This is a genomic window from Azospirillum sp. TSO22-1, from assembly GCF_003116015.1.
Taxonomy (GTDB): Bacteria; Pseudomonadota; Alphaproteobacteria; order Azospirillales; family Azospirillaceae; genus Azospirillum.
Map to the genome: position 1 here is coordinate 57,672 of NZ_LGQZ01000107.1, position 55,888 is coordinate 113,559.

At 71.0% G+C, this 55,888-nt stretch carries 54 protein-coding genes and 1 pseudogene (2 of these 55 only partly in view); 39 read left to right on the forward strand and 16 right to left on the reverse strand.

Features of this window, described 5'->3' with window-relative positions:
- Nucleotides 1-164, reverse strand: partial view of a transporter substrate-binding domain-containing protein gene (locus TSO221_RS25460; protein ID WP_158284207.1) — the beginning only. Its footprint begins 2,821 nt before the window's first position; the window shows 164 of its 2,985 coding nt (coding positions 1-164); its start codon is at nt 162-164; its stop codon lies beyond the left edge, outside the window.
- A 411-nt stretch (nt 165-575) separates the two neighbouring features.
- Here TSO221_RS25460 and TSO221_RS25465 point away from each other — a divergent pair, with 411 nt between their 5' ends.
- The 9 genes from TSO221_RS25465 (at nt 576) to TSO221_RS36580 (ending at nt 7,693) form a co-directional block, all read left to right on the forward strand.
- The gene (locus TSO221_RS25465) at nt 576-1,223 is read left to right on the forward strand and encodes a class I SAM-dependent methyltransferase (RefSeq protein WP_109121315.1); all 648 of its coding nucleotides are present in this window, start codon (nt 576-578) and stop codon (nt 1,221-1,223) included.
- 356 nt (nt 1,224-1,579) lie between these two features.
- Nucleotides 1,580-1,792, forward strand: coding sequence for a response regulator (locus TSO221_RS35135; RefSeq protein ID WP_146208905.1), 213 nt, complete (start codon nt 1,580-1,582; stop codon nt 1,790-1,792).
- On the forward strand, nt 1,762-2,268 hold the full coding sequence (locus TSO221_RS25470; protein WP_109121389.1) for a response regulator: 507 nt from the start codon (nt 1,762-1,764) through the stop codon (nt 2,266-2,268). The genes TSO221_RS35135 and TSO221_RS25470 overlap by 31 nt, the downstream gene beginning before the upstream one ends.
- Nucleotides 2,269-2,618: 350 nt before the next feature.
- Entirely contained in the window at nt 2,619-3,656 is a 1,038-nt protein-coding gene (locus tag TSO221_RS25475; RefSeq protein WP_109121316.1) for an ABC transporter substrate-binding protein, read from the forward strand.
- A complete protein-coding gene (locus TSO221_RS25480) occupies nt 3,653-4,447 on the forward strand; it encodes an ABC transporter permease subunit (RefSeq protein ID WP_109121317.1) in 795 nt (264 codons plus the stop codon). The genes TSO221_RS25475 and TSO221_RS25480 overlap by 4 nt, the downstream gene beginning before the upstream one ends.
- Nucleotides 4,429-5,241, forward strand: a complete 813-nt coding sequence (locus TSO221_RS25485) for an ABC transporter ATP-binding protein (RefSeq protein WP_109121318.1) — start codon at nt 4,429-4,431, stop codon at nt 5,239-5,241. Before TSO221_RS25480 ends, TSO221_RS25485 begins: the two co-directional genes overlap by 19 nt.
- A 16-nt stretch (nt 5,242-5,257) precedes the next feature.
- Nucleotides 5,258-6,733, forward strand: a complete 1,476-nt coding sequence (locus TSO221_RS25490; protein WP_109121319.1) for a hypothetical protein — start codon at nt 5,258-5,260, stop codon at nt 6,731-6,733.
- A gap of 43 nt (nt 6,734-6,776) precedes the next feature.
- Nucleotides 6,777-6,899, forward strand: coding sequence for a hypothetical protein (locus tag TSO221_RS36885; protein WP_282187824.1), 123 nt, complete (start codon nt 6,777-6,779; stop codon nt 6,897-6,899).
- On the forward strand, nt 6,899-7,693 hold the full coding sequence (locus TSO221_RS36580; RefSeq protein WP_109121320.1) for an HAD family hydrolase: 795 nt from the start codon (nt 6,899-6,901) through the stop codon (nt 7,691-7,693). The genes TSO221_RS36885 and TSO221_RS36580 overlap by 1 nt, the downstream gene beginning before the upstream one ends.
- On the opposite strand, the gene TSO221_RS25500 is transcribed toward TSO221_RS36580, so the two are convergent.
- Nucleotides 7,690-9,744: a molybdopterin oxidoreductase family protein gene (locus TSO221_RS25500; RefSeq protein ID WP_109121321.1), complete on the reverse strand. Its 2,055-nt coding sequence runs from the start codon at nt 9,742-9,744 to the stop codon at nt 7,690-7,692. The genes TSO221_RS36580 and TSO221_RS25500 overlap by 4 nt on opposite strands.
- A gap of 173 nt (nt 9,745-9,917) precedes the next feature.
- On the opposite strand from TSO221_RS25500, the gene TSO221_RS25505 reads away from it, so the two are divergent.
- The 11 genes from TSO221_RS25505 to TSO221_RS25555 all read left to right on the forward strand — a co-directional run bounded on the left by TSO221_RS25505 (nt 9,918) and on the right by TSO221_RS25555 (nt 19,429).
- On the forward strand, nt 9,918-11,645 hold the full coding sequence (locus TSO221_RS25505; protein WP_109121322.1) for a fumarate reductase/succinate dehydrogenase flavoprotein subunit: 1,728 nt from the start codon (nt 9,918-9,920) through the stop codon (nt 11,643-11,645).
- 15 nt (nt 11,646-11,660) lie between these two features.
- Complete coding sequence (locus tag TSO221_RS25510; RefSeq protein ID WP_109121323.1) at nt 11,661-11,897, forward strand: 4Fe-4S dicluster domain-containing protein; 237 nt, start codon at nt 11,661-11,663, stop codon at nt 11,895-11,897.
- Between the two features lie 7 nt (nt 11,898-11,904).
- Nucleotides 11,905-12,858 (forward strand): HEAT repeat domain-containing protein, encoded by a 954-nt coding sequence (locus tag TSO221_RS25515; protein WP_109121324.1) that lies wholly within the window; start codon nt 11,905-11,907, stop codon nt 12,856-12,858.
- Nucleotides 12,855-14,102, forward strand: coding sequence for a 4Fe-4S binding protein (locus TSO221_RS25520; protein ID WP_247878275.1), 1,248 nt, complete (start codon nt 12,855-12,857; stop codon nt 14,100-14,102). The genes TSO221_RS25515 and TSO221_RS25520 overlap by 4 nt, the downstream gene beginning before the upstream one ends.
- 10 nt (nt 14,103-14,112) lie before the next feature.
- Complete coding sequence (locus tag TSO221_RS25525) at nt 14,113-14,358, forward strand: YfhL family 4Fe-4S dicluster ferredoxin (protein ID WP_109121325.1); 246 nt, start codon at nt 14,113-14,115, stop codon at nt 14,356-14,358.
- Between the two features lie 222 nt (nt 14,359-14,580).
- The gene (locus TSO221_RS25530; RefSeq protein WP_199229626.1) at nt 14,581-15,957 is read left to right on the forward strand and encodes an ABC transporter substrate-binding protein; all 1,377 of its coding nucleotides are present in this window, start codon (nt 14,581-14,583) and stop codon (nt 15,955-15,957) included.
- Nucleotides 15,954-16,790, forward strand: a complete 837-nt coding sequence (locus TSO221_RS25535) for an ABC transporter permease (RefSeq protein ID WP_109121326.1) — start codon at nt 15,954-15,956, stop codon at nt 16,788-16,790. Before TSO221_RS25530 ends, TSO221_RS25535 begins: the two co-directional genes overlap by 4 nt.
- Nucleotides 16,787-17,386, forward strand: a complete 600-nt coding sequence (locus tag TSO221_RS25540; protein WP_109121327.1) for a hypothetical protein — start codon at nt 16,787-16,789, stop codon at nt 17,384-17,386. The genes TSO221_RS25535 and TSO221_RS25540 overlap by 4 nt, the downstream gene beginning before the upstream one ends.
- Before the next feature lie 5 nt (nt 17,387-17,391).
- On the forward strand, nt 17,392-17,994 hold the full coding sequence (locus TSO221_RS25545) for an SCO family protein (protein ID WP_158284208.1): 603 nt from the start codon (nt 17,392-17,394) through the stop codon (nt 17,992-17,994).
- On the forward strand, nt 17,991-18,581 hold the full coding sequence (locus TSO221_RS25550) for a cytochrome c4 (protein WP_109121329.1): 591 nt from the start codon (nt 17,991-17,993) through the stop codon (nt 18,579-18,581). Before TSO221_RS25545 ends, TSO221_RS25550 begins: the two co-directional genes overlap by 4 nt.
- Nucleotides 18,578-19,429 carry an ABC transporter ATP-binding protein gene (locus TSO221_RS25555; protein WP_109121330.1) on the forward strand — a complete coding sequence of 284 codons (852 nt, stop codon included), beginning with the start codon at nt 18,578-18,580 and terminating at the stop codon, nt 19,427-19,429. Before TSO221_RS25550 ends, TSO221_RS25555 begins: the two co-directional genes overlap by 4 nt.
- A 1-nt stretch (nt 19,430) precedes the next feature.
- Here TSO221_RS25555 and TSO221_RS25560 read toward each other — a convergent pair whose 3' ends face one another.
- Complete coding sequence (locus tag TSO221_RS25560) at nt 19,431-20,165, reverse strand: Crp/Fnr family transcriptional regulator (RefSeq protein WP_109121331.1); 735 nt, start codon at nt 20,163-20,165, stop codon at nt 19,431-19,433.
- A gap of 187 nt (nt 20,166-20,352) precedes the next feature.
- Here TSO221_RS25560 and TSO221_RS25565 point away from each other — a divergent pair, with 187 nt between their 5' ends.
- Genes TSO221_RS25565 through TSO221_RS25585 form a run of 5 tightly spaced genes read left to right on the forward strand, consistent with a single transcriptional unit; the run spans nt 20,353 to nt 25,858 of the window.
- Nucleotides 20,353-21,732, forward strand: coding sequence for an amidase (locus TSO221_RS25565; protein ID WP_109121332.1), 1,380 nt, complete (start codon nt 20,353-20,355; stop codon nt 21,730-21,732).
- A gap of 35 nt (nt 21,733-21,767) precedes the next feature.
- Complete coding sequence (locus tag TSO221_RS25570; RefSeq protein ID WP_199229627.1) at nt 21,768-22,802, forward strand: NrtA/SsuA/CpmA family ABC transporter substrate-binding protein; 1,035 nt, start codon at nt 21,768-21,770, stop codon at nt 22,800-22,802.
- Complete coding sequence (locus TSO221_RS25575) at nt 22,799-23,608, forward strand: ABC transporter ATP-binding protein (protein ID WP_109121333.1); 810 nt, start codon at nt 22,799-22,801, stop codon at nt 23,606-23,608. The genes TSO221_RS25570 and TSO221_RS25575 overlap by 4 nt, the downstream gene beginning before the upstream one ends.
- Nucleotides 23,609-23,618: 10 nt before the next feature.
- Nucleotides 23,619-24,419: an ABC transporter permease gene (locus tag TSO221_RS25580; protein ID WP_109121334.1), complete on the forward strand. Its 801-nt coding sequence runs from the start codon at nt 23,619-23,621 to the stop codon at nt 24,417-24,419.
- Complete coding sequence (locus tag TSO221_RS25585) at nt 24,416-25,858, forward strand: amidase family protein (RefSeq protein WP_109121335.1); 1,443 nt, start codon at nt 24,416-24,418, stop codon at nt 25,856-25,858. Before TSO221_RS25580 ends, TSO221_RS25585 begins: the two co-directional genes overlap by 4 nt.
- A 6-nt stretch (nt 25,859-25,864) precedes the next feature.
- Here the strand turns inward: TSO221_RS25585 and TSO221_RS25590 are convergent, their stop codons facing one another.
- On the reverse strand, nt 25,865-26,842 hold the full coding sequence (locus tag TSO221_RS25590) for an alpha/beta hydrolase (protein WP_109121336.1): 978 nt from the start codon (nt 26,840-26,842) through the stop codon (nt 25,865-25,867).
- 161 nt (nt 26,843-27,003) lie between these two features.
- Between TSO221_RS25590 and TSO221_RS25595 the strand changes: the two genes are divergently transcribed.
- Nucleotides 27,004-27,588, forward strand: coding sequence for a nitroreductase family protein (locus TSO221_RS25595; protein WP_109121337.1), 585 nt, complete (start codon nt 27,004-27,006; stop codon nt 27,586-27,588).
- A gap of 126 nt (nt 27,589-27,714) precedes the next feature.
- Complete coding sequence (locus tag TSO221_RS25600; protein WP_109121338.1) at nt 27,715-28,629, forward strand: TauD/TfdA family dioxygenase; 915 nt, start codon at nt 27,715-27,717, stop codon at nt 28,627-28,629.
- A gap of 147 nt (nt 28,630-28,776) precedes the next feature.
- Here the strand turns inward: TSO221_RS25600 and TSO221_RS25605 are convergent, their stop codons facing one another.
- The 9 genes from TSO221_RS25605 to TSO221_RS25645 form a co-directional block, all read right to left on the reverse strand.
- Complete coding sequence (locus TSO221_RS25605; RefSeq protein ID WP_109121339.1) at nt 28,777-29,679, reverse strand: ABC transporter permease; 903 nt, start codon at nt 29,677-29,679, stop codon at nt 28,777-28,779.
- Nucleotides 29,672-30,502 carry an ABC transporter ATP-binding protein gene (locus tag TSO221_RS25610; RefSeq protein WP_109121340.1) on the reverse strand — a complete coding sequence of 277 codons (831 nt, stop codon included), beginning with the start codon at nt 30,500-30,502 and terminating at the stop codon, nt 29,672-29,674. The genes TSO221_RS25605 and TSO221_RS25610 overlap by 8 nt, the downstream gene beginning before the upstream one ends.
- A 13-nt stretch (nt 30,503-30,515) precedes the next feature.
- Nucleotides 30,516-31,544, reverse strand: a complete 1,029-nt coding sequence (locus TSO221_RS25615; protein WP_247878276.1) for an ABC transporter substrate-binding protein — start codon at nt 31,542-31,544, stop codon at nt 30,516-30,518.
- Nucleotides 31,545-32,080: 536 nt separating this feature from the next.
- On the reverse strand, nt 32,081-32,962 hold the full coding sequence (gene cysE / locus TSO221_RS25620) for a serine O-acetyltransferase (RefSeq protein WP_109121341.1): 882 nt from the start codon (nt 32,960-32,962) through the stop codon (nt 32,081-32,083).
- Nucleotides 32,963-32,989: 27 nt separating this feature from the next.
- Nucleotides 32,990-34,696: a family 2A encapsulin nanocompartment cargo protein cysteine desulfurase gene (locus TSO221_RS25625; protein WP_199229628.1), complete on the reverse strand. Its 1,707-nt coding sequence runs from the start codon at nt 34,694-34,696 to the stop codon at nt 32,990-32,992.
- Entirely contained in the window at nt 34,683-35,612 is a 930-nt protein-coding gene (locus TSO221_RS25630; RefSeq protein ID WP_109121343.1) for a family 2A encapsulin nanocompartment shell protein, read from the reverse strand. The genes TSO221_RS25625 and TSO221_RS25630 overlap by 14 nt, the downstream gene beginning before the upstream one ends.
- Nucleotides 35,613-36,001: 389 nt before the next feature.
- Nucleotides 36,002-36,865, reverse strand: coding sequence for a LysR substrate-binding domain-containing protein (locus TSO221_RS25635; RefSeq protein WP_109121344.1), 864 nt, complete (start codon nt 36,863-36,865; stop codon nt 36,002-36,004).
- 25 nt (nt 36,866-36,890) lie between these two features.
- Entirely contained in the window at nt 36,891-37,640 is a 750-nt protein-coding gene (locus tag TSO221_RS25640) for an ABC transporter ATP-binding protein (RefSeq protein ID WP_199229637.1), read from the reverse strand.
- 44 nt (nt 37,641-37,684) lie between these two features.
- Nucleotides 37,685-38,683 (reverse strand): ABC transporter permease subunit, encoded by a 999-nt coding sequence (locus tag TSO221_RS25645; RefSeq protein ID WP_109121346.1) that lies wholly within the window; start codon nt 38,681-38,683, stop codon nt 37,685-37,687.
- 538 nt (nt 38,684-39,221) lie between these two features.
- Between TSO221_RS25645 and TSO221_RS25650 the strand changes: the two genes are divergently transcribed.
- The 6 genes from TSO221_RS25650 (at nt 39,222) to TSO221_RS25675 (ending at nt 45,732) form a co-directional block, all read left to right on the forward strand.
- Entirely contained in the window at nt 39,222-40,340 is a 1,119-nt protein-coding gene (locus tag TSO221_RS25650) for an ABC transporter substrate-binding protein (RefSeq protein ID WP_109121347.1), read from the forward strand.
- Nucleotides 40,341-40,387: 47 nt separating this feature from the next.
- Nucleotides 40,388-41,431: an acyl-CoA dehydratase activase gene (locus TSO221_RS25655; protein WP_109121348.1), complete on the forward strand. Its 1,044-nt coding sequence runs from the start codon at nt 40,388-40,390 to the stop codon at nt 41,429-41,431.
- Between the two features lie 20 nt (nt 41,432-41,451).
- A complete protein-coding gene (locus tag TSO221_RS25660; protein WP_109121349.1) occupies nt 41,452-42,690 on the forward strand; it encodes a 2-hydroxyacyl-CoA dehydratase family protein in 1,239 nt (412 codons plus the stop codon).
- 41 nt (nt 42,691-42,731) lie between these two features.
- On the forward strand, nt 42,732-43,955 hold the full coding sequence (locus tag TSO221_RS25665; protein WP_109121350.1) for a 2-hydroxyacyl-CoA dehydratase family protein: 1,224 nt from the start codon (nt 42,732-42,734) through the stop codon (nt 43,953-43,955).
- Between the two features lie 109 nt (nt 43,956-44,064).
- A complete protein-coding gene (gene modD, locus TSO221_RS25670; protein ID WP_109121351.1) occupies nt 44,065-44,916 on the forward strand; it encodes a ModD protein in 852 nt (283 codons plus the stop codon).
- 144 nt (nt 44,917-45,060) lie between these two features.
- The gene (locus TSO221_RS25675; protein ID WP_109121352.1) at nt 45,061-45,732 is read left to right on the forward strand and encodes a DUF1847 domain-containing protein; all 672 of its coding nucleotides are present in this window, start codon (nt 45,061-45,063) and stop codon (nt 45,730-45,732) included.
- On the opposite strand, the gene TSO221_RS25680 is transcribed toward TSO221_RS25675, so the two are convergent.
- Genes TSO221_RS25680 through TSO221_RS25690 form a run of 3 tightly spaced genes read right to left on the reverse strand, consistent with a single transcriptional unit; the run spans nt 45,729 to nt 48,944 of the window.
- Nucleotides 45,729-46,793, reverse strand: coding sequence for an amino acid ABC transporter permease (locus TSO221_RS25680; RefSeq protein ID WP_199229629.1), 1,065 nt, complete (start codon nt 46,791-46,793; stop codon nt 45,729-45,731). The genes TSO221_RS25675 and TSO221_RS25680 overlap by 4 nt on opposite strands.
- Nucleotides 46,790-47,899 (reverse strand): ABC transporter permease subunit, encoded by a 1,110-nt coding sequence (locus TSO221_RS25685; protein ID WP_109121353.1) that lies wholly within the window; start codon nt 47,897-47,899, stop codon nt 46,790-46,792. Before TSO221_RS25685 ends, TSO221_RS25680 begins: the two co-directional genes overlap by 4 nt.
- A gap of 13 nt (nt 47,900-47,912) precedes the next feature.
- Complete coding sequence (locus TSO221_RS25690; RefSeq protein WP_109121354.1) at nt 47,913-48,944, reverse strand: amino acid ABC transporter substrate-binding protein; 1,032 nt, start codon at nt 48,942-48,944, stop codon at nt 47,913-47,915.
- Nucleotides 48,945-49,117: 173 nt separating this feature from the next.
- On the opposite strand from TSO221_RS25690, the gene TSO221_RS25695 reads away from it, so the two are divergent.
- The 6 genes and pseudogenes from TSO221_RS25695 to TSO221_RS25715 form a co-directional block, all read left to right on the forward strand.
- A complete protein-coding gene (locus tag TSO221_RS25695) occupies nt 49,118-49,738 on the forward strand; it encodes a cysteine dioxygenase family protein (RefSeq protein WP_199229630.1) in 621 nt (206 codons plus the stop codon).
- Nucleotides 49,739-49,756: 18 nt separating this feature from the next.
- Nucleotides 49,757-51,331 (forward strand): rhodanese-like domain-containing protein, encoded by a 1,575-nt coding sequence (locus tag TSO221_RS25700; protein WP_109121355.1) that lies wholly within the window; start codon nt 49,757-49,759, stop codon nt 51,329-51,331.
- A gap of 7 nt (nt 51,332-51,338) precedes the next feature.
- Entirely contained in the window at nt 51,339-52,514 is a 1,176-nt protein-coding gene (gene metC / locus TSO221_RS25705) for a cystathionine beta-lyase (RefSeq protein ID WP_109121356.1), read from the forward strand.
- A 269-nt stretch (nt 52,515-52,783) separates the two neighbouring features.
- A pseudogene (locus TSO221_RS36585) lies at nt 52,784-53,269 on the forward strand (ISL3 family transposase); the annotation flags it as partial.
- 594 nt (nt 53,270-53,863) lie between these two features.
- Nucleotides 53,864-54,490, forward strand: a complete 627-nt coding sequence (locus TSO221_RS35140) for a class I SAM-dependent methyltransferase (protein WP_146208907.1) — start codon at nt 53,864-53,866, stop codon at nt 54,488-54,490.
- Between the two features lie 354 nt (nt 54,491-54,844).
- Nucleotides 54,845-55,888 carry the start of a glycosyltransferase gene (locus TSO221_RS25715; protein WP_158284209.1) on the forward strand. The gene runs 1,629 nt beyond the window's last position, so the window shows 1,044 of its 2,673 coding nt (coding positions 1-1,044); its start codon is at nt 54,845-54,847; the stop codon falls past the right edge of the window.

Here is a 55,888-nt window from a genome sequence, read left to right on the forward strand (position 1 = left end):
GGCGGGACGATCGCCGCGGCGATCAGGATGCCTTTGGCAGCCGCTGCGAAGACACGCACCGGCATCCGGGACGGGCCAGCGGTCACGACCAGCCGAACGGCTAGGTTTCGAACGGAGCCGGCGGACAGGAGTTTAAGGCCCCAGGCAATGGAACAGGCCGTCATGAATGATCCATCCCGGGCACTGGTAGACGCAAGGACGGCGCCGGGGCCTAATACCCCTTCACCCCCATGGAGCGCATCATAGGGTTCCGACAGATCTTGCCAAGGGTGTAACAATCCCTTTTGCCGCACGCGCCGGCGTCCTTTGGTCACGTCCCTGGGCGTGGTGCGCAAAGGGCAGGTTGCAGCCATCCCTGTCAACGACATGCCAAGCCAAGCGGCCTTCAGCCTGCTCGGGATTGCCACTTGACAGCGGTGACCTCGAGGCTCTCCGCGCCCGCCGCCAAACTTTGCAACAGAACTACTGCCGGAAGCCGGGTCTCCATCATGTGTCACAATGCTGTGCTAAGGCGGTACCGAGACCCAGCCAAGCCTGTGGATCAATGCCCACACTGCGTTGCGGAGGACAAGCGGATGCCTGCCGGGTACGTGAACACCTATGAACGCATCGCCCCGATCTACGACGTCCTGGACAAGGGGTACGAGGTGCTCTGGAAGCGCCGGTTGCGGGCCTTGACGTTCGCGGGCACGTCCGGGACGATCCTCGATGCCGGCGCCGGCGCCGGGTGCAACATGCCGTTCTATCCCGCCGGCGCGCGGGTCATCGCGGTGGATGCGAGCCCGGGCATGTTGGCTCGCGCCCGCGTCCGCGCGGCCAAGCTGGGACGGGATGTGGAACTGCATGTCCTGGACTTGGCTGACACCGGCTTTCCGGGCGCCAGCATCGACCACATCGTCGCAACTTTCGTCTTCTGCGTCCTGCCCGAGGACGTGATGCTGCCGGCGCTGCGCGAGATGACGCGGATCCTGAAGCCGGACGGCACCATCCGAATCCTCGACTACACGCTGTCCAGCAACGGCGCTACACGGCTGTGGATGCGCGCAATGACGCCTTGGCTGCGCTTCGCCTTTGCGGCCCGCTACACGGCCGACGTCCAGGCGCTGCTGCCCGAGGCCGGGCTCGATGTGGCCGAGAACCGGTTCGTGCTCGGCGATTCCGTCAAGCTGCTGGTTGTTCGGCCGGACACAGCCCTGCGCCGCAGTCTCGAGGCGGCGGACTGAGCAGCCGGCCTTGGCGGTTCGAGTTCGACAGGAACAGGAATCCCTGCCGTGATCGTCCGCAAGGCTCCAAGCCTGGTGGAGAACGCGTTGCGCAGCAGCCCGAAGAAAACTGCAAGTGCGCCGAAGAGCTGTTCGGCAACGACGACCGACGCGCCGTCGAGGCGGTCAACGAGCGGGCCGGCGCGGTCAAGCTGGAGCGCGAACGCCCGGACGCTGCGCTTGGGCGATCACCGCGAGGCAGCGCGAGCCGGCCTGGACGGCGAGCTTGGCCCGCTCGCCCCACGGACTGCAACAATTTCGCTGTAGTATTGGACCACGGCCGAGCGGCTTGGGCCGCGCCTCCACGGGTTCCCAGGATGTCGCACCGATTTTCCGATCTCGACGTGTTCGTGGTGGACGACGAGCAGTTCAGCCGCTCCATCATCACCCGCATGCTGCGCAAGGTCGGCATCGTCAACATCCGGCACGCGCCGGACGGGCAGGAGGCGCTGGCCAGCCTGCGCTGGGTCAGGTGGACTGCATCTTCCCGGACTTCCACATGCCGCGGCTCAACGGTCTGGAACTGCTGAAGCGGATGCGCGAGGGATCGGCTGGCGTCGACCGGCACCTCCCCGTGGCGATGCTGACCGGGCACGGCGACCTGTCACTGGTGCGCACCGCCATGGCGCTGGACGTCAACGCCTTCCTGACCAAGCCGACCTCGGTGGGGGTCCTGACCGACCGCCTGCTGCGGATCCGCAGCCAGGAGATGGAGATCAAGCCATCCGAGGCCTATGCGGCGATCGAACTGCCCAAGATCATCCTGCTGTCGAGCGGCCTTCCCGCACAGGTTCGCTCCAACCCGGTGATGGTGCCCATCAGCCGCGACGGGTGCGAACGGCGCGGAATCCGTCTGGTGCTGGAACGGGTGCCTCCGAACGCCCGACTGGCCCGCGAGGTCGTCGGGCCCGACGGCGCGGTGTTGCGGCCGGTGGCGACGCTGTTGACGGCACGCCTGCTCACCCGCACCAGGGCGGAGCGGAAGTCCTTCTCGTCGACCAGATAGCCCTTTTGGCCGCCACCACGGCGGCACCGCCCCCCCGGCGACCTTGGCGAACAGCTCCTTGCTGGCGCGGCCCCAGTCGCTGTTGATGTACAGCACCGCCACCCGCTTGAAGCTCAGGGGCCCCACCGCGTAGTCGGCCACCAGGGCGACCGCCAGCGCGGCGATCCTCGCCACAGACATCATAAACCACTTTTTTGTTTTGTTTTTTCTATGCCAGCAACGCCCGACATCCACATCGCGAAGCAGAGGGGACGGTCAAAAAGTCTATTTTGGCAATATGGAATTTGTGCCAACATGTGATTTGTTTCGCTTGCACATAAAATTTTCGTGTTTCAGAAGGGGGTGGGGCCATGCGGCCATCGTTCAAGGGATTGGTCATCGCCGGCGTTCTGGGCGCGTTGTCGCTGCTGACGGCCGTGCCGGCCGCAACACCCGCGCGGGCGGAGGAGGTGCCGGAGGTGGTGCGCCTCGGCTATGCCGGCGGGCCGCGGGTCTGGATGCTCGGCAAGGCCGACGGCTCGTTCGAGAAGGCGTTCGGCACGCCGGTGAAGTGGATTCCCTTCGCGTCCGGCGCCGACGTGCTGACCTTGCTGGCCGCCAAGGAACTGGACATCGTCCGCTTCGGCTCCAGCCCGGCGACCGCCGGCATCATCCGCAAGCTGCCGGTCGAGGTGGTCGCCGTCTCCGGCGTGATCGCCACCAGCGAGCGGCTGATCGCCCGTCCGGGCATCGGGTCGGTCAAGCAGTTGGAAGGCAAGACGGTCGCCTACCCGGCCAACTCCACCGCGCACTACGCGCTGCAGGCCGCGTTCAAGGTCCACAAGGTGGATGTCGCCAAGGTGAAGCAGGTGACGCTGAAGCCGGCCGAGCTGGTGGCGGCGTGGTCGCGCGGCGACATCGACGCAGCCTACGTCTGGGGGCCCTTCACCCAGCAGCTGGAGGCGCAGGGCGGCAAGGAGATCCTGGCGTCGCGCGACCTGCAGAAGGACGGCTACTACGTCTGGAACAACTACGTCGTCCGCACCGAGTTCGCGAAGAAGTACCCGCAGGTCGTTGTCAAGCTGCTGCAGGTCCACCAGCAGAAGGTGGACCAGTACAAGGCCGACCCGGAAGGCTCCGCCAAGATCATCGCCGCGCACCTGAACGTCGACCTCGACGCCACGCGCAGCACGCTGGCCGGGCTGGAATACCCGTCGCTGGCCGAGCAGCTGACCCCGCGCTGGGTGGGCGACGGCGCCACCACGCCGGACTCGACCATCGCCCGCGGCATGGCCGACACCGCCGCCTTCCTGGCGGAGATCGGCGAGGTGCGCAAGGCGGACATCCCGCCCTCCTTCGCGCCCTTCATCAACACCAGCTACCTGCGTCAGGCGGTGGGCCAGAAATGACCCGCACCGACGGCACGCGCGGTTCCGCGCTGCGCCGCCCGCTGCTCAGCCTCGCCGCCACGGCGGCGGTGCTGGCGGTGTGGCAGGCGTCCGGCGCGCTGGGCTGGATCGGCCCGAACCTGCTGCCCACCCCCACCGAGGTGCTGACCACCGCGGCGGAGCTGGCGGAGACCGGCTACCGCCAGGTGCCGTTGTGGGAGCACGTGGCCGTCAGCCTGGCCCGCGCGATGGCGGCGTTCCTCGCCGCCATCGCCACCGGCGTGCCGCTGGGGCTGGTGATGGGAGTGTCGCCGACCGCGTCGGCGCTGCTCGATCCCTTCGTGCAGTTCCTGCGGCCGCTGCCGAAGCTGGCGCTGATCCCGCTGGTCATCGTCTGGTTCGGCATCGGCGAGTTCTCGAAGTTCTTCCTGATCTACCTCGCCACCTTCCTCAGCGTGGTGGCGGGAGCCGCCGCCGCAGTGGCCTCGGTTGGCCGCGACCGGCTGCGCGCGGCGGAAGTGCTGGGCGTCAACCGCTGGCAGATGTTCCGCCACGTGCTGCTGCCCAGCACGCTGCCGGACCTCTTCACCAGCGTGCGCCTCGCCATCGGCATCGGCTGGACGACGCTGATCGCCGCCGAGATGGTCGCCGCCACCTCCGGCCTCGGCTGGATGGTGGTCAACGCCGGCGCCTACCTGCGCACCGACGTGGTGCTGCTGGGGATCGTGCTGCTGGGGCTGTTCGGATACCTGCTCGACCTCGCCGTGGTCGGGCTCCGCAAACGGGTGGTGCCATGGATGGGTCGGGAGTGATCGCGCCGCCGCGCGCAAAGATCCGCGTCGAGAGCGTCGTGAAGACCTACGCCGCCGACCGCGCCGCGGCGCGGACCACGGCGCTGCAGGACGTGTCGCTGCACTTGGGCGAGGGGGAGCTGGTCTGCCTGCTCGGCCCCAGCGGCTGCGGCAAGTCCACCGTGCTGAACCTGATCGCCGGCTTCGAGCGGCCGGAGTTCGGCGCGGTGACGGTGGACGGCCGGCCGGTGGAGCGCCCCGGCCCCGACCGCGCCGTGGTGTTCCAGCAGCCGCAGCTGTTCCCCTGGCTGAGCGTGCTCGACAACGTCACCTTCGGCCCGCGCATGGCCGGCGTGCCGCCCGCCCGGTACCGGGAGGACGCCGAACGCTACCTGCGCCTGGTCGGCCTCACCGGGTTCGAGCGGCACGCCCCCTACGAGCTGTCCGGCGGCATGCGCCAGCGCGTGGCGCTGGCCCGCGCCTGGATCGCCAACCCCGCCGTGCTGCTGATGGACGAGCCGTTCGCCGCGCTCGACGCGCAGACGCGGCTGACCATGCAGGAGCTGCTGCTCGACCTGCGGCGCGCCACCGGCACCACCATCCTGTTCGTCACCCACGACATCGACGAAGCGCTGTTCCTCGCCGACCGCGTGCTGGTGATGACCGCCCGCCCCGGCCGCATCAAGGCCGAGGTGGCGGTCCCGCGCGCCGCCGTGCGCGACTTCGACAACCTGTTCGACGCCCCCGCGATGGCGCAGCGCCGCCACGACCTCATCGCCCTGGTGCGCGAGGAAGCGCGCAAGGCCGCCCCCTGACCCTTCCGGAGCCCCGATGACCCAGCCGCGCTTCCGCCTGGACCTGTACCGTTACCTCGCCGCCCACGCCGCCGACATCGTCGAGGACGCCGCCGCGCTCGGCCGTGACCTTGCGATCCCGGAGGAGTGGCGCGGCCGCTTCGGCATCTCGGCCAGCAACTCCTCGGCCCCCGGCACGCTGCGCCACGAGGTGCTGGAGGCCATCGCCGGCGGCGCCCGCGAGTACGGCCCGCTGGCCGCCGTCGGCGACGAGATCCGCCGCACCGTCAAGTCGGTGTACGGCGACGGGTACGACGCCGTGCTGGTCAACAGCGCCGAGGCCGGGCTGTGGGTCGCCTACGAGACGCTGATCGCCCCGTCGCAGGTCGGCCGCGGCGACGCGGCGCGCGCCAAGGCGGTGGTCCCCTACGAGCGGCACGTCGAGCACCACGGCAGCTACGGCCGGCCCATACCCGCCCTCTACAAGGATCTGTTCGCCGACCGCGGCGCCACCGCCGGCGAACTCGGCCTGCTCGGCCGGCGGCTGGAGAACCTGGACATCGTCTTCGTCCGGCTGCCCGGCGCCCGCTACGACCTGCACGGCATCAAGTCCTACCCCGCGCCGCTGCTGACCGGGGTGGACGCCGAGGCGGCCGGCGCCGCGCTGGCCCGCGCCGCCGAGATCCACGCGGCGGAGTTCGGCGGCGTGGTGACGCTGGCCTACGACACGCCGGGCTACGGCTACGGGACCAAGGACGCCGACGGCACGTCCGTGCTGCACCGCCGGGCCGGCGAGCTGGCGGCGCGCTTCGGCGTGCCCTACGTCGCCGACAACGCCTGGGGCACGCCGTTCCTCGGCACCGACATCCGGCGCATCGGCGCCGACGTGATGATGTTCAGCATGGACAAGGTGGCCGGCGGCCCGACCGCCGGGCTGGTGATCGGCCGCGAGGGGCCGATGGTCAACATCCGCCGCGCGCTCGGCGTGCATGGCGAGCGCTTCGGCACCGTCTCGGCGCACGGCAAGGGCTCGCACGTCGCCGTCGATCCGGGCAAGGAGGCCCTCTATGGCTCGCTGGCGGCGCTGCGCCTGCTGCGCGACGCGCCGGAGCGCATCCTCGCCCCCATCGACGCCATCCACGCCATCGTGCTCGACGAGTTCGAGCGGCACCGCGGCGCGCTGTGGGAAGGCATCCGCATCACCCGCTCGGTCAACGCCGGCGGCGTCGAGATCAACTACGAGGGCACCTGGGAGCACCGCCCCTGGGGCATCCCAATCTTCACGCACGAGGACCGCATCGCCGGCAGCAACCTGTTCAACAGGGCGCTGGCGCGGATCGGCGTCGTGCCGAACCTGTCGGACGACGCCAACATCCTGATCACCCCCGGCGCCGGCACACTGACCGAGGACGGCCGGCTGCACGAGGCGCGCATGCGCCTCGCCGTGCGCGCGGTGTTCCGCACCCTCAAGCTCCTGCAGGGTTGGACGGAGCGGGCAGCCGGGCGGGATTGACGGCGGGAGCCGGCCGCGCCAGAGACTTTTTGGGAGGGATTCCATGATCACCGCCATCGTGCGGCAGCGCTGCGGCACCGATCCGGAGATCGGGCACTTCGAGACCTTCGCAGTGACCGACAACCCTGGCGGCGCCGTGACCGTTCCCGCCGCGGGGCCGGCGTGATGCGGCCGCTCGCCGAGGCGCCGGTGGAGCGGCTGCGCCGCGTGAGCCTCGTGCTGACCGACATGGACGACACGCTGACGCACCGCGGCCGGCTGTCGGCGGCCACCTACGCCGCGCTGGAGCGGCTGGAGGCGGCCGGGATCCCGGTGATCCCGGTCACGGCGGCGCCGGCGGGCTGGTGCGACCAGATGGCCCGCATGTGGCCGGTGGCCGGGGTGATCGGCGAGAACGGCGGGCTGCATGTGCAAAGGCAGGGCGTCGGCGGCGCGGCGCACCGCTTCTGGCATGGCAACGGGCGGGCGGCCGTCCTGGCGCGCCTACGGGCGCTCGCCGATGAGGTGATCGCCGGGATCCCGGGCATCGCGCTGGCACCCGACCAGCCGTTCCGACTCACCGGCGTGGCCTTCGAGCGGCCCGCGGACCCGGTGCGGCGGGGATGGCTGCTGGACAGCCTGCGCGCCGCGGGGGCCGACGTGACGGTGAATTCGTTGTGGGTGCTCGCGTGGTCCGGCGGCTACGACAAGCTGTCGGCGTCCCGGCGCTTCTTGGCCGCGGCGCATGGCGTGGACATCGACGCCCGCCGCGAGGAGATCCTCTACGTCGGCGACTCCGCCAACGACGCGCCGATGTTCGCCTTCTTCCCGAACAGCGTCGGCGTCAGCACGGTGACCGAACACCTGGCCGACCTTCCGATGGCGCCGGCCTGGATCACCCGCGGGCCGGGCGGCCAGGGCTTCGTCGAGGCGGCCGACGCGGTGCTGGCCGCGCGCCTGCACACGGCGGAGCGCGTCTAGGAACCCAGCCGGCGGATCCGGACGCGGGTGTCGTGCACCGCGGCGCCGCCGTTCGGTGGTACCGGGTCGGCGCCGGTCAGGCTGTTGATCCCGCGCCCGCCCTCGTGGGCGCCGTTCGGCCAGATGGATTCGGCGATCACCACGCCGCGCCGCACGCCGTCGAACAGGCGGGCGTGCAGGATCACCGCGCCGCGCGGGTTGGCGGCCTCCACCCGGTCGCCCTCCGCCACGCCGAGCCCAGCCGCGTCGTCGGGGTGCAGCAGCAGTGATGGGCGCCCCTCCCGGCTTTGCGAGCCCGGCGTCTCGGTGAAGCTGCTGTTCAGGAAATTGCGTGCCGGCGCCGTGACCAGGCGGAAGGGATGCTCCGCGTCCGCCTCCTCGGTCACCGTCCAATGGTCGGGAAAGGCCGGCATCGCCGCCGACGGCCAGTCCGGCTTCAGGCGGAACCGCCCGTCCGGCCAGGCGAAGCCATCCAGGAAATGCGCCCTGGGGAACTCCGGCTGCACGTCGTGGAAGCGCGCCGCCTCCAACTCCGCCAGCGAGCCCCAGCCGGAGCGGTGCAGTGTCTCGTCGATGATCTCGCGCTCGGTCAGGTGGAAGCCCGGGTGATCGTCGGCGCCCAGCCGGGCGGCCAGCGCGCGCACCACCGCGTGGTTGGGGCGGCAGTCGCCGGGCGGCTCGACGGTCTTCGGGCCGAACAGGATGTGCTGGTTGCCGCCGGCCTGGTAGAGGTCGTCGTGCTCCAGGAACATGGTGGCCGGCAGCACGATGTCGGCCATGCGCGCCGTCTCGGTCAGGAACTGCTCGTGCACGCAGACGAACAGGTCGTCGCGGGCAAAGCCGCGGCGCACGCAGGTCTGGTCGGGGGCGATGGTCACCGGGTTGGTGTTCTGGATCAGCAGCGCCGTGACCGGCGGCCCGCCGCCCAGCGCGTCGGCATCGCCCTCCAGCACCGCGCCGATGCGCGACTGGTCGAGCGTGCGCACCGCCGGGTCGCGGCGGTCCAGCCCCTCGATCAGCGTCTTGTCCCAGTGGTAGATGGCGCCGTTGGTGTGGAAGGCACCGCCGCCCTCGTGCCGCCACGCCCCGCTGACCGCCGGAATGCACAGCGCCGCGTGCATGTTCACCGCCCCGTTGCGCGAGCGGGTGAAGCCGTAGCCGAGGCGGAAGAAGCTGCGTGGGGTGGTCCCGACCAGCCGGGCGAACGCCTCGATCTCCGCGGCGGCCAAGCCGGTGATCGCCTCCGCCCACTCCGGCGTGCGGTCGGCCAAGTGCGCCTCCAGCCCCGCCGGATCGTCGGCGTGCGCGGCGAGGTAGGCGCGGTCGGCCAAGCCGTCCCGGAACAGCACGTGCATCACCGCGCAGGCCAGCGCGCCGTCGGTGCCCGGCCGGATCAGCAGCGGGATATCGGCCTGCTCCATGGTCGGGGTGCGGTAGACGTCAACGACCGCGATCTTCGCCCCGCGCTCCTTGCGGGCGCGCACCGCGTGGGTCATCACGTTGACCTGGGTGGACACCGGGTTGGTGCCCCAGATCACCACGAGGTCGGAGACCGCCATCTCGCGCGGGTCGGCGCCGGACAGCCGCCCCGCCCCGGCCAGCCAGCCGGTCCAGGCAGGCGTGGTGCAGATGGTCCCGTGGAACCCGGAATAGCGCTTCACGTGGCGCAGCCGGTTGATGCCGTCGCGCTGCACGAGGCCCATGGTGCCGGCGTAATAGTACGGCCACACCGTCTCCGCCCCGATGCGCCGCTCCGCCTCCAGGAAGCGCTCGGCGACGAGGTCCAGCGCGTCGTCCCACGCGATCGGTGCGAATTGGCCGGAGCCCTTCGGCCCGGTGCGCCGCAGCGGCGTGGTCAGCCGGTCGGGGTGGTGGATGCGCTCGGCGTAGCGCGCCACCTTGGCGCAGATCACGCCGGCCGTGTAGCTGTTGCCGGCCGCCCCGCGCACCCGCCCGATGCGGGCGCCGTCCAGCACCTCGACCTCCAGCGCGCAGGTGGAGGGGCAGTCGTGCGGGCAGGCGGAGGCGTGCAGGCGGGACGCGGCGGGCATGGGGTCGGGCGTCTCCGGATGGTGCGTCGCGCGGGCGGACGGTCCTCCCGTGCGACGCACGTTATCGCACAGACCCCACCCCGCGTGCCGCGCAATTAGTTGCTCGACCCTGTGCCGCCGCCGCCGCCATCGTTCCCCGCGTTCAAGGGCTCGCAGCACAGGAAAGCACAGGCATGGAAACCCGCACGCTCGACGTCGACGTCTTGGTGGTGGGCGGCGGCACCGCCGGCCCGCTGGCCGCCATCCGGGCCAAGGAGAAGGACCGGAACCTCCGCGTCCTGCTGCTGGACAAGGCGAACGTCAAGCGCGCCGGCGCCATCGCCGAGGGCATGGACAGCGTCAACAACGCCGTCATCCCCGGCCACGCCACGCCCGAGCAGTACGTGCGCGAGATCACCATCGCCAACGACGGCATCGTCAACCAGGCGACGATCCACGCCTACGCCAGCCGCAGCCACGACATGATCCGCAAGCTCGACGGCTGGGGCGTCAAGTTCGAGAAGGACGGGAACGGCGACTACGCCGTCAAGAAGGTCCACCACATGGGCGCCTACGTGCTGCCCATGCCCGAGGGCTACAACGTCAAGAAGGTCATCTACCGGCAGATCCGCAAGGTCGGCGTCGAGGTCAGCAACCGCCTGACCGCCACCCGCCTGCTGACCGGCGGCGGCGGGCGCATCGCCGGCGCGCTGGCGCTCGATTCCCGCAGCGGCGACTTCGTGGTGGTGCGCGCCCGCGCGGTCATCCTGTGCACCGGCGCCGCCGGGCGGCTGGGGCTGCCGGCGTCGGGCTACCTGTTCGGCACCTACGAGAACCCGACCAACGCCGGCGACGGCTACAGCATGGCCTACCACGCCGGCGCCGAGCTGTCGGGGCTGGAGTGCTTCCAGATCAACCCGCTGATCAAGGACTACAATGGCCCGGCCTGCGCCTACGTGACCGGCCCGTTCGGCGGCTACACGGTCAACGCCAAGGGTGAGCGCTTCATCAAGAGCGACTACTGGAGCGGCCAGATGATGCTGGAGTTCTGGCGCGAGCTGGAAAGCGGCAACGGCCCGGTGTTCCTCAAGCTCGACCACCTGGCGCCGGAGACGGTGACCCGCATCGAGAACATCCTGCACATCACCGAGCGCCCGACCCGCGGCCGCTTCCACGAGGGGCGCCACACCGACTACCGCAGCGACCTCGTCGAGATGCACATCTCGGAGATCGGCCTGTGCGGCGGCCACAGCGCGTCCGGCGTCTGGGTGGACGAGCACGCGCGCACCACGGTGCCCGGCCTCTACGCCGCCGGCGACCTGTGCAACGTCGCGCACAACTACATGCTGGGCGCCATGGTCTTCGGCGAGATCGCCGGGGGGGACGCGGTCGACTTCCTCGACGGGCAGGCCCACGCCGCCATCGACCAGGACCAAGTGGAGGCCGAGCGCAAGCGCCTGTTCGCGCCCCTGGGCCGCGAGGAGGGATTCACCCCGGCGCAGGTGGAATACAAGCTGCGCCGCATGGTCAACGACTACCTCCAGCCGCCCAAGGTGACGGCGAAGATGGAGATCGGCCTGCGCCGCTTCGCCGAGATCCGCGAGGATCTGGAGCGCATCAAGGCGACCTCTCCGCACGAGTTGATGCGCGCCATCGAGGTGCACGCCATCCTCGACTGCGCCGAGCTGGCGGCGCACGCCTCGCTGTACCGCACCGAGAGCCGCTGGGGCCTCTACCACCACTACCCGGAGCACCCCGAGCGGAACGACGCGGAGTGGTTCACCTTCGTCGAGGTGCGCAAGGGCGCGGACGGACGGCCGGTCTGCTTCAAGCGCCCGGTTCCCCCCTACCTGTTCCCGATCGACGAGCAGGACCGCGACGCCTACAACCGCCTGCGCATCGACGCGCCGGCCGCCGCCTGACCGGAGACGCGCCCCATGCCCGCCACCATCCGCGAAGTCCCCAACCCCTCCGTCCGCATCGACCACGGCAAGTGCATCGCCGACAAGGGCTGCCGCTCCTGCATCGATTCCTGCCCGCTCGACATCCTCGCCTTCGACGAGGGCGACGGGAAGGTCAAGATGGCCTACGACGAGTGCTGGTACTGCCTGCCGTGCGAGCACGACTGCCCGACCAAGGCGGTGACGGTCTCCATCCCCTACCTGCTGCGCTGAGCCGGCGATGAGCGCCGTAGCCGATCCCGAACTGGACGCCCTGACCCGCGCGCTGGCCGACCCCGATCCGGCGGTCCGCCGCCTCGGCGTCCTGCGGGCCGCCGACCTCGCCGACGACGCCCCCGCGCCGTTCGTCGCCGCCACCCGCGACGCCGACGCCGGCGTCCGGCTGGAGGCCGCGCGCGCCCTGGAGGGTGTCGCCGACGGTGCGGCCGTGGACGCGCTGGCCGACCGCCTGGACGACGCCGACGGCGAGGTCCGCCGGGCCGCCGCGGAGTCGCTGGCGGAGATCCTCGACGAGGCCGCCGGGCCGCCGCTGCTGCGCCGGGTGACCGCGGCGCCGACGCCCTTCGCGCGCGCCGCCCTGCTCGCTGCGCTGCGCAAGCTCCGCGTGCCCGGCGCGCTGGCCCCGGCGCTGGCGGCGCTGGACGACGCCGACCCCGCGGTGCGGCGCGAGGCGGTGGGCGTGCTCGCCTACCTGCGCGCACCCGAGGCGGTGGAGCCGCTGGCCGGCCGGCTGGCCGCCGACCCCGACGCGGAGGTGCGCCGCACCGCCGCCGGCGGTCTCGGCTACGCCGACAACGGTCGCGCCACGGCGGCGCTGGTCGCGGCGCTGCACGACGCCGACTGGCAGGTCCGCGAGGCGGCGGCGGTGACCCTGGGCAAGCTGGCGCCGCCCGCGGCGATGGCCGGCCTCGTCGCCGCGGTCGCGGATTCCAACTGGCAGGTCGCGGTAAAGGCCGCCACGGCGTTGGGCCGCCTCGCCGAGGCCGCCGCGGTGCCGGCCCTGGTCGGCGCGCTGACGCACCCGGTGCCGAACCTGCGCAAGGAGGCGGCGGCGGCGCTCGGCACCATCGGCGCGCCCGACGCCGCGCCGGCCCTGGGCAAGGCCGCGGCGGACGACCTGGACGTCGAGGTCCGCAAGGCCGCCGGCCGCGCGCTGGAGCGCCTGCGGCGATGACCGCGCTGCAGCGGTTCGGCGACGCGCTGCACCGCCGGCAGGACGTGGTGCGGCGCGTGCAGTGGGCGATGGTGGCGCTCTACCTCGTCCTGCTGCTCCTGCCGCCGCTGCTGCCGGCGGCGCCGGACGCCCGCGCCCTGGTCACGCTGGCGCGCCTCGCCGAGGCGCTGTTCTGGGGCGTCTGGTGGCCGGGCGTCATCCTCTCCACGCTGCTGTTCGGGCAGTTCTGGTGCGGCCTGTTCTGCCCCGATGGCGCGGTGACCGAGGCGGCCAGCCGGCACGGCCGCGCCCTCAAAGTGCCGGCCGGGTTGCGTTGGCCGGGCTGGCCGCTGCTCGGCTTCGCCGCGCTGACGCTGGCCGGCGACCTCGGCGGCGTCCAGTACGACGCGCTGGGCACCCTGCTGGTGGTCGGCGGATCGAGCGCCGCGGCGCTGGCGGTCGGCGCGCTGTATGGGCGGGGCAAGCGGGTGTGGTGCCGTTACCTGTGCCCGATGGCCGGGCTGTTCTCGATCCTGGCGCGCGCCTCGGCGTTGCACTTCAGGGTCGACCGGACCGCCTGGGACGCCGCGGCGCGGCCGGTGCCCAAGCCGGTGGACTGCCCGCTGCTGCTCGACGTGCGGCGCCTGACCAGCAACGAGAAGTGCAACATGTGCGGCCGCTGCAGCGGCCACCGCAACGCCGTCGCCCTGGCGGCCCGCCCCTTGGGCGCGGAGATCGCCACGTTGGAGGAGGAGGAGGCGCGCGGCTGGGAGGCGCTGGGCATCGCCTTCGTGCTGGTCGGCCTGACCTGGGCCGGCATCCACTGGCGCGGCAGCCCGTGGCACGGCTGGCTGCTCACGGCCATCGGCCCGCTGGGTGGCTGGGGCGACGCCGCGGCGGCTCTGGCGGCCGTGCTGCTGCCGGCCCTGACACTCGGCGCCGCCACCGCGGCCCTGCTGCTGCTGGCCGCCGGCGGGCGCCGGATCGCGGCGTACCGGCTCGCCTACGGGCTGATCCCGCTGGCCGGGCTGGGGTTGTTCCTCGGCGCGCTCGAACATTCGCTGGCAATCCTGCAACGCGAGGGGGTGGAGGCGCTCGCCGTCCTGCCCTGGCTGCGCGCCGCCGTCCTCGCCGCGGGCGTGGCGTGGAGCGCCCGCCTCGGTCGGCCGCTCGCGCCGTCGCGGGCGTCCTACGCCGTCTATCTGGCGACCCTCGTGCTCCTGGCGCTCTGCCACCAGGGCGCTCCCGTCGCCGCCCACCCCTGAGAGCATCCCCATGGCCCTGCTGATCACCGACCAATGCATCAACTGCGACGTCTGCGAGGCGGAATGCCCCAACGAGGCGATCTCACAGGGACCGGAGGTCTTCCAGATCGACCCCGGCCGCTGCACCGAGTGCGTCGGCCATTATGAGCGCTCGCAGTGCATCGAGGTCTGCCCGATCGACTGCATCCTGGTCGATCCCGACCACCAGGAGACCCGCGAGGAACTGCAGGCGAAGTACGAGCGGCTGATCGGCTGAAACCCCTCTCCCGCCCCGGGAGAGGGAGGGGCCCGCGAAGCGGGAGGGTGAGGGTAAATCCAAGGATTCTCGCACTGCCCCTCACCCGGCCGCTCCGCGGCCACCCTCTCCCGGGGCGGGAGAGGGTTTATTCCCCAACACCCAAGTGGACAATTAGTTGGCCGACAGCGGCTTGGCTGTTCCGGCACGCTGCCCCATCGAGGCCACCAGAGGAACGAGACCATGCCGAGCACCGCCCCCTTCCCGATGCTGCGCGCCGCCCTGGCGGCCGGCGTCCTGATCGCCGCGCCCGCGGCGGCGGAGACCATCGACATCACCGTCGGCCACCAGAGCATGTGCACCGACACCTACACCGCCGGCATCGTGGTGAAGGAGCTGAAGCTCTTGGAGAAGCACCTGCCGCGCGACGGCAAGTACGCCAAGGCCGACTACAACGTGGTGTGGAGCGACTACGCCTCGGGCGGGCCGATCACCAACCAGATGCTGGCCGGCAAGCTGAGCTTCGGCGTGATGGGCGACTTCCCGCTGGTGGTGAACGGCGCGAAGTTCCAGGAGACCAAGAGCCTGCGCACCATCGTGGTGGCCGGCACCGGCTACAACCTCAAGGGCTCCGGCAACGCCCTGGTGGTGCCGGCGGCCTCGACCGCGCACAGCCTGGAGGACCTCAAGGGCAAGGCGGTGTCCACTCCGGTCGGCAGCGCCGCCTGGGGCATGCTGGTGAAGGCGCTGCAGGACAAACAGATCCCGCTGTCCGCCATCGAGCTGAAGAACCAGGCGCCGGCGGTCGGCGCCGCCAACATCGCCACCGGCAAGATCGACGCGCACGCCGACTTCTGCCCCTGGTCGGAGATCATGGAGTTCCGCGGCACCGGGCGGAAGATCTACGACGGCAGCGAGGGCGGCGTGCCCTACCTGCACGGCCTCGTGGTGCGCGCCGACTTCGCCGAGGCGCACCCGGAGGTCGTCACCGCCTTCGTCAAGGCCATCGTCGACGCCGGCCGCTGGATCGAGGAGGACCCGCTGCGCGCCACCGAGGCGCTGGAGAAGTGGACCGGCGTCGAGAAGGAGGTGCTGTACATCTACTTCTCCAAGGGCGGCCACCTGACGCTCGACCCGACGCTGAAGGCGCAGTGGATCGACACGCTGAAGGCCGACCACGGCGTGCTCGCCAAGGAGAAGCTGGCGCCGGCGCTGAACGTCGACGACTTCGTGACCGAGGCGTACCTGAAGACGGCCTACGCCGAACTGGGCCTCGACTACGCGGCGCAGAAGGCGAAGCTGGTCGATCCCTCCACCGCCAACGCCGGCCGGCCCAGCGAGGTCTGGCACGCCCGCGACGGCATCACCAGCTACCCGACGCCGAGGGAGTTCCTGAAGGCGGTGGCCGGCTTCCAGGCGACCGGGGCAAAGCTGAACGCCACCTACGTCTACGACCGCGAGACCGGCCTGAAGCTGTTCGGCAAGACCGCCTTCTTCGTGCAGGGCAAGGACGGCGAGTTCGCCACCTTCCTGCGCAAGGGCGAGGCCGAGGCGCACGCCGCCAAGGCCGGCGGCAAGGTGCTGAGCTTCGACGAAGCCGTCGCCAGCGCCGCGTCATGACCGCGCTCGCGGTGTCGCCCCCCGGCCGGGCCGCGCCCGCCCACCCGCGCCGCGCCCGGCTCGCCGGTGCGGCGCGGAGCCTCGGGCTGCGCCTCGCGGCGCTGCTCGCCGGCCTCTGGCTGTGGCACTGGGGGGCGACCCACGAGGTCGATCTCTACATCCGCTTCCAGAACGTCCCGGCACCGCTCGCGGTGGGTGAAGCGTTCCTGAAGCACCTGGCCGATCCGGTCTTCTACCGGCACATCCTGGTCAGCCTGACGCGCATCCTGGTCGCCTACACCATCGCCGCCGGGCTGGGCATCGCCCTGGGGCTGGCCATGGGCCGCTCGCGCGTCGCCCGCGACCTGCTGATCCCCTACATCGAGATCCTCCGGCCGATCCCGGCGGTGGCCTGGATCCCGCTGGCGATCCTGATGTGGCCGACCGAGGAATCGTCCATCATCTACATCACCTTCCTGGGCGCGCTGTTCCCCATCGTCCTCAACACCGTGCACGGCGTCGAGCAGACGCCCGAGGTGCTGGTGCGCGCCGCCCGCTCGCTGGGGGCGCGGCGGGCCGCGGTCTTCCTGCACGTGGTGCTGCCCGCCGCCCTGCCGGGCATCGCCGCCGGGCTCGCCATCGGCATGGGGGTGTCGTGGTTCTCGCTGCTGGCCGGCGAGATCATCAGCGGCCAGTACGGCATCGGCTACTTCACCTGGAACGCCTATTCGGTGATCAACTACCCGGACATCATCGTCGGCATGCTGGTAATCGGCTCGCTCGGCACGCTCTCCACCTGGCTGGTCCGCGCCGCCACCCGTCCGCTGATGGCGTGGCAGAGGAGGGCGCGGTGAGCCTCGCCCGTTCCCTCGCTGCCGGCGCCGCGCTCGCCGTCGCCTTCCATGCCGCGCAGCTCGCGGCTCTGGTGGTGCGCTTCGAGGCGCTGCCGAACTTCGTCACGCTGCACGACTGGCCCGGCAACGTCGCGCGCATCCTGCGCGCCACGCCCGCGTTGGCCGACGTGCCCGCCATCGCCGCCGAGGAGTGGCTGCTGGAGATCGGTTTCTTCAACACGTCCTACGGCAAGGGCATCACCGAGTGGAGCCTCGCCGTGCTGCCGGCCAAGCTGGCCCTCGCCACCCTGGCCGGCGCCCTGCTGGCCGCGGCGGCGGGACGGCTGCGCGCCCTCCCGCCGGGGGCCTGCCGGCGCACCGGCGTTGCCGCGGCCGGTGCCGGGACGGCGCTCACCGCGCTGACCGGGGTCACCGTCTCCTGGGTGGCCTGCTGCGCGGCGCCGAGCTGGGTGGTCGGGCTGGCGGTGCTCGGCATGGGCGTCGGCACCGCCTTCGCGCTGCTGCCCTGGGGGCCGTGGCTGACCATGGCCGGCTTCGCGCTGCTGGCGGCCGGCGTGCTGCTGCCAGCGTGGGCGGCACAGCGGGGACGGGGATGACCGCCATGCCGCATTGGTTCGCCGCCCTGCTCGCCCTCCTGATGACCGCCGCGCCCGCGTGGGCCCGGCTCGACGGCATCCTGGTCGAGCCGCCCGCGGCGCTGCCCGCCTTCGCCCTGGAGGACCACGACGGCCGCCCCTTCACGCCGGCGGCGCTGGCCGGGCGGTGGACGCTGGTCGCCGTCGGCTACACCAGCTGCCCGGACGTCTGCCCCTTCACGCTCGCCAACCTGGAGGCGGTGCGGGCCGAGCTGGCGACCACCACGGCGCCGGAGCGTTTGCCGCGCGTGGTCTTCCTGGCCGTCGATCCGGCCCGCGACCGACCGATTCTGCGCGACTACGTCCACCACTTCCACCCCGACTTCGTCGGCGTGACCGGCGGCGCGGAGGCCGTCGCGGTGCTGCTCGCCGGGCTCGACGCCAAAGCGGTGATCAGCCCGCCCGACGCCAACGGCGCCTACGAGGTGGCGCACAGCGCCGCCGTCGGCGTCGTGGCGCCGGACGGGCGTTTGGTCGCCAAGCTCTCCCCGCCCTTCGACCCGGCCGAGACCGCCGCGTTCCTCACCGGCCTGATCCGCGGCCTCGCGCGCGGGAGCGCCGCGCCATGACGGTTCGCCGGGTCATCCTCGCCGCGCTGCTGTCGGCGTCCCCCGGCGCCATGGCCGACACGCTGGTCACCGACGGGGCGCCGCCGTGGGAGATGTGCGGCGAGTGCCACGGGCTGGACGGGCTGAGCGCGGTGCCGCGCTTCCCGCGCCTCGCCGGGCAGGACCGCGCCTACATCGAGAAGCAGCTGCGCGACTTCCGCGCCGGCCGACGGCGCAACGACGGCGGGCAGATGTCCGGCTCGGTGTCCGAGCTGACCGACGAGACCATCCCCCCGGTCGCCGCGCACTTCAGCGCGCAGGCGCCCCTGCCCGCGTCGCCCGCTGGCGATCCGCGCGCGCGCCGGGTGATCGCCGAGGGCGACGCCGCGGCCGGCATCCCGCCCTGCCGGTCCTGCCACGGCACGGGCGCGCCACGTCTGGAAGGGCAGCACGCCGGCTATCTCGCCAAGCAGCTGCGCGACTTCCGCGATGGCCGGCGCGACAACGACGCGGACGGCGCCATGCGCGCGGTGGCGGCGCGGCTGAGCGACGCCGACGTGGAGGCGCTGTCCCACGCCCTGCAGGATACGGAGACGACACGGCCATGACGCTCGCGACGGAACGCTCCCTCCCGCTGCGGCCCGGGCGGCCGGGCAAGGTCCACGTGGTGCGCGGCGCCCTGCGGCTGGAGGACGTCACCGTCCGCTTCGGCGCGGACGCCGTGGCGGTCTCCGGCGTGTCGCTGACGGTCGAGCCGGGCGAGTTCGTCTGCCTGCTCGGCCCCAGCGGCTGCGGCAAGTCGACGCTGCTGAACGCGGTCGCCGGCTATGTCGAACCGTCGGAGGGCCGCATCCGGCTGGACGGCGCGCCGGTCGCCGGCCCGGGGCCGGACCGCGGCATGGTGTTCCAGCAATACTCCCTGTTCCCGTGGAAGTCGGTGCTGGAGAACGTCGCCTTTGGTCCGCGTATGTCGGGCCACGGCCGCGCCGAGGCGCGCCTGCTGGCCGGGCAGTTCCTCGACATGGTCGGCCTGTCCGGCCACGCGCGCCGCTACCCGGCGGAACTGTCGGGCGGCATGCAGCAGCGCGTCAGCATCGCCCGCGCGCTCGCCAACTACCCCGCGGTGCTGCTGATGGACGAGCCGTTCGGCGCGCTCGACGCGCAGACGCGCGCCATGATGCAGGAGGCGCTGCTGTCGCTGTGGGGGCAGACCGGGACGACGGTCCTCTTCGTCACCCATGACATCGACGAGGCGCTGTTCCTCGCCGACCGCGTGGTGGTGATGGGCACGGCACCCGGCCGCATCGTCGCCGACCTGCCCGTCGCCCTGCCCCGCCCGCGGCACGCCGACCTCGTCCTCGACCCCGCCTTCCTGGAGATGAAGAGGCGCTGCCTGGAGCTGATCCGCCGGGAAAGCCTGAAGGCCTTCGACGGGCAGGCCGGCGCGGGGATCTGAATCATCCGGCGAAGCGGCGCAGGCGGTCCTCGTCGAGGATGAGGATCCTGTTCGGGCTGATGCCGATCATGCCCTGCTCGCGGAAACGTTCCAGCGTGGCGGTGACCCATTGCCGGGTGACGCCGACCATCTTGGCCAATTCCTCCTGCGTCAGGGTGCGGCCGATGGCGACGCCCTCCGGCACCCGCCGCCCGTCCAGCCCGGCCATCAGCAGCAGCAGCTGCGCCAGCCGCTCCGCCGCCGAGCGCGTGCCCAGCATGTGGATCAGCGCCGAGTAGCACTTGCCCTTGTGAACCAGCGCCTGCACCAGCGCCACCGCGAGGCGCGGGATGCTCTCCATCAGCCGGCGCAGCTCCGGCCCGCGGACGTGCAGCACCTGGCTGTTGCGCACCGCCTGACCCGACCAGACGTGCGGGCTGCCGCCGAACAGCTCCGGCCCGCCGACGAAGTTGCCGGGCGACCAGTAGGCCAGCGTGATCTCGCGCCCCGACGGCCCGAGGTAGTAGGTGCGCACCTGCCCCGACAGGATGATGAAGATGCCGTCGTGCGGCATGCCCTGCTGGAACACCATCTCGCCAGGGCGGTAGCCGCGCACCGTGGCGGCGGCGCACACCGCCGCGCACTCCTCGTCGGTCAGGTTGCCGAGCAGGTTTGTGTCATACCCGCCGGTCTCCTCCTCGTACAGGCGCAGCGAGGGATTCGGCTTGATGCGGGCTGCTTCCAGGGGAACGGGCATCGATATCTCCAGGTGGCTTTCGCGGCCGGGGCATCCAGCGTCGCACGCAATTTCCTACTTATCAAGTATGTTTATATGTCTATTTAACCTGCATGCCTGGCGGCATGAGCGGCGCAATTAATTGCTTTCACACCAACACAAGTGGGTTTTAGCGTCGTGCGTCCATCCACACGACCCGAGGCCCCGCATGCCGACGCACGACGTCACCCAGCTCAGCGCCACCGACCTGTCGGAGGCCTACCGCACCCGCCGGCTGTCGCCGCTCGAGGTGACCCGCGCGGTCCTCGACCGTATCGCCGCGCTCGACCCGCAGGTCAACGCGTTCGCTCATCTCGACGCCGACTCCGCTCTCGACGCGGCGCGGGCGTCGGAGCGGCGCTGGGCGCGCGGCGAGCCGCTGGGGGCGGTGGACGGCGTGCCGGCGGCGGTGAAGGACCTGCTGCTGGCCAAGGGCTGGCCGACCCTGCGCGGCAGCCTCGCCGTGGAGCGCGAGCAGCCCTGGGACGAGGACGCCCCGGCCGTCGCCCGCCTGCGCGAGCAGGGGGCGGTGCTGCTCGGCAAGACCACCACGGCCGAGTTCGGCACCAAGGGGGCCACCGACAACGCGCTGACCGGAATCACCCGCAACCCGTGGAACACGGCCAAGACGCCGGGCGGCAGCAGCGGCGGCTCGGCGGTGGCGGCGGCTCTCGGCTTCGGGCCGATCCAGATCGCCACCGACGGCGGCGGCTCGATCCGCCAGCCGGCCTCCTTCACCGGACTGGTCGGGTTCAAGCCGACCTTCGGCGTGGTGCCCGGCTACCCGTCGTCGTTCCGCGGCTCGCTGTTCCACGTCGGCCCCATCGCCCGCTCGGTGGAAGACGTGGCGCTGATCCTCAACGCCATCGCCCGGCCGGACGAACGCGACTGGTTCGCCCTGCCCTCCGACGGCCGTGACTGGCGGCTAGGGCTGGACAGCGGCGTCGAGGGGCTGCGCATCGCCTTCAGCCCCGACCTCGGCTACGCCAGCGTCGATCCCGAGGTGGCGGCCGTCGTCGCCGACGCGGTCCGCGTCTTCACCGACCTCGGCGCCACGGTCGAGCGCGCCGATCCCGGCTTCGCCGACCCGTTCCACATCTTCTCCGGCCTGTCGGCCGCCGGCGCGGCGCGGCTGGTCGAGGCGCTGCCGGAGGAGCGCCGCGCGCTGATCGGCCCGGAGCTGCGCGCCGCCTGGGAGTTCGGCCGCACCATCGACGTCGATGCCTACATCACCCTGAACGAGGAGCGGGCGGCGCTCGGCCGCCATCTCAACCGCTTCCACCGCGACTGGGACCTGCTGGTCACCCCGACCACGCCGGTCGCGGCGCCGGACGTGGGCGCCGCCCCGGCGCGCTCCTCCTTCACCTACCCGTTCAACCTCACCAAGCAGCCGGCGGTGTCGGTCCCCGCCGGGTTCACCGAGGCCGGGCTGCCGGTCGGCCTCCAGATCGTCGGGCCGCGCCCGCACGGCGACACCCTGGTCCTGCGGGCGGCCCGCGCCTTCGAGCGGGCGCGCCCGATCCGGCTGCCGACCACGGTCAACGGCTGACGATCCAATTCCACAGAGCATCCATGGGGACGGTCATGAGCGACAGCATTCTCTCCACCATCGGCGCCGCCCTGGCCACGGCGGCGCGCCGCCTGCATGCCAACCTCAATTGGGCGGCCGGCATCGCCGCGGTCGCCCTGATGGCGGCGCAGGCGCAGCCCGCCAGGGCGCAGGACATCACCATCGGCGAGGGCATCGCCATCGGCTGGGGCCAGTTCTTCGTCGCCGACGAGCGCAAGCTGTGGGAGCAGGAGGGCCTCAACCCGAAGATCATCCAGTTCGCCTCCGGCCGGCTGGTGCTGGAGGCGGTGGCCGGCGGGCACGTGACGGTGGGCACGGCGGCGGAGACGCCGGTGATGTTCGCAGCGGTGAACAACCTGCCGATCCGGGTCATCGGCACGCTCAACCGCTACGAGCCGTTCGAGCTGGCGGCGGTCAAGGACATCAAGACCATCCAGGACATCAAGGGCCGCAAGATCGGCTATTCGCAGGGCACCAACGCCCACTACTACCTGCACAAGCTGCTGGACCGGGCGGGCCTGAAGCTGTCCGACGTCACCCCGGTCAGCCTCAACCCCGGCGACTTCGTCGCCAGCCTGACCAACGGCGCCATCGACGCCTTCATCTGGACCGAGCCGCACCTCAGCCAAGCGCTGGCGCAGGGCGGCGGCAAGGTGCACCGCATCGCCACGCCCGGCCTCTACAGCACCTTCTCCAGCATCATCACCCACCAGAAGGTCGTCGACGAGACCCCGGAGCTGCTGGTGAAGGCGCTGCGGGCGCTGATCGCCGCCGACCGGGTCGCCCGCGACAACCCGGACGAGGCGGTCGGCTACGCTGCCACCCGCGTCAAGCTCGACCCGCAGATCGCCAAACAGGTGTGGCCGACGCTGAACCTCGCCATCGACCTCGACCGCGAGGCCCTGACGCGCGAGTTGGAGAGCCAGGCCAAGTGGGCCATCGCCAACAACCTCGTGCGTCCCGACGCCAGGCTGCCGGACTTCAACGCGGTGCTGGTGTCGAAGCCGCTGGAGACCGCCCGCGGCCAGCTCAAGGCGGCGCAGAAGTGAGGGCGGCGACCGCCGTCGCCGTGTCCCGCAGCCGGACCGCGGCGGCACCGCCGCGGATCGTCTGCGAGGGCGTGCGGCACGCCTACCGCAGCGCGTCGGGGCAGGAGACGCTGGCGCTCGCCGACGTCTCGCTGAGCTTCGCGGACGGCGCGTTCGTCTGCCTGCTCGGCCCCAGCGGCTGCGGCAAGACCACGCTGCTCAACATGATCGCCGGCTTCCTGCAGCCCGGCGCCGGCACCGTCGCGGTGGACGGCCGGCCGGTGGAGGGGCCCAGCCCGGACCGCGGCGTGGTCTTCCAGGACTACTCGCTGTTCCCCTGGCTGACCGTGCGCGGCAACGTCCAGTTCGGCCTGCGTATGGCCGGCGTGCCGCCGCGCGAGCGCCGCCGTGTCGCCGACGACTGCCTGGACCGGGTGGGGCTGGCGGCGGCCGGCGGCCGCTACCCGTTCGAGCTGTCGGGCGGCATGAAGCAGCGCGTCGCCATCGCCCGCGCGCTCGCCCCCGGCCCCCGCGTGCTGCTGATGGACGAGCCGTTCGCGGCCCTCGACGCGCTGACCCGGACCTCGCTGCAGAACGACCTGCTGGAGCTGCACCGGCGCGACGCCAAGACGGTGGTGTTCGTCACCCACAACATCGCCGAGGCAATCTATTTGGCAGACCGGGTGGTGGTGATGTCGCCGCACCCCGGCCGGGTGATCGAGGACATCACGGTCGACATCCCGCGGCCGCGCCGGCGCACCGCCGCCGCCTTCAACGAGCTGTACGAGCGCCTCGCCGCCGCCATCGGCGTGAACGCCCTGGAGTGAACCCGCTGCCATGATCCGCCGCCTCGACCCGTCCGCCCTGCAGGGGCTCGCCGGCGCCCTCCTGTTCTTTGCGGGGTGGGAGGCGCTCAGCCGCTCCGGCCTCGTCAACGCCGTCATGCTGCCGGCGCCCAGCACCGTCGTCCGCTCCGCCTGGGCGCTGCTCCAGGTGGGCGAGTTGCAGAGCCACCTCTGGGCCAGCCTGGGGCGGGCCCTGCACGGCTTCGCCTGGGGGGCAGGCCTCGGCGTCCTGCTCGGCGTGGCGATGGCGCGGCTGCCCCGGCTCAACGGCTTCACCTACCCGCTGGTGCAGATGTTCCGGGCCATCCCGGCGCTCGCCTTCGTGCCGCTGGCGGTGTTCTGGTTCGGCATCGGCGAGACCTCCAAGGTCTTCCTGATCGCCTGGGGCGTGTTCTTCCCGACCTGGGTCAACACCTTCATCGGCGTGCGCGACACCAGCCCGCTGCTGGCCCGCGCCGGCGCCAGCCTGGGGGCGCGCGGCTGGCGGATGCTGGCGTTCGTGGTGCTGCCGGGGGCGCTGCCCTTCATCATCGCCGGCCTGCGCATCAGCCTGTCGGTCGCCCTGATGATCCTGGTGGCGGCCGAGCTGACCGGCGCGCTGTTCGGCGTCGGCTACCTGATCCAGATGTCGCAGCTCGTCTTCCGGGTCGACCAGATGTTCGTCGGGCTGCTGGTGCTCGGCATCATGGGCTTCGGCACCGACCTCCTGTTCAACCACCTGATCGGCCGTCTGCTGCCGTGGTACGGCGCCGAGCGCCGCCAGCAGCAGGCCGCCCGCCGGAGCACGCCATGACCGACCTGTGCGACCTCCCCGCCCGCGAGCTGCGCCGCCGCATCGGCGCCAGGCGCCTCTCCCCCGTCGAGCTGCTGGAGTCCTGCATCGCCCGCATCGAGGCGGTGGACGGCATCCTCAACGCCATCCCCATCCGCGCCTTCGACCAAGCCCGCGCCGCGGCCGGGCGGGCGGAACGGCAGGTGCGCGCCGGCGAGCCGCTGGGGCCGCTGCACGGGTTGCCGGTCGGCATCAAGGACCTGAACCGCACCGCCGGCATCCGCACCACCTTCGGCTCGCCGATCTACGCCGACACCGTGCCGGCGGGCGACGACGATTTCGTGGCGCGCCTGAAGGCGGCCGGTAGCATCGTCGCCGGCAAGACCAACACCACCGAGTTCGGCGCCGGCTCCAACACCACCAACGCGGTGTTCGGGCCGACCCGCAACCCGTTCGACACGGCGCTGACCAGCGGCGGCTCGTCCGGCGGCTCGGCGGTGGCGGTGGCGACCGGCATGCTGCCGCTGTGCACCGGCAACGACACCGGGGGCAGCCTGCGCGTGCCCGCCGGCTTCTGCGGCGTCACCAGCATCCGCCCCAGCCAGGGCGTGGTGCCCTACGAGCGGCGGCAGTTCCCCTTCACGCCGTTCTCGGTGCAGGGGCCGATGGCCCGCACGGTGGACGACCTGATCCTGCTGTTCTCCGTCATGGCGCAGCCGCGCGGCATCGACCCGCTGTCCTTCGCCGTGGACCACGCCGAGCTGACGCGCGAGGTGGACCCGTCGACGCTCAAGGTCGCGGTCAGCCCCGACCTCGGCTTCGCGCCGGCCGGCCAACGGGTGCGCGCCGCCTTCGCCGAGAAGCTGGCGGTCTTCGCCGACGCCTTCGCCGTCTGCGGGGAGGACGCCCCCGACCTCGCCTCGGCGCCGCGCGTCAACTGGATCCTGCGCGGCGTCGAGTACGTCGGGCGCCACCGCCGGCACTACGAGGAGCATCGCGCTCTGCTCGGCCCGCTGGTGGTGCACAACTACGAGGAGGGCCTGAAGGTCACCGTCGACGACGTGATCTGGGCCAAGACCGAACAGGGCGCGCTGCACCGCCGGGTGGAGGCGTTCTTCGACCGCTGGGACGTGCTGATCTGCCCGGTGGCCTCGGTGCCTCCCTTCCCGGTGGAGCAACTGTACCCCGAATCCGTGGACGGCGAGGCGCAGGAGACCTACGTGCGCTGGGCCGGCCTGACCAACGGCCTGTCGGTCGCCGGCACGCCGGTGGTCACCCTGCCCTGCGGGCGTGACGGCGGCGGACTGCCGTTCGGCATCCAGGTGGTCGGCCGCCGCGGCTCCGACACGCGCCTGCTGACGGTGGCCGCCGCGATCGAGCGCCTGCTCGCCGCCGATCCGCGCACCGCGCGCCCCCTGCCCGATCTGGCGGCGCTGGTATCGACAGTGCGGCGGCCGTAGGCGCGGTCAGGCGCCCAGATGGTCGCGCACCGCCGCCGCGGCCCGCGCCACGGCCCCGTCGGCCGCCGCCACGAGACGGGCCATGTTGGCGAAGCCGTGCGGCAGGGTTTCGCACACCTCCAGCCGGTGCGGCACCCCCGCCTCGGCCAGCCGCTCGGCGAGGCGCAGGCTGTCGTCGCGCAGGCAGTCCCGCCCGGCGGCGGTCAGCCACAGCGGCGGCAGGCCCCGCAGGTCGGCGAACAGCGGCGCGGCGCGCGGGTCGCCGGTGATCTCCGCATGCCCCAGGTACTGCTCCCAGTACCAGCGCATGCGCGCGCTGGTCAGGCCGTACCGGCCGCCGCCATAGCGGCGGTGCGAGGGCGTGTCGAAATCGTGCGCGAACATGCCGTAGAGCAGCAGCCCGAAGGCGATGCGCGGCTCTCCCGGCGGGCGGGCGGCCAGCGCGGCGGCAAGCGCCAGGTTGGCGCCCGCGGAGTCGCCGCCCACCGCGATGCGCTCCACGTCCAGCCCGTGTGCCGCCCCCTCCCGCGCCAGCCAGCGCAGGGCGGCCAGCGCCTCATCGTGCTGATGCGGGAAGCGGCGTTCGGGGGCGAGGCTGTAGGCCGGCGCACAGACCGCCACGCCGGCGCGCCGGGCCAGCAGGCGCAGCAGCCGGTCATGCGTGTCCAGGCTGTTCACCGCGAAGCCGCCGCCGTGGAAGTACAGCAGCACCGGCAGGGTGCGGGCCTCGCTCCCGGGCGGCCGGTACAGCCGCAGCCGCAACGGCCCGCCGGGAGCGTCGATGCGCCGCTCCTCCACGTCGGCCGGCAGGGCCTCGGGGCCGTTGAGGAAGGCGTGGTAGCGTTCCGCCGCGGCGCGCGCCTGCTGCAGCGGCTGCCTCAGGGGATCGGCGGGTGCGCAGCCGTGCCGCACCGCCGCCGCATTGGCGGTGACCATCTGCGGGTCGATCTCGTCGATGACGTGATGATGGTACGCGTCCGGCATGCCGCTCTCCCCTGCTGCTTCGGAAGCCCGTATCGGCGCGTGGCTGCCACTGCCGACCGCTTGGGCCGGTTCGTATTTAACATGATATTATTGCCATTGACTATTGTTACACACTACATCACGCTATTCTCTATTCATCAAGTGGAATTAAGGGAACCGCCATGCCCGTGAGCGCACACCGCCGCCCCGACCGCGCCATCGACCCGTTGTTCGTGAACCGCTGGTCGCCGCGCGCCTACAGCGGCGAGGAGATCCCCGACGCCGTGCTGGAGCTGGGGTTCGAGGCGGCGCGCTGGGCGCCCTCGGCGCGGAACGCGCAGCCCTGGCGCTTCGTCTATTCCAAGCGCCACTCCTCGTCCTGGGAGTCCTTTGCCGGCCTGCTGAACGCGCGCAACCGTCAGTGGGCGGGGAACGCCTCGGCGCTGGTGGCGGTGCTGTCGCGGACGACCCACGACGACGGCACGCCGATCCTCACCCACTCGTTCGACACCGGCGCCGCCTGGGCCAATTTCGCGCATCAGGTCGTGCTGGCCGGCTGGCACACGCGGGCGATCGGCGGCTTCGACCACGCGGCGGCGCGGACCGTCCTCGGCGTGCCCGAGGATCACGCGGTGGAAATCCTCATCGCCATCGGCCGCCAAGCCGCCGCCGAGACCCTGCCGGACGAGTTCCGTACCCTGGAGACGCCGAACGGCCGCCGGCCGCTGAGCGCCTTCGTGTCGGAAGGCGCGTTCGGCACGCCCTGACGCCGGCCCCGACGACCGCATCCCGCTGCGGCCCGACCCGCCCGCCGCCCGCCTCTTCGACGCCGGCACCGGCCGGTGCCCGAGCTGACCAGCCCCCGTTCCAACGCCACCAGGGAGAACCATGCGATGAGCGTGTCCGACAGCACCACCATCGGTCTCGACATCAAGCCGATCAACGGCAACATCGGCGCGGAGGTGCGCGGCGTGCGCCTGTCCGGCGACCTGACGCCGGCCACCGTCAAGGCGCTGCACCAGGCGGTGCTGCGCCACAAGGTGATCTTCGTGCGCGACCAGCAGCACCTGGACGACGCCGGGCAGGAGGCGTTCGGCCGCCTGTGGGGCAACCTCGTCGGCCACCCGACCGTGCCGTCGCTGGCCGGCACCGAGGCGATCTTCGACGTCGACGGCTCGCGCGGCGAGCGGGCCAGTTCCTGGCACGCCGACATCACCTTCACCGACGCCTACCCCCGCATCACCATCCTGCGCCCGCACACCCTGCCGGAGCGCGGCGGCGATACGCTGTGGGGCAACACCGTGGCCGCCTACGCCGAGCTGCCGGAGCCGCTGAAGGCGCTGGCCGACCAGACCTGGGCGCTGCACACCAACGAGTACGACTACGCCGGCGACCGCAAGGTGCACGAAGGCGGCCTGCGCCGCTTCAAGGAGGTCTTCACCTCCACGGTGTACGAGACCGAGCACCCGCTGGTCGCCGTGCACGCCGAGACCGGCGAGCGCACGCTGATCGTCGGGCATTTCGTGAAGAAGCTGATCGGTTTCGGCACCAGCGATTCGCGACGCCTGCTCGACATCTTCAACGACCACGCGACGCGGCCGGAGAACACGGTGCGCTGGCACTGGTCGCCGGGCGACGTGGCGATCTGGGACAACCGCGCCACCATCCACCGCGCGGTGGACGACTACGACGACCTGCCGCGCGTCGTGCGCCGCACCACCGTGGCCGGCGAGCCGCCGGTGAGCGTCGACGGCCGCCGCAGCGGGCCCACCCGCGTGCTCGGCGCCAAGCCCGCCGTCGCCGCCTGAGTCGCGAAGGACCATCCGTCACGCGGCGCGCGCACCCGGTGCGCCGCTGGCGGAAGCGGCCTTCCCGGTGCCCGGCCGGCCCGCGCCCGACAGCACACCCGACAAGGGGGGCGGGCCGGCCCCGCGGGGCCTGCATCCGCGCCGCATTCAGGCGCGCTGCATGCCCCAGCGCCGCACCGTGCGGCGTTCGACGGTGCGGAACACCAGCCCCTCGACAAGAAGCCCGATCAGGATCACGGTGATCAGCCCGGCGAAGACCTGGGCGATCTCCAACTGGTTGCGGTTCTCGAAGATGAACCAGCCCAGCCCGCCGGAGCCGGCGCTGACGCCGAACACCAGCTCGGCGGCGATCAGCGAGCGCCAGGAGAAGGCCCAGCTGATCTTCAGACCCGTCAGGATCGACGGGAACGCCGCCGGGATCAGGATCTTCAGCACGAAGCGCAGCCCCGACACGCCGATGGTCTGCCCGGCCATGCGCAGCGTCTCGCTGACCGAGCGGAAGCCGGAATAGGTGTTGAGCGCCAGCGGCCACAGCACCGAGTGAATCAGCACGAACATGGTGCTCGGCTCTCCCAGCCCGAACCACAGCAGCGCCAGCGGCAGCAGCGCGATGGCCGGCAGCGGCGCCAGCATGGAGGTGAGCAGCTGCAGCAGGTCGCGCCCGGTCCGCGTGGTGATCGCCAGCACCGTCATCACCGTCGCCAGCCCGACCCCGGCGGCGTAGCCGAGCAGCAGCACGCGCAGCGACGTCCAGGTGCGCAGCGGCAGCACGCCGCTGAGCACCGAGGCCCAGAAGGCCTCCAGCGTCTCGCCCAGCGTCGGCACCAGCAGCGGGTTGTTCAGCCACAGCCCATAGACCTGCCACCCCAGCGCCAGCGCGACCAGCAGCACGGTCAGCCGGAACGGCTCGCTGCCGGACAGCCGCTCGCGCAGGCGCAGCGGCCGCTGGACGGCGGCCGGCAGCTCCTCCAGCGCCTCGTCGCGCTCGAACTCCGGGCGGACCGGCGGCAGCGCGCGGCCCGGCCGGCCGGCGGCGGGGGCGTCAGCCATGGGCGAGGCGGCGCGGCGCCGCCGCCGGCTCCCCGAACAGCAGGCGATGGATGCGGCGCGACAGCGCGTGGAACGCCTCACCGCCGCTCGCCGCGTGGTCGAGGTGGTGGGCGTTCAGCTCGGCCCGGACGCGGCCGGGGTGCGGGGAGAGCACCAGGATGCGGCTGCCCACGACGATCGCCTCCTCGATGGAATGGGTGACGAACAGGACGGTGAAGCCGACGTCCTCCCACAACGCCAGCAGTTCCTCCTGCATCTTGCGACGGGTCAGCGCGTCGAGCGCGGCGAACGGCTCGTCCATCAGCAGGATGCGCGGCTCCAGCGCCATGGCCCGGGCGATGGCGACACGCTGCTTCATGCCGCCGGAGAGCATGTGCGGGTAGACGTCGGCGAACCGCGCCAGCCCGACGGTGTCGAGAGCGTGGCGCGCCTTGTCGGTCGCCTCGCGCCGCGCCACGCCGTTCTCGGTCAGCGCGAAGACGATGTTCTGCGCCACCGTCTTCCAAGGGAGCAACTGGTCGAACTCCTGGAACACCATCACCCGCTCCGGGCCGGGCCGGCGGATCGGCCGGCCGTCCAGCCGGATCTCCCCCTCCACCGGGTCGAGGAACCCGGCCACCGCCTTGAGCAGCGTGGACTTGCCGCAGCCCGAGGGCCCCAGCAGCACGAAGCGGTCGCCGGCGTGGACCTGGAAATCGACCCGCTGCGTCGCCGTCACCACATGCTCGGGCGTCGTGTAGCGCAGCGTGACCCCGTCGACGGACAGCAGTGGCGGCGGAAGGAGCGGGGCGGCGGCGGTGGGGAGCGCGGTGACGGTGCTCATGGTCCGCTCCTCCTCAGCTGCCGGCTTCGTCGTGCAGCAGCGGGAAGACGTAGTCCTTCCAGGACGCCGGCTTCGTCTTGATCGAGCCGACCCGGTGCATGAAGTCGGCGATGACCCCGGTGTTGACCGGCACCAGGGAGTAGCTGATGTCCGGGTTGTTGAGCAGCGCCACCACCTCGGCGTGGGTGAGCTTGTTGCTCTCCTCGGCGAGGTAGACGCGGGCGGCCTCCTCCTTGTCGCGTTCGATCAGCGCCAGGCCGTCGCGCACCGCATCGACGAAGGCGGCGGCGAGCTTCGGGTTCTCCTCGTAGAACTTCGTGGTGCCGTAGGCCAGCACCAGCGTCGCCGTGCCGAAGACGTCGCGCGAGCTGAGGATGCGGTGCACGTTCGGCGAGGCGAGCTGCACCGTGCCGTAGGTGGGCGTGGTGATGTGCCCGGTGATCTCGGTCTTGCCGGAGACCAGGGCGGCGGTCGCCTCCGGCGGGCTCAGCTGCACCGTCAGCTTCTCGAAGTCGTAATGGTGGCCGGGCCCGAACTCCTTCTCGGCGGCGATCTGCAGGACCACCGAGTTGATGGAGATCTTGACCGCCGGCACCGCGATGCGATCCTTGTCGGTCAGATCGCGGATGGTGCGGACGTTCGCGTTGTTGGAGTTGATCCAGTAGGCCGAGGAATCCAGCCCGGTCAGCGCCTTCACCGGGTTCGACGTGCGCGTCTTGTCCCAGATGGTCAGCAGCGGCGCGATGCCGGCGCCGACGATGTGGGCGTTGCCGGTCAGCAGCGCGTCGTTGGTGGCGGCCCCGCCGTTCAGCACGATCCAGCTCACCTTGACCGGGCCTGCACCCCGCGCCTCAGCGTGCTTCTCGATGAGCTGCTTGTTCTTGGCGACCATCAGGGGCAGGTAGCCGAGGCCGTACTGGATGGCGATCTTCAGCTCCGGCACCTCGGCCCGGGCGGCCGGCGGCGCCAGCGCTGTCCAGAGCATCGCCGCGACCGCCAGCGCAGCGCCCGACAGGCGTCCGCGGATTCCCTTGTCCTGCATCCCGTGTGTCTCCTTCTGCAATGGACTTCGGCGGGCATAATTTACAAATATGATTCGCTGTATTGATCCAGCTCCGCGCTTTTCCGCTGTATAAGAAGGCTGCGATCGCCCACGCCTGTCAATAGTCTATTTTAAAAATAGGTTTTTAGCGGTGTATGACGGTTTGCTTCCGCTATTTGTGCGGTTCCACCTCTGGGATGGGGCCATCACCGGCCGCGCGACCCGGACTCCAGCCTGCCTGATCCGGCGCAACCACGGCCTGCCGACCACCGGGCGCACGCCGACCATCGGCGTCTTCGACGCGCCTGCGGCATCCAGGTGCTGGCCGGGTTGCGGGTGCATGGAAATGGACCGGCGACGACACCGTTGCGAACGGACGCCGGTGGAACCGAATTTCATGGACCAGCACGTTTGCCCGGCGCCGTGCGTGGGGCATGCGCCCGCCGGCACGCGGACCGCCTGCGTGCCGCCTCCCAGGGTGTGCCCAGGGTCATGCAACGAGCGGTGCCGCCGCGGCTTCGACGCGATCCGGCCCGTCAGATCGAATAGTTGAAGGTGTCGTAGGACAGGTCGCTGAGGATCTGGTCGAGACGGCGGGCAGCGTCGGCGCGGCCCTCGGTGCTGACCACCTTGGCCGGCACCCCGGCCACCGTGGCGTTCGCCTCCACCGGGCGGAGCACCACCGAGCCGGCGGCGACGCGGGCGCACGCGCCGATCTCGATGTTGCCGAGGATCTTGGCGCCAGCGCCGATCATGGCGCCCCGCCGCACCTTGGGGTGGCGGTCGCCGTGCTCCTTGCCGGTGCCGCCCAGCGTGACGTTCTGCAGCAGCGACACCTCGTCCTCGACGACGGCCGTCTCGCCCACCACCAGCCCGGTCGCGTGGTCCAGGAAGATCCCCCGCCCGAAGCGCGCCGCCGGGTGGATGTCGGTCTGGAACACGTCCGACGAGCGGCTCTGCAGGTACAGAGCAAGGTCCCGCTCACCGCTGTCCCACAGCCAGTGCGCCAGCCGCTGCGTCTGGATGGCGTGGAAACCCTTGAAGTAGAGGAACGGCTCGATGAAGCGTTCGCACGCCGGATCGCGCTCGACCACCGCGATGATGTCGGCGCGCGCGGCGTCGCCGATCGCCGGGTCGGCCCCCAGCCCACGGCGGAAGATCTCCACCAGCAGGCCGGTCGGCACGGCGTCGTTGCCCAGGCGGACGGCGACGCGGTGGAACACCGCCGCCTCGAACGAGGGCTGGTCGAGGATCGACCCGACGAACAGCGCCCGCAGCGTCGGCGTCTGCGCCAGCGCCTCGCGCGCCTCGTTGCGCAGGCGCGCCCACAGGGCGTCGGCGATCGCCCGGCTCTGCGAGCGCGCCAGCGCACTCTCGCCGGGGGTGATGGACAGGCGGCTCAGCGTCGAGCGGTGCATGGCGTCTCCTCGATGCGATCGGGGATGCTACCGGGGAAAGGTCGTCAGGCCGGGCGGCGGGGCGCCGCTGCGGATCCGCCGCAACGCCGCGGCCAGCGCGTCGACGTCCTCGAACGTGTTGTAGAAGGCCAGCGACGGCCGCACCGTGGCCTCCAGGCCGAAGCGCCGCAGGATCGGCTGGGCGCAGTGGTGCCCCGAGCGCACCGCGATGCCCTCGCGGTTGAGCGCCTTGCCGACCTCCTCCGGCGCCATCCCGTCGAGCACGAAGGACAGCACGCCGGCCTTCTCCGCCGCAGTGCCGATCAGGCGCAGCCCGCCGATCTCCCGCAGCAGGCGGGTGCCGTGCTCCAGCAGGGCGTGCTCGTGGCGGGCGACGTTCTCCATGCCGACGCGGTCCAGGTAGTCGACCGCCGCCCCCAGGCCGACGGCGTCGGCGATGTTGCCGGTGCCCGCCTCGAAGCGCGCCGGGGCGCCGTGGTACTCGGTCTTCTCGAAGGTGACGTCGCGGATCATGTTGCCGCCGCCCTGCCAGGGCGGCATGGCGTCGAGCACCGCCTTGCGGCCGTACAGCACGCCGATGCCGGTCGGCCCGAACATCTTGTGCCCCGACAGCGCGTACCAGTCGGCGCCCAAGTCCTGCACGTCGACCCGCATGTGCGACACCGCCTGGGCGCCGTCCACCAGCACGTGGGCGCCGTGCCGGCGCGCCATCTCCACCATGGCCTTGGCCGGGGTGACGGTGCCGAGCGCGTTGGACACCTGGGTGAAGGCGACCAGCCGGGTGCGCGGGTTCAGCAGCCGCTCGTACTCCTCCAGCAGCACTTGGCCGCGGTCGTCCACCGGGACGACGCGCAGGCGCGCTCCGGTCAGCGCCGCCAGCTGCTGCCACGGCACGATGTTGGCGTGGTGCTCCAGCCAGGTGACGACGATCTCGTCGCCCTCGCGCAGGTTCTTCGGCCCCCAGCTCTTGGCGACGAGGTTGATCGCCTCGGTGGCGCCGCGCACGAAGACGATCTCGTCCGGCGAGGCGGCGTTGAGGAAGCGCCGCACCTTGTCGCGCGCCGCCTCGTAGGCGTCGGTGGCGCGCGCCGCCATCTCGTGAGCGGCGCGGTGGATGTTGGAGTTCTCGTGCGCGTAGAAGTGCGCCAGCCGGTCGATCACCGCCTGCGGCTTCTGTGTGGTGGCGGCGTTGTCCAGCCAGATCAGCGGCCGGCCGTTGACCGTCTCGCCCAGGATCGGGAAATCGCGCCGGTAGAGGTGCGCGTCGAACGGCGGGTGTGCCACGGTCGCCGCCGGCACCGGCGGCACGGCGGCCCCGGGCCGCGGCGGCCCCGCCCCGTCGAGGACGTAGAGCGGCCCGCCGGCCGCCGCCGCGGGCGGCAGCGCCGGCCCGGCCGGTAGCCGTGGCGCCAGCAGCGCCACCAGCTCCGCCGTGCCGGGCAGCGTGGCGCCGAGCGACGGCACGCCGGGCAGCGGCGAGTCCGGAAGCGGCGCGCCGAAGCCGCCGGCCGGCAGCTCGTGCGACGGCATGGAGTGCGATGGCGTGGGGAGGGCTGACGGGGCGAGCCAGGGCGGCGCGCCGGCCGCGCCGCCCGGCAGCGCCGCGAACAGCTCGTTCGCCAGCCGGGTCAGCGACTGTTCGTCCGTCGGACCACCGGGGAAGGCCGGCGGTCCGGCGTGGGGCAGACCCGCCGCAGGATGTGGCGGCGCCCCCGTCCGATCAAGCGTAGACATCGCTGTAGGCATGGTACTTGGTGACGTCCACGCCCTCCAGCACGCCCAGCGCGTCGTCGGTCAGCACCGCCAGCGAGCAGTAGAGCGACACCAGGTAGGACGCGATGGCCTTGTGGTTGATGCCCATGAAGCGCACCGACAGCCCCAGGCCCTGCTGGCCGGGCAGGTTCGGCTGGTAGAGGCCGACCACGCCCTGGCGGGCCTGGCCGGTGCGCAGCAGCAGGATGTTGCTCTTGCCGTTCTCGATGCGCACCTTGTCGGAGGGGACCAGCGGCAACCCGCGCCACGTCAGGAACGAGGCGCCGAACATGGTGATGGTGGGCGGCGGCACGCCGCGCCGGGTGCACTCGCGGCCGAAGGCGGCGATGGCGGCGGGATGTGCCAGGAAGAACGCCGGCTCCTTCCACACGCGGGAGATCAGCTCGTCCAGGTCGTCGGGAGTCGGCGCGCCGGTGCGCGGTGCGACGCGCATGCCCGGAGCGACGTTGCTAAGCAGGCCGTATTCGGGGTTGTTGATCAGCTCGCTTTCCTGGCGCTCCTTGATGACCTCGATGGTCAGGCGGAGCTGCTCGGCGATCTGGTCGTGCGGCACGCTGTACAGGTCGGACACCCGGGTGTGGATATCGACCACGGTGTTGACCGCGCTCAGCATGTATTCGCGCGGGTTCTCGACGTAATCGACGAAGGTCTGCGGCAGGTCGCGCTCGTCGCGGTTCGAGCACTCGACGGCGACGGCGCCTTCGTCCTTGACGCGGTTGAGCCGGAAGATGCCGGCTTCGACGGGAGCCCATTGGAGGCAGTGGACCAGCCAGCGCGGCGTGATGCGCCCCATCTGCGGGGCGGTCTTGGTGGCGTTGGCAAGTTGCCGGGCGGCGATGTCGCCGAGCGCCGTGGGTGTTGCTGTATCGTCGGCCATTGGGGAGCACACCTTGTTGCTGGAGGCGGCGCGCGGGAGGACTGCGCCGCGTCACGGGACGCCCGATCGCGATGCCGGGTGTTCAGGGAAGTGTCGTCGCCGAAGACTTCGGCTTCCGGATGCCCGCATGATTGGCGCGCCGCCGGTGCGGCGCAACCGCAAACAGCGCAGAGATTTCCGTTTCGTCCGTCACACGAGACAAGTCTCCAAGATATCGGATCCGGCAGCCCCGCCCGCCCATCTTCTCGACACGAACGTCCGTATACTCGAATTCTCTAGTGCCAATGCATGGTTTTATTGAAAGACGCTGATCCGCACACGAAACATCCGCACCACGGTCCTTATCCACCGGTTCCGGATACGCCGTCGGCAGCCGGCGCCGGTTTTCCTCAGAGCACCAGCCGCAGCGCCTCGGTCAGAACGGCGCGCAGGCGGGCCACCGTCGGCGTGCGGCTGGCCGGCGACAGGTGAAGCTCGAGCGCCACGCTGGGCAGGGACGGCAGGGCCAGCCGCGGGTCGAGCGGCGCCAGCGTGTCCGGCAGCCCGAGCGGCGTGCGGACGGTGACGCCGAGGCCGGCCTCCACCGCCGCCCACAGCCCGGCGAGGCTGGGGCTGGTGAAGGTGTTCCGCCACGCCCGGCCGCTCTGGTCCAGGCGCGCCGTGCCGTGCCTGCGGAACGGACAGGGCCCGTCCAGCAGGGCGAGCGGCAGCGGGGCCGCCGGGTCCGGCCGGTAGCCGCGCGGGCCGATCCACACCAGCGGCAGGCGGGCAACCAGCGCCTGGCCGTTCTCCGCCCCGTCGATGTCGCCGAACACCAGCGCCAGGTCCAGGCCGCCGCGCGCGATGTGGTCGCGCAGGTCGCGCCCGACCTGCGCCTCGAACCGGACCCTGGGGTGGGCGCGGTGGAAAGCGCCCAGCACGCCGGGCAACCAGCGGTCGGCGAGATCCTCGGGAAAGCCGATGCGCACGGTGCCGTCCATGGCGCCGCCGCGCGCCACCGACAGCGCCTCATCGTTCAGCGCGATGATCCGCCGGGCGTAGTCGAGGAGCGTGTCGCCGATCTCGGTCAGCGTCACGCCCCGCCCGTTCTTGCGGAACAGCGGAAGCCCGACCTGGTCCTCCAGCTTCTTCATCTGGAGGCTGATCGCCGACTGGCTGCGGCCAAGCCGCTCCGCCGCCCGCCCGAAGCCGCCCAGCTCGGTGGCGATCACCAGCGCGCGCAGAACATCCATGTCGAGGTTGGTCGGCGCCATGCGATCGGCCGCTACCCGTGCTCTCTCACCATGTGGCGGCCAGCCCCAGCAGTTCCAGCAGGTGGCGGCGCAGCTCGACCAGCCGCGGGTCGCCGCGGTGGCGCGGATAGGGACGGTCCACCGTCACGTCGGCCTTGATGCGGGCCGGCCGCTCGCTGAACACGATGACCCGCGTCGCCAGGAACAGCGCCTCCTCCACGTCGTGGGTGACCAGCAGCGCGGTGTAGCCGGCCGTGTGCCACAGCCGCACCAGCTCCGACTGCATGGCCAGCCGCGTCATGGAATCGAGCTTGCCGAGCGGCTCGTCGAGGATCAGCAGGCGCGGGTCGTTGACCAGCGCGCGGGCCAGCGCCACGCGTTGCGCCATGCCGCCCGACAACTGCTGCGGCAGCGCCTTGTCGAAGCCCGACAGGCCGACGAGGCGCAGCGCCTCGTCCACCCGGCCCCGGTGCGTCTTCAAGAGGCCGCGCGCCTCCAGCCCGAGCGCCACGTTGTCCCACACCGTGAGCCAGGGGTAGAGCGTCGGGTCCTGGAAGACCACCACGCGCGACGGATCCGGGCCGGCGATCGGCGCGCCGTCGGCCAGCAACTCGCCAGCGCGCGGCGGCTCCAGCCCCGCCACCAGACGCAGCAGCGTCGACTTGCCGCAGCCCGAGGGGCCGAGCAGCGCCACGAACTCACCGGGGGTGACGCGGAAGTCCACCTCCTCCAGCACCGGCAGGTCCTCGCCGTGCAGCTCGAAGTGATGGCTCACCGTGCGGACGGCCAGTTCCATGCCGGGGGCGAGGTCCGCCTCCCGGTCGATCCTGCGGGCAAGGACTACCATCGGACCAACCCCTTCTGCCAGGCGAGCAGGCGGTCGCGCGCCAGGAACAGCAGCAGCACGAGGCCCGAGCAGACCAGCGCCATCACCACCAGCGCCGCGTACATGTTGGCGTAGGCGGCCCAGCCCTGCGCCCACTGCAGGTACCAGCCCAGGCCCGACTTGACGCCCAGCATCTCGGCGACCACCAGCACCGCGAAGGAGGAGCACAGGCCCATGAACAGGCCGACGAAGACATGCGGCATCGCCGCCGGGATGGCGACCTTGCGCACCAGGAAGCGCTGGTTGGCGCCCAGCGTGCGGGCGATGTCGTAATACGCGCTGTTCACCGCCGACACCCCCGACCACGTCAGCACCGCCACCGGCGTGCCGGAGGCGAGCGCGATCAGGAAGACGCTGGCGCTCCAGCTCGACGGGAAGGCGAAGAAGGCGACGGGCAGCCAGGCGGTCGCCGGCATCGGCCCGATCAGGCGCAGCACCGGGTGCCCCCAGTAGGCCGCGGTCCGCGACCAGCCGAGCGCCACGCCGACCAGGAAGCCGGTGAACGCCCCCACCAGATAGCCGGTGACCAGCAGGCCCACGGAATTGACCGTGCAGTCGATGAGCCGCGCCCAGTCGTCGATGTACGCCTCCAGCAGCGCCTGCGGCGGCGCGAAGAAGGGCAGCGGCAGCCACATCAGCTTGGCGGTCAGCGCCTGCCACAGCGCCGCCAGTCCGGCGAGCGCGATCAACCACGGCGCCGCCGGGCGCAGCCGCGCGACGGCGCCACCGAGGTACGGCCCGGCCACCGCGGCGACGATGAAGGCGGCGCCCAGCACGGCCTGCAGCACCGCCAGCGTGCCGGTGTGGACCCACTCCTCCAAGTCGGGCCAGAGCAGGGTCAGGGCCGCCGTCGCCTCCCAGGCGACGCCCGCCGCGAGCACCCCCGGCCACAGGGACAGCGCCTCGAAGAGGACGGCGGGGCGGACCTCACTGCGCGTCGACGCGACACTCATCGCCACCTCCGCGCGACCGGGACGCCGCTGCCGGGAAACCCGGGCACGCCGGCATGGGCGGCGGCGGTAACCCACGCCGCCCGCACCCGCCGCCGCCCATCCTCCGACGGTTGCAGCCTCCACGATTGTCGCGCTGGCCCGCTTGGCGGCCGACCTGTTGGTCGGCCCATTGGTTGGAATGCTTGCATGATCGCCTGTCCCCTTTCCGGTGCAGCCGCGCCTCGGTCAACGCCGCCGAATCAAAGTCTATTTTAAAACTAGGAAACAGCACATACAACATGTCTGACAAGTTAGAAAAACTCATATAGCAATTTTTTAGTGTCTTATATACCCACCTTCCGATTGTGGTTATAGCTCTATAAACTTGATTATTGTGTTGAATTAACTTTAAAAACACCAATAAGTCTACTGCTGCAATTGACAAATATCCCCCTCGAAGCCTCCATTTTCGCTGTCGCATAGGCGAAACAGCCGAGAACGGCGCTCCCGGACATCGGCGCCGGAGCGAGTTCCACACCCACCGAGAGGAGATCAGACGATGGCGGATTCCGATCACGATCACAGCCGGAGCCGGCGACGCGGCCCCTCCCGCCGCGCCCTTCTGGAGATGGCTGGCGCGTTCGGGGCCGCCGCGACCCTCGGCAGCGCGTCCGCCTACGGCCTGACCAATTTCGGCGGCGGCGCGGCCGGCGCCCTCTCGAAGGCCGGCGACGTCTGCCTGGCGGCCTTCCAGGGCAACGCGCCGGCCCTGTCGGGGCCGCCAGTCAAGGTCCGTTTCGCCTACAACGGCACCGGCATCTGCTCGGCGTCGGTGCCGGTGGCTCTGCACCGCGGCTATTTCAAGAAGCACAACCTCGACGTCGAGTTCGTGGCGCTGGCCGGCAACACCGACCAGATGCTGCAGGCGCTGGCGACCGAGAAGGCCGAGGTCGGCATCAGCATGCTGCTGAGCTGGCTGAAGCCGCTGGAAAGCGGCTTCGACGTCAAGCTGACAGCGGGGATCCACGGCGGCTGCGTGCGCCTGCTGGCGAACCCGCAGACCGGCATCACCGACATCACCAAGCTGCGCGGCAAGACCATCGGCGTCTCCAGCCTGGCCGGCTCGCCGCGGCACTTCTTCTCGGTGCTGCTGGCCAAGCACGGCATCAACCCGGACAGCGAGGTGCACTGGCGCGAGTTCCCGGCCGACCTGCTGGGCACGGCGGTGCAGCGCGGCGAGATCCAGGCGCTGGCAGACAGCGACCCCACGGTGTGGCTGACCCGCCAGCGCTCGAACGGCGAGCTGGTGGAGATCTCCTCCAACCTCGTCGACGACTACGCCGCCCTGTCGTGCTGCACGCTGGGCATCGCCGGCCCTTACCTGCGCAAGAACCCGGCGGTGGGAGCGGCGCTGACCCGCGCCGTCCTGGAGGCGGGCGCCCATGTGCACGCCAACCCGGACGACGCGGCGGCGGTCTTCGGTCCCTACACGCCGAAGGTGCCGGTGGCCGACCTGGCCGCCATGCTGCGTTCGCACACGCACGGCCATTCGCCGACCGGCGCCGACCTGCGCAACGAGGTGGTGAAGATCGTCGGCGACCTGAAGCAGGCCAACATCGTCAAGCCGACCACCGATCCCGGCCGCTTCGCCGCCAAGGTCGTGGTCGACCTGAGCTGAGCCGCGCCCCGCCCCGCCCTCGTCCCCACTCACGGATTCCCACGCGCATGAAGATCAGCGACATCGTCAAGGCCGACCCGGCCAGGGTCGTTCCCGCCGCCCCGGTGGTCGGCTTCGATATCGGCTCCCGCGGCTCGAAGGGGGTGCTGGTCACCCCCGACGAGATCCACACCGTCTTCATTCCCACCGGCCTCTACATGCAGGAGACCGCCGACGAGCTTCTGTCCCTGCTGCTCAAGCGGGCGAAGCTGAAGCGCCACAACCTCGGCTTCATCGTCGGCACCGGCTACGGCCGCATCTCGCTGAAGTACGAGGACATCCCCTACCAGGTGGTGACCGAGATCAGCTGCCACGCCATGGGAGCGCACGTCGTCAACCCGGCGACCCGCACCATCATCGACATCGGTGGCCAGGATTCGAAGGCGATCAAGGTCGATCCGGCCACCGGCAAGGTGGTCGAGTTCGTCATGAACGACAAATGCGCCGCCGGCACCGGCCGCTTCCTGGAAAAGGCGGCGAACCTGCTCGGCATCGGCCTGGACGAGCTGGGCGGGGTGGCGCTCCAGGCCAAGGAGCCGGCCCAGGTGTCGAGCCAGTGCGTCGTCTTCGCCGAATCCGAGGTGGTCAGCCTGCGCGCCCGCGGCGACCGCGTCGGCGACGAGGAGGCGCGCGCCAACATCGCCGCCGGCATCCACTACGCCTCGGCGCGGCGGGTCAAGACGCTGCTCGGCCGCGTCGGGCTGGAGCCCGACCTGGTGTTCACCGGCGGCGTGGCCAACAACGCCGGCATGTGGCACGCGCTGGAGGACCTCATCGGCTCGCCGTTCGCGCCGAGCCCCGCGGGCTTCGACATGATCTTCGCCGGGGCGCTCGGGGCGGCGGTCTACGCCGGCCGCCACCACGCGCTCAGCCGCCCGGCCAAGCCGGCCAAGGCCAAGGCGAAGACGACACCCAAGCCGCCGGTCGAGCTGGAGACGGCCAAGATCGAGACGATCGTCGCCGAGGCGCCGCGCCTGCCGCACCGCCCGGCCTGCCACACGCCCGGCCGCGCCGAGGCGCCGGCCTGCGGCGTCGCCGGCTTCGCCGACTGAGCCCGAGGGAGGACCCGACCATGGCCACGCACGCCGCCCACCACGCGCCCCGCAAGGCGCCGCCCTCGATCAGTCCCGACCTGATGCCCATCCACGCCCTGATCGAGGCCGAGCAGGAGGCCTTCATCAAGGAGGAGGACGGGCTGAAGCGGGCGGGCTATTTCTGCTCCTACACGCCGCCGGAGCTGCTGAACGCCGCCGGGCTGCGCCACGCCCGCCTGTTCAAGGCGGGCACGCCGGCCATCGTCTCGAACGGGGAGCGCTACACCCAGAGCGTCTTCTGCGACTTCTCCAAGAGCTGCATCGGCGGCTTCGACAAGGACGCAGGCGACCCGTTCTACCTGGCGGTGGACAAGCTCTACAACTTCCACACCTGCGCCTCGATGAAGCGGGCGACCGAGGTGCTGGACAGCATGGTGCCGACCACCATGCTGAACCTGCCGCGGCTGCGCGGTGAGGAGTCGTCGCGCGCCTTCTTCCGCGACGAGATCGCGCATTTCCGGGACGACGTCGCCGACCTCGCCGGCCGGCCGGTCACCGAGGACGACGTGCGCGAGCAGATCGTGCTGTTCAACAAGGCGCGCCGCCTCATCCGCAAGTTCTCCGACCTGCGCAAGCGGCCGAAGCCGCCGCTCTCCGGGCGCGACTTCCTGGAGCTGGTGCGCGGCTTCTACTACCTGAAGCCGGACGCGCTGCTCGCCGCCTACGAGCCGCTGTACCGCAAGCTCAGCCGCTCGCGCGGCAAGGGCGACGGCCGTCCCCGCCTGATGATCTCGGGCAGCGAGATGGCCGACGGCGACCGCCGCCTGGTCGAGCTGATCGAGGAGGACATCGGCGCCCACATCGTGGCCGAGGACCACTGCACCGGCCTGCGCCCGTTCACCTACACGGTGTGCGAGACCGGCGACCCGTTCCGCGCGCTGGCCGACGGCTACCTCGACCAGGCGCCGTGCGCCCGCATGAAGCCGATCGAGGACCCGCTCGACTTCTCCGGCCAACTTGCCCAGGAGTACGCGGTGGACGGGGTGGTCTACGTCTACCTCAAGTTCTGCGCCTGCTACGGCGCCACGCGCAGCGCCTTCATCGGCCGCTTCCAGGAACTCGGCATCCCGGTGCTGGAGATCTCCAGCGACTACTCGCACAGCGACATCGGCCAGCTCAAGACGCGCGTCGAGGCCTTCATCGAGGTGCTCAACGAGAAGCGGTTCGACCGCCTGCTGGCGGCGCGCGCCGCCGAGGCCGAAGCAGCCGCCGATTGACTGCGCGCCACCACACACCAGAGGAAAGGGAACACGACGCCATGGGCATTGTGCGGACACAGGACAAGCACCTCCTCGACCCCGCCGTCCGGCCGCGGGGCTTCGGGCGGGAGACCTCGGAGGGGCTGCGCATCCTCGACGAGCTGGCTGCCGGCTACACCTTCGACGCGCTGGAGAAGCTGGCGGCCGACGGGCAGTCGGTGATCTGGGGCGGGCAGAACTGGGATTCGCCGCTGGTCTACGCCTGCGACACCATCCCGGTGTCCTTCGAGCAGCTCTGGGCCGAGGAGAGCCGCGCCAGCGAAGCCATCGCCGAGGACCTGTTCCAGGTGCCGTCGGAGTTCTGCTCCATGGCCAAGGCGATGCTGGGCCGGCTGCACGTCGGCCGCGCCAAGTCGGTCAAGCGCATCCTGCACTTCGGCTCCGGCTGCGAGCCGATCCACTCGATCCTCGAGCTGACCAAGCGCGACGGCTACGATGTGCAGACCATCGACACCGTCTCCGCCTTCAAGGCCCAGGACAAGCGCGACCACGCCATCCGCTTTCTGGTCACGGAACTGGAGCGTATCGCCGTCTGGCTGACCGGCAAGCCGGTGGACCACGACCGCGTGGCCGAGCAGATCCACCTGAAGAACACCGCGCTGCGCAAGGTGCACCGGGTGCTGGAGCTGCGCTCGCGCCATCCCTTCTACATCGCCGGCGAACAGACCAAGCGGATCTTCGTCGGTTCGCTGCACCAGTTCGGCAAGCCGCAGCGCTTCATCCAGGCGATGGACCTGCTGATCGAGGAGCTGGAAGCGATCGACGCGCTGGGGCCGGAGCCGCTGACCTACATCCCCATCGTGCTGGCCGGCTCGGTCGGCAACGTCAAGCTGTTCGAGGCCATCGAGGAATCGAACGCCGGCATCGTCGGCTGGGTCTATTTCGGCTCGCACCCCTATCGCGAGGATGTGCCGCCGCTGGAGGCCCTGGCCCACTTCGTGCTCGACGCGCAGAGCCGCGGCGACCTCGGCGAAGGCGTCGGTTCCTCGGTGGCTTACCGCCGCAACCTGGTGGAGGAGGAGGTGCGCAAGACCGGGGCGCGGGGGGTCATCTCCTCCTCGGTCACCGGCTGCCCCTACGCCAGCCTGATGCAGCAGCTGGAGCGCGACCACTTCAAGAAGGTCGGCATCCCCATCGTCACCCTGGAGACCGACGTGCACAAGGAGCCCCCCACCGAGGAGCAGATCACGCGCGTCAAGGCCTTCATCGAGATGCTGGCGTAGAGGGCCGCTGCGCCGGCCGGCGGGGCGGGTCGGAGGGTGATTCCCCGCCCGCCCCGCTTCGCGTTCTTCCCGATCCCCACCGCCCGATCCCCACCGAAAGCTCCCGCCCGTGTACCGCATCCCCGACGCCGAGATCGACCGCCTGCTCGGCGACGACGCCCCCTACGGCGACCTGACCACGCACACGCTGGGCATCGGCGCCGCTGCCGGCAGCATGGTGTTCACCGCCCGCGCTCCGCTCGTCGCCGGCGCCACCGAGGAGGCGGCTCGCATCGTCGAGCGCGCCGGCGGGCGGATCGACCGGCTGCGCCCCAGCGGCTCCGCCGTCGTGGCTGGCGAGGTGCTGCTGGCGGCGCACGGGACGGCGGCGGCGCTGCTGGTCTCCTGGAAGGTGGCGCAGACGCTGGTCGAGTACGCCTCGGGCATCGCCACCGCGGCCCGGCGGATCGTCGACGCGGCGCGCGCCGTCAACCCGGCGGTGATGGTCGCCTGCACCCGCAAGAACTTCCCCGGCACCAAGGCGCTGGCGGTAAGGGCGGTGTTGGCCGGCGGAGCGTCGCTGCACCGGCTCGGCCTGTCCGAGACCGTGCTGCTGTTTCCCGAGCACCGCGCCTTCCTGCCCGGCGGCTCGCTGGCCCTCGGCGTCGGGCGGCTCAAGGCCGCCAACCCCGAGCGCACCATCGTGGTCGAGGTCAACACCCTAGCCGAGGCGCTCGCCGCGGCTGAGGCCGGCGCCGATGTGATCCAGTTGGAGAAGTTCGCGCCCGCCGCGGTGGCGGAGGCGGTGCGCGCCCTGTCCGACGCTCCGGTGAAGGTCGCGGCGGCGGGCGGCGTCAACGCCGGCAACGCCGCCGAATACGCTGCGACCGGCGCCCACGTGCTGGTGACCTCGGCGCCCTACGCGGCCCCGCCACAGGACGTCAAGGTGGCGATCGGCCCGGAGGGCGCCGCCCTCGGCTGAGGCGGTTCCGGCCGCCCGCCGGATTTGCCCACTTCATGCTCGTTTTATATTGGCGAAATATCTATAAAATAAGTAGTGATATAGTACCCCCGGTGGGCGCGCCGCCTGTCCGCGCCCCGGCCTTCCACGAACCCGAGGACCAGAATGTCGGACACCTCCGCCGAGCCGCAGCTCACCTGCTCCGACTGCGCGCAGCTCAACTGCAACCGCCGGGAAACCCGGTTTCCCACCTTTTGCCTGACCGAAAGCGTCGATCCCGGGCAGCTGGAAAACGCGGTCGACCTCTACCGGGGGGACGGCCTAGACGCCCGCATCGCGCGCGCCGCCGCCGAGGTCGAGGGGCTGTACTACGGCAAGCTGACGCGGGTCGAGGAGACCGTCGCCTTCGCCCGCCGCATCGGCGCCCGGAAGATCGGCATCGCCAGCTGCGTCGGCCTGATCAACGAGACCAAGGTCTTCGCCCAGGTGCTGAAGCTGGCCGGGCTGGAGCCCTTCACGGTGGCCTGCAAGATCGGCTCGACCGACAAGAACGAGATCGGCATCCCGGACGAGCTGAAGATCCGCCGCGGCGGCTTCGAGGCGATGTGCAACCCGGCCCTCCAGGCCACGCTGATGAACGAGGAGAAGACCGACCTGAACGTCATCGTCGGCCTGTGCGCCGGCCACGATTCGCTGTTCATCCGCCATTCCGAGGCGCCGGTGACGGTGCTGATCGTCAAGGACCGCGTGCTCTGCCACAACCCGGTGGCGGCGCTCCACACGGTCAAGTCCTACACCAGCCGCCTGCTCGACAAGGCCCACATCGACAGCCTCTAGCGCCGCCGCTCCGGGTTCAGGCGGCGCTCCAGCCACAGGCCGTAGTGCGAGGCGGCGGCGCACACCACGAAGTAGACGGCGGCGACGAAGCTGTACGCCTCGTCGTGGAAGCCCAGCCATTCGCTGTCGAGCGTCGCCGCCCGCGTCGTGTTGAGCAGGTCGAAGACGCCGATCACCGCCACCAGGCTGGTGTCCTGGAAGAAGCCGATGGCGATGGTGACCAGCGACGGGATCGCCATCTTCAGCCCCTGCGGCAGCACGACGAGGAGCAGCACCAGGGTCGGCCGCAGGCCCAGCGACAGCGCCGCCTCGGCCTGCCCGCGCGGCACCGCCTGGAGGGCGGCGCGCACCGCCTCGGCAATGTAGGCGGCGGCGAACAGCGTCATCCCGGCGCCGGCGCGCAGCAGTTTGTCGACGCTGATGCCGCCCGGCAGCATCAGCGGGAACACCAGCGAGGCGACGTAGAGGATGACGATCAGCGGCAGACCGCGCACCGTCTCGATGACCACCGTCGCCAGCAGCCGCGGCGTGCGCCGCCGCGACCGCCGCGCCAGCGCCAGCGCGACGCCGAGCGGAAAGCCCGCCACCAGCCCGCCGGCGGTCAGCAGCAGGGTCAGCGGCAGCCCGCCCCACAGCCGCGAGGCCACCGGCTCCAGCCCTCCCCCGCCGCCCAGCAGCCACAGGGTGGCGGCCAGCCCCGCCGCCCAGGCGCCGAGCAGCCAGGGCCGCCACAGCCGCGGGTGGGCGCTGAGCAGCACCAGCCCGCCGAGCAGCCCGGCCGCGGCGACGGCCCGCCACGCCGCGGCCGGCGGATAGAGCCCGACCAGGATGAATCGCAGCTTGGCGGCGATGAAGGCCCAGCAGGCGCCCGCGGCGCCGCGGCAGGCCGACGGCGGACCGCTCCACACCGCGTCGAGCACGGCCCAGCGCAGCAGCGGCGGCAGCGCCAGCGCCAGCAGGCCGAGCGCCGCCGCCGTCAGCGCCGCGTTCAGCGGCGTGCCGACGCAGCGGCGCAGCCACGCCCGCCCGCCGCCCAGATGGGCCAGGCGGACCGCCGTCACCGCTCGCCCCGCCGCAGCAGGCGGGCGTTGTAGGCGTTCAGCGCGCTTGAAGTGGCGAGGTTGAGCGCCAGGAACAGGCCGGCCAGCAGCGCCATCACCTCGATCTCCTGCCCGGTTTGGCTGCCGATGGTGCCGAGCACGCTCACCACGTCGGGAAAGCCGATGGCGACGGCGAGGCTCGACCCCTTGGTCAGGTTGAGGGCGGTGGAGGCGAGCAACGGCACCATGGCCCGCAACGCCTGCGGCAGCACCACCAGATGCAGCGTCCGCGCCCGCGTCAGGCCCAGCGCCTGCGCCGCCTCCCACTGGCCGGCCGGCACGCCGAGCACGGCGCCGCGCACGATCTCCGACACGCCGGCGGCGTGGTGCAGCACCAGCCCGGCCAGCAGCGCGGTGAACTCCGGCGACACGGTGGCGCCGCCGACGAAGTTGAAGCCCTTCAGCCGCGGCACCCGCCACTCTGGCGGGGCGAGCGCCAGGGCCGCGGCGAACCCGGCCGCCGCCAGCAGCCGGGCCGGGGTGACCAGCCGCGCCGGCAGCACCCGCCGCCCGGCCAGCAGCAGGACGAGCAGCAGGCCGCCGGCCCACAGCGGCGCCGCGCCCGGCACCGGGTAGGGCAGGACCAGCCCGCGGTTGGACAGGAAGACGCCGGGCAGCGGCTCGGCGGCGGCGCGCACCGGCGGCAGGGCGTGGATGACCGCGCTCCAGAACAGCAACTGCAGCAGCAGCGGCGTGTTGCGCATCAGCTCGACGTAGGCGCGCACCAGCGCCTCGACGATGGGGTTGTCCGACAGCCGCAGCGCCCCCAGCAGAAAGCCGAGCACGCCGGCCAGCACACAGCCCAGCACCGCCACCGCCACCGTGTTGAGCAGGCCGGCGAGGATGGCGCGGGCGTAGCTGTGCGCCGGCTCGAAGGCCAACAGCGTGTCGTCGAGGGCGAACCCCGCCGGCCGGCCGAGGAAGCCGAAGCCGAGCGCGATCCCCTGGCGGTCGAGGTTGTCCAGCGTGTTGCGGGCGAGCCACCAGACGAGCGCCGCCATGCACAGGAAGCCGACCGCCGAGACCAGCGGCTCCTGCGCTGCGCCGCCCGTCCGCCCCGTCGTCATGGCGCCCTGCGGCTCAACGGAACGGCGGGGAGACGATCAGGCCGCCGCGCTGCACCAACTCGTTCGGGCCGCGGGCGAACTTGAGCGGCGAGTCCTTGCCGTAGTTGCGCTCGAAGATCTCGCCGTAATTGCCAACCGCCTTGACGATGTTGTAGGCCCAGCGGGGATCGAGCCTGATCGCCTCGCCGATGCCGGGGTCGATGCCGAGGAAGCGGCGGACCGACGGGTCGGGGCTGCCGGCGAAGCCGTCCACGGTGTCCCTGGCGATCCCGAACTCCTCGGCCTGGATGGTCGCCCAGATCGTCCAGTTGACGATCTCCTGCCACTGATCATCGCCGAAGCGCACCGCGGGGGCGATCGGCTCCTTCGAGATGCGCTCGGGCAGCAAGACGTAGTCGTCCGGCTTGGGCAGTTGCGAGCGGGTGATGGCCAGCGCCGAGGCGTCCTGGGTCAGCACGTCGCAGCGGCCGGCGGTGAACGCCGCCAGGACCTCGCGGAACTCCTCGGCGACCACCGGCTTGTAGCTGATCTTGTTCAGCCGGAAGAAGTCGGTGACGTTCAGCTCGGTCGTGGTGCCGGGCATGGTGCAGACGGTGGCGCCGTCCAGCTCCGTCGCCTTCGCCACCTTCAGCGCCTTCGGCACAAGGAAGCCCTGGCCGTCGTGCAGGACGATCGGCCCGAAATGCAGGCCGAGCTGCAGGGCGCGGGTGACCGTCTGCGTCACGCCGGCGATCAGCACATCCACCTCGCCGGACTGGATGGCGGTGAAGCGCTGCTGGCGGGTGGTGGCGACGAACTCCACCTTGCGCGGGTCGTTGAACAGCGCCGCCGCGATGGCGCGGCAGAAGTCGGCGTTGAAGCCGCGCCACTCGCCGTTGGCGTCGGGCGCCGATCCGCCGGGCGAGTTGAGCACGCCGCACTTCACCGTGCTCCGCGCCTTCACCGCGTCGAGGGTCGGGCCGGCCTGGGCGGTGCCGGCGATCAGCGCCAGCGCGGCGGCGAACGGGGCGAGGAGACGGAGGGAAACGGGCTTGCGGTCGGGCATGGCGGATTCCGTCGGTGGCCGGGCTTGGGTGCGGTCGGGGCTCAGCTTCCGGACGAAGCGCGGGTCCTGTCAACCAGAATCATACTTTTAAAATAGACTATTGATGCTCTTGGACGGTGTTTGTATGTGTAATTAAGGCGAACCGTCTCCCATCCCACAGCCGAGGACCGATCATGGCCACCCGCGACGTCCCGCTCCCGACCGCCGAATCCGCAACCGCGCGCACCTGTGCCCGCGCCGTCGATGAGGCGCTGGGCGCCGCCAGGTCGGCCCTTGCCGGGCGAGTCGACCGGGACTCGCTGGACGAGGCCCTCGGCGCGCTGCGGGCGCTCGCCGCCAGGACGGAGCTGTGGCGGCCCGACGACTTCCCGGTGCCGGACGACGGCGGCCTGCAGGCCCGCTACCTGATCCGCGAGGACGCCGACCGCGGCTTCGCGCTCTACCTGAACGTCATGCTGCCGGGGAAGCACACCGGGGCGCACAACCACACCACCTGGGCCTGCATCGCCGCCGTCGAGGGGGTCGAGCACAACCATCTCTACCGCCGCACCGACGACGGCAGCCGCGAGGGTTTCGCCACGCTGGAGCTGGCGGAGACTCGGGCCATCGGGCCGGGAAACGGGATCGCCCTGCTGCCCGACGATATCCACGCGGTGGAGATCCGCGGCGAGGCGCCGATCCGCCACCTCCACCTCTACGGCCGCGCGCTGGAGACGCTGACGGAGCGCTTGCAATTCGACCTCGCGGCCGGCACCTGTGGGCGCAAGCCGATCGGTGTCGAGACCCGCCGCTGACCGAAGGACACGCCCGCGATGCCCACGCTGATCGCCCCGGCCGCGCTCAAGGCCCGCCTTTCGGAGCCGGGGGAACTGGCCCTGTTCGACGTCCGCGAGGCCGGGCAGTTCGGCGAGGGGCACCTGTTCCTCGCCGTGCCGCTGCCCTACAGCCGGCTCGAGCTGGACGTCGGGCGCCTCGCCCCGCGACGCGGCGTCCCGGTCGTGCTGTGCGCCGACGACACCGCACTGGCGCAAACGGCGGTGCGCCGGCTGGAGGGGCTGGGCTACACCGACATCGCCGTGCTCGACGGCGGGACGGCGGGCTGGGCGGCGGCGGGCTTCACCCTGTTCAAGGGCGTCAACGTTCCCTCCAAGGCCTTCGGCGAGCTGGTCGAGCACGCCTGCGGCACGCCGCGCGTCGGCGCACGGGAGCTGGCCCGCTGGCAGGCGGAGGGACGCGACCTCGTGGTGCTCGACGGCCGCCCGGTCGAGGAGTTCCGCAAGATGAGCATCCCCGGCGCCGTCTGCTGCCCGAACGGGGAGCTGGGCTACCGGCTGCGCGACCTCGTGCCGTCGCCGGAGACCATGGTGGTGATCAACTGCGCCGGGCGGACGCGCAGCATCATCGGCGCCCAGACGCTCATCAACCTGGGGATCCCCAACCCGGTGCTGGCGCTGGAGAACGGCACGCAGGGCTGGGTCCTCGCCGACCTGGCGCTCGACCACGGCAGCGCCCGCCGCTACCCGGACAACGCCGCCCCGGCCGGGCTGGACGAAGCGCGCGCCGCCGCCGCGCAGCTGGCCGGGCGTTTCACCGTGCCGCGCATCGACGCCGCCACCCTGGCCGCGTGGCGGGCCGACCCGGCGCGCACCACCCTCCTCCTCGACGTGCGCACCGCCGCGGAGTTCGCCGCGTCGCATCTCGACGGGGCGCAGCACGCGCCGGGTGGCCAGCTCATTCAGGCGACCGACCAGTATGTCGGGGTGCTGGGCGCCCGGCTGGTGCTCTATGATTCCGACGGGGTGCGGGCGCCGGTCGTCGCCAGCTGGCTGCGCCAGCTCGGCCGCGACGCGGCGGTGCTGGAGAGTGGCCTCGGGTCCGGCGCTCCGCTCGCCCCGGCCGTCGCGGCGCCACCGGAGGGCGGCACGGTCGATGCCGCGGCGGCGCATCGGCTGGCCGCCGACGGCGCCACCGTGGTGGACGTCGGCGCCAGCGCCCGGTTCCGGACGCGTCACATCCCCGGCGCCCGCTGGTCGATCCGTCCGCGTCTGGCGGAGGACGTCGCCGGGACCGCCGGGCCGTTCCTGGTGGTCGGCGACGACGACGGGGTCGCGCGCCTCGCCGCGCAGGAGCTGCGCGAGGCGACGGGCGGAGCGGCCCACGTCCTGGCCGGCGGGGTCGATGCCTGGGTGCGGGCCGGCCTGCCGCTCGCCGCCTCCCCCGCCGAGCCGCCCGACGCAGAGCGGATCGACCACCTCTTCTTCGTGCACGACCGCCACGACGGCAACCGGGACGCGGCGCGCCGCTACCTCGCCTGGGAGACCGCCCTCGTCGGCCAGCTCGACGACGCCGAGCGCGCGCTCTTCACCCTTCCCCACCCCGCAGCGTGAGCCCGCCATGACCCGAGAGACCCGCCGGTTTTCCGCGACCCGCCTCATCCACGCCGGGCGCGGCGCCGAGGCCGAGGGCGGGCGGCCGGTCAACCCGCCGGTGGTGCGGCTGAGCACCGTGCTGTTCGACTCCGTCGCCCAGATGCGCGACCTGCGGCGACGGCGCGACAGCGAGCGGCTGCTCACCTACGGCGCCCGCGGCAACCCCACCGCCTACGCACTGGAGGACCTCGTCACCGAACTGGAGGGCGGCTACCGCACGCGCCTCGTCCCCACCGGGCTGGCGGCCATTGCCCAGGTCTTCCTCGCCTACCTGCGTCCCGGCGACCACGTCATCATCGCGGATTCGGTCTACGAGCCGGTGCGCCAGCTCTGCCACGCCGTCCTCGACCGCTACGGCATCCTGTACGACTTCCTGGCCGGCGACGGCAGCGGGCTTGAGGAGTTGATCCGGCCGGAGACGCGGCTGCTCTACCTGGAATGCCCGGGCTCCTTCGCCTACGAGCTGTGCGACCTGCCGGCCCTCGCCGCCCGCGCCCGGGCGCGCGGCATCCTGGTGGCGGCCGACAACACCTGGGGAGCCGGCGGGCTCTACCGGCCGCTCGGCCTCGGCGCCGACATCTCCATCGTCGCCGCCACCAAGTACCTCAGCGGCCACTCCGACGTGGTGATGGGGGCGGTGACCACCACCGAAGCCGCCTGGCCGGCGCTGCACGCCTTCAGCGACGCCACCGGCTCGGCGGTCGGCCCTGACGACGCCTATCTGGTGCTGCGCGGCGCGCGCAGCCTCGCCGCCCGGCTGCCCATGCATCAGGCCGGCGCGCTGGCGGTGGCCGAATGGCTGTCGGGCCATCCCAGGGTCGCCGAGGTGCTGTGCCCGGCGCTGCCGCAGCATCCCGGCCACGCCCTGTGGAAACGCGACTTTCATGGCACCAACGGCCTGCTGTCCTTCCGCCTGCGCGATGCCGGTGATGCCGCGGCGGTGCGGGTGGTCGATGGCCTGCGGCTGTTCGGTCTCGGCGCCTCCTGGGGCGGCTTCGAGAGTTTGGTGACGTTGGCCGACCTCGGCCGGCTGCGCGCGGTGACCCGCTGGCCGGAACCGCACATCCTCATCCGCCTGCACATCGGCCTGGAATCCCCGGCCGACCTCATCGCCGACCTGGATCAGGCGCTCAGCGCCTGATTCCCGGACAAACCTTGATTCCATATTTTGCATTTTGTGCATGTTTAATAATATAAAAGTCTATTAAATGAATTGATAATAATGTGCCCCCAGACATAAAACTTCCGTTCGATACGGACGCGCTGGTGGCCGGACAGCGGGGGCGGAGGGTTCCTCGGGCGCCGTCTGGTCCGGGCGCTGCTGGAGCGCGGCACGCTAACCGACGCGGCCGGGCGGGTGCGGGACATCTCCGCCCTGGTGGTGCTCGCCCGTTCCGGCACGCAAAAGATCGTTACTGGCGCACGCTCGCCGACCTGCCTTGGCAGGGGCGCCCGATCGTTCTGCGGGTTGAGGTTCGCCGCTTCCGCTGCCGGCACTGCGGACCGCGCATCTTTGCCGAGCGCCTGCCCGAGATTGCCCGCACGGAGCGGCGGACGGGGCGGCTGGCGTTGGCTCAAGCCCAGATCGGCTTGATGCTGGGCGGTGAACCGGGTGTGCGGTTGGCGTCGAAGCTGGCCATGCCGGTGAGCGGCGATACCGTCCTGCGCCTCATCCGCAAACTGCCGCTACCACCGTGCCGGCCTCCGCGGGCAATCGGTGTCGACGACTGGGCATGGTGCCGCAGCCGGCGCTATGGAACCATCGTGTGCGACCTGGAGCGCGGCCGGGTGATCGACCTCCTGCCGGACCGCTCCGCCGCTCCTCTGCGGGCTTGGCTGAAGCGGCACCCGACCGTCACGCTGGTCAGCCGTGATCGCTCCGGCCCCTATGCCGAAGCGTCCGCACCGGCGCACCGGGCGCGTTCAGGGGGCGGATCAGCTCATCAAGCGGCAGATGTTCGGCCGTGCCAAGTTCGATCTGCTCCGTCAGCGCGTCTTATGCACCGCTTGACGACCGAAGCGCTCGCCATCACTGCGGCCCTCGACACCTCAGCACCGAATGCGCGGATGAACCGCCTTTGGCCCCCAGGCAGGCAAAAGATCAAGGATTTGTGCGGGATGTAGGCGTACCAACGCTTTGGAGCGGTGGTGGCGTCCCATAGGTAATGAAACTGAGAACTGGGAGGCGGCGGTACCTCCACTCTCCAGCCGTTGATGTGGTATGCTGCAGGTTCAAATCCGGGCGCGCAACCACCGGGCATTGACGTTACCGCCGGTCACCGTCTGATTAGACCGCCCCGGAAGTACATCCAGTGTCTCTATCCCGGATAAGTCACCTCGGTAGGGAAGCGGTAGCCGGCGTACAGCGGATCGGGGTACGTCGTCATGCTGGCCCTATACCGTCACACCGGCGTCCCTGGCCAGCCCGAACTTGACGGTGCCCGTTCACCGCATTTTAATGAGGCGGCATGCGGTTAAGGAAATTGGCGAATGGCCCATCCAGAACAAGTTTTTTTTGTTAGAAGTATTAAGAACTTTCTAGAATCGCACTTCGTGGATGCGGAAGTTCTTGAAATAGGGAGTCTTGATATCAACGGAAGTGTGCGGGAGCACTTTGAGCGTTGCCGCTATATCGGGATCGACCTGGAGTTGGGGCCAGGCGTAGATGTGGCCTGTCCGGGAGAGGATTTCGGCGGCAAGGCTCATCAGTTCAACACGATTGTTTCGTGCGAGGCGATGGAGCACAATAGGAACTGGCGGGAAACGTGGCTGAACATGATCCGCATGCTCCGTAAGGACGGGCTTATGATCATGACGTGCGCGTCCCTTGGCCGTCGCCGTCACGGCACCGCAGAGGACGTTCCATCGGATTCCCCGTTTACCTCTCATGACGGAATGAACTATTATAGAAATTTGGATATTTCGGATTTCACAAAACTTGTAAATCACGATGATTGGTTTTCGGTGTGGGGTTTTTTCAGGGATCATGTGATCAGAGATGTCTATTTCTTTGGAATAGGAAAGGAAGCCGATGAAATGACGCAGAGAAACGCTGTCAATCTTAAGGTAGTGTTCGAACAATTCTACAATGCCCGGAATACCGAAGGTCGGTACTAGGAACAGTGACCGGACCTGCAAGCCGACGAAGATGCAGACCCGTGCGTCGGACTGCCCGGCCACCGACACTTGTTCAGCCCACGTCGGCCGGTCGATTGCTCGGCTGTTGCCCTGACGACATGCCACACAGCAAGCGTGGTCTCCGCTTACGGCACCGGAAGCACTCGGGCAACGCGCTCGCGCCGAGGTCAACTCTCGTCAGTTCCCTTGGTGACGGACCGGTACCACAAGGGGCAAGATAAACCTGAACGGACACGGAACCGGTCGACAGACTCGGGTTCAGCAGTTAAATCTTGCGCTTTGCCAGTGGCCTGCACCATGCCACCCAACTCTGACGAGTAAGGCCTGCCGTCCATGCAAGGTGGTTCCAGAAAGCAGAACAACAAGCTCGCGGCCGCACCCGACAGGGTCTTGCAATCCATCCGTCGCTGCAGCCTACAAGAACTGATCAAGGTCATGGAAGGCCTCGATCCGGCCGGCCGCCTGGAACGCAGCATCGAGCTTTATGAGGCATGGCTGAAGCATAACGCCCAATCGCCTCTGGCCTTCGCCGCCTATTTCAATCTGGGCTGTGCCCTCAGCCAAGCCGGCAGGGACGAGGCGGCCCTGCAGGCTCATCTATCGGCCCTGAAGCGCAACCCGGCTTTTCTGCAGGCCCATATCAGCGCCGGCGTCCTCCAGGAGAAGCTCGGTCGCCCTGCGGAAGCCATCCTCACCTGGGATAAGGTGGTAAGCGCCAGCGGCAAAGGGGACCCCGAGCTCGTTGTCATCGCCCTTAACAACCTAGGACGCCTGCTCGAGCGGCTAGGCCGCTACGAGGAAGCCCTGGCCCGCTTGACCCTCAGCCTCAAGCTTCGCACACAACAGCCTGAGGTGCTCTACCACTGGGTCCGCCTGCGACAGCGCATCTGTGCTTGGCCGATATACGAGGACGTCGAGGGCATCTCCCTGGACATGATGCGCAAGGCCACCTCGGCCATATCCATGTTAAGCATCAGCGATGATCCACAGCTGCAGCTGGAGGCCAGCAGAAGATCCGTGGCATCCTTCGTGCGCTGCGGTCAGGATCGTTTGGCGCCGGACTCTGGCTACCGGCACGAGCGCCTGCGCATCGGCTATCTTTCCTCAAACTTCAATCTGCACGCAGTCTCCATCCTTACCGCGGAATTGTACGAACTGCACGACCGCAGGCGCTTCGAAATTTACGGCTTCAACTGGAGCACCGATGACGGCGGCCCGATGTACGCGCGAGTCCGTCGGGCTATGGATCATTTTGTCGATATCCACGAGCTTTCCGACGAGGCGGCCGCGCGCGTCATCCGGGCGGCGGAAATCGATATCCTTGTCGATCTACAAGGGCTGACCACCAACAGCCGATCGAATATCCTGGAGTTCAAA

Coding starts and splice junctions, on each gene's coding strand:
- TSO221_RS25465 (WP_109121315.1), top strand. CDS start 576: ATGCCTGCCGGGTACGTGAACACCTATGAACGCATCGCCCCGATCTAC.
- TSO221_RS35135 (WP_146208905.1), top strand. CDS start 1,580: ATGTCGCACCGATTTTCCGATCTCGACGTGTTCGTGGTGGACGACGAG.
- TSO221_RS25470 (WP_109121389.1), top strand. CDS start 1,762: ATGCCGCGGCTCAACGGTCTGGAACTGCTGAAGCGGATGCGCGAGGGA.
- TSO221_RS25475 (WP_109121316.1), top strand. CDS start 2,619: ATGCGGCCATCGTTCAAGGGATTGGTCATCGCCGGCGTTCTGGGCGCG.
- TSO221_RS25480 (WP_109121317.1), top strand. CDS start 3,653: ATGACCCGCACCGACGGCACGCGCGGTTCCGCGCTGCGCCGCCCGCTG.
- TSO221_RS25485 (WP_109121318.1), top strand. CDS start 4,429: ATGGATGGGTCGGGAGTGATCGCGCCGCCGCGCGCAAAGATCCGCGTC.
- TSO221_RS25490 (WP_109121319.1), top strand. CDS start 5,258: ATGACCCAGCCGCGCTTCCGCCTGGACCTGTACCGTTACCTCGCCGCC.
- TSO221_RS36885 (WP_282187824.1), top strand. CDS start 6,777: ATGATCACCGCCATCGTGCGGCAGCGCTGCGGCACCGATCCGGAGATC.
- TSO221_RS36580 (WP_109121320.1), top strand. CDS start 6,899: ATGCGGCCGCTCGCCGAGGCGCCGGTGGAGCGGCTGCGCCGCGTGAGC.
- TSO221_RS25500 (WP_109121321.1), bottom strand. CDS start 9,744: ATGCCCGCCGCGTCCCGCCTGCACGCCTCCGCCTGCCCGCACGACTGC.
- TSO221_RS25505 (WP_109121322.1), top strand. CDS start 9,918: ATGGAAACCCGCACGCTCGACGTCGACGTCTTGGTGGTGGGCGGCGGC.
- TSO221_RS25510 (WP_109121323.1), top strand. CDS start 11,661: ATGCCCGCCACCATCCGCGAAGTCCCCAACCCCTCCGTCCGCATCGAC.
- TSO221_RS25515 (WP_109121324.1), top strand. CDS start 11,905: ATGAGCGCCGTAGCCGATCCCGAACTGGACGCCCTGACCCGCGCGCTG.
- TSO221_RS25520 (WP_247878275.1), top strand. CDS start 12,855: ATGACCGCGCTGCAGCGGTTCGGCGACGCGCTGCACCGCCGGCAGGAC.
- TSO221_RS25525 (WP_109121325.1), top strand. CDS start 14,113: ATGGCCCTGCTGATCACCGACCAATGCATCAACTGCGACGTCTGCGAG.
- TSO221_RS25530 (WP_199229626.1), top strand. CDS start 14,581: ATGCCGAGCACCGCCCCCTTCCCGATGCTGCGCGCCGCCCTGGCGGCC.
- TSO221_RS25535 (WP_109121326.1), top strand. CDS start 15,954: ATGACCGCGCTCGCGGTGTCGCCCCCCGGCCGGGCCGCGCCCGCCCAC.
- TSO221_RS25545 (WP_158284208.1), top strand. CDS start 17,392: ATGCCGCATTGGTTCGCCGCCCTGCTCGCCCTCCTGATGACCGCCGCG.
- TSO221_RS25550 (WP_109121329.1), top strand. CDS start 17,991: ATGACGGTTCGCCGGGTCATCCTCGCCGCGCTGCTGTCGGCGTCCCCC.
- TSO221_RS25555 (WP_109121330.1), top strand. CDS start 18,578: ATGACGCTCGCGACGGAACGCTCCCTCCCGCTGCGGCCCGGGCGGCCG.
- TSO221_RS25560 (WP_109121331.1), bottom strand. CDS start 20,165: ATGCCCGTTCCCCTGGAAGCAGCCCGCATCAAGCCGAATCCCTCGCTG.
- TSO221_RS25565 (WP_109121332.1), top strand. CDS start 20,353: ATGCCGACGCACGACGTCACCCAGCTCAGCGCCACCGACCTGTCGGAG.
- TSO221_RS25570 (WP_199229627.1), top strand. CDS start 21,768: ATGAGCGACAGCATTCTCTCCACCATCGGCGCCGCCCTGGCCACGGCG.
- TSO221_RS25580 (WP_109121334.1), top strand. CDS start 23,619: ATGATCCGCCGCCTCGACCCGTCCGCCCTGCAGGGGCTCGCCGGCGCC.
- TSO221_RS25585 (WP_109121335.1), top strand. CDS start 24,416: ATGACCGACCTGTGCGACCTCCCCGCCCGCGAGCTGCGCCGCCGCATC.
- TSO221_RS25590 (WP_109121336.1), bottom strand. CDS start 26,842: ATGCCGGACGCGTACCATCATCACGTCATCGACGAGATCGACCCGCAG.
- TSO221_RS25595 (WP_109121337.1), top strand. CDS start 27,004: ATGCCCGTGAGCGCACACCGCCGCCCCGACCGCGCCATCGACCCGTTG.
- TSO221_RS25600 (WP_109121338.1), top strand. CDS start 27,715: ATGAGCGTGTCCGACAGCACCACCATCGGTCTCGACATCAAGCCGATC.
- TSO221_RS25605 (WP_109121339.1), bottom strand. CDS start 29,679: ATGGCTGACGCCCCCGCCGCCGGCCGGCCGGGCCGCGCGCTGCCGCCG.
- TSO221_RS25610 (WP_109121340.1), bottom strand. CDS start 30,502: ATGAGCACCGTCACCGCGCTCCCCACCGCCGCCGCCCCGCTCCTTCCG.
- TSO221_RS25615 (WP_247878276.1), bottom strand. CDS start 31,544: ATGCAGGACAAGGGAATCCGCGGACGCCTGTCGGGCGCTGCGCTGGCG.
- cysE (WP_109121341.1), bottom strand. CDS start 32,962: ATGCACCGCTCGACGCTGAGCCGCCTGTCCATCACCCCCGGCGAGAGT.
- TSO221_RS25625 (WP_199229628.1), bottom strand. CDS start 34,696: ATGTCTACGCTTGATCGGACGGGGGCGCCGCCACATCCTGCGGCGGGT.
- TSO221_RS25630 (WP_109121343.1), bottom strand. CDS start 35,612: ATGGCCGACGATACAGCAACACCCACGGCGCTCGGCGACATCGCCGCC.
- TSO221_RS25635 (WP_109121344.1), bottom strand. CDS start 36,865: ATGGCGCCGACCAACCTCGACATGGATGTTCTGCGCGCGCTGGTGATC.
- TSO221_RS25640 (WP_199229637.1), bottom strand. CDS start 37,640: ATGGAACTGGCCGTCCGCACGGTGAGCCATCACTTCGAGCTGCACGGC.
- TSO221_RS25645 (WP_109121346.1), bottom strand. CDS start 38,683: ATGAGTGTCGCGTCGACGCGCAGTGAGGTCCGCCCCGCCGTCCTCTTC.
- TSO221_RS25650 (WP_109121347.1), top strand. CDS start 39,222: ATGGCGGATTCCGATCACGATCACAGCCGGAGCCGGCGACGCGGCCCC.
- TSO221_RS25655 (WP_109121348.1), top strand. CDS start 40,388: ATGAAGATCAGCGACATCGTCAAGGCCGACCCGGCCAGGGTCGTTCCC.
- TSO221_RS25660 (WP_109121349.1), top strand. CDS start 41,452: ATGGCCACGCACGCCGCCCACCACGCGCCCCGCAAGGCGCCGCCCTCG.
- TSO221_RS25665 (WP_109121350.1), top strand. CDS start 42,732: ATGGGCATTGTGCGGACACAGGACAAGCACCTCCTCGACCCCGCCGTC.
- TSO221_RS25675 (WP_109121352.1), top strand. CDS start 45,061: ATGTCGGACACCTCCGCCGAGCCGCAGCTCACCTGCTCCGACTGCGCG.
- TSO221_RS25685 (WP_109121353.1), bottom strand. CDS start 47,899: ATGACGACGGGGCGGACGGGCGGCGCAGCGCAGGAGCCGCTGGTCTCG.
- TSO221_RS25690 (WP_109121354.1), bottom strand. CDS start 48,944: ATGCCCGACCGCAAGCCCGTTTCCCTCCGTCTCCTCGCCCCGTTCGCC.
- TSO221_RS25695 (WP_199229630.1), top strand. CDS start 49,118: ATGGCCACCCGCGACGTCCCGCTCCCGACCGCCGAATCCGCAACCGCG.
- TSO221_RS25700 (WP_109121355.1), top strand. CDS start 49,757: ATGCCCACGCTGATCGCCCCGGCCGCGCTCAAGGCCCGCCTTTCGGAG.
- metC (WP_109121356.1), top strand. CDS start 51,339: ATGACCCGAGAGACCCGCCGGTTTTCCGCGACCCGCCTCATCCACGCC.
- TSO221_RS35140 (WP_146208907.1), top strand. CDS start 53,864: ATGGCCCATCCAGAACAAGTTTTTTTTGTTAGAAGTATTAAGAACTTT.